The following is a 42,957-nucleotide window of genomic DNA, read 5'->3' as shown; positions in this document are numbered from 1 at the left end:
GTGCCCCCGCCGCCGCCTCGGTTTGTGCTTGGGGTGTGGGGGGGGTCGACCCCAACCCAACCCCCCCCCCCGGCGGGGGGGGCGGGGCCCCCCCCCCCGCCCACGCCGTCGTATGCGGCCGGCGGCCGGCACGCCGGATCAGGCCGCCGTTGCCACCTCGTCCCGCTCGAAGGAGTCGATGGTGCGGGTGAAGTCACGGGTGGAGAGCAACAGCTTGTAGATGATGGCGAGTTCGAAGACGAGAAGCAGGGCGCCGGACACCAGGGTCGCCTCGATGACCGCGTCGAGGAGCGGGCCGACGATGAAGACGCCCATCTGGAATTCGATGCCGCTCACCAGGTGCGTACGGATCCGGTGGCGCAGGAGGAAGGACCGCATCCGGAGATAGACCGGGAAGCGGTGACGGAACTCCTGCTGGAGGTCGACGACTTGGCCCTGGGGCTTGTCCTGGAGCTTGTCCTGGGGCTTGTCCTGGGGCTTCTGGGAAGCGTCGGTGGTTTCTCCGGAGGCCAGTTCGGCCGGGTCCGAGCCCGGTCCGGAGAGGTCCGATGCCGGTCCGGACAGGCTCGACGTCTTGCGGATGTCGTGCTCGATGTCCGCCGAGGGGTTGTTGCGCAACAGGTCTTCCATGAAGGCGACTTCGGCGGAGTTCTCGGCGCGGCGGGCCTCCCGCACCCGCGCCTTGATCTGCTTGCGCATGTTGTAGCGGATCTTGAAGATCTCCAGCGAGTTGATGTACCGCAGCGTGTCGAGGCCGACGACCGCGAGGGCCAGCCAGATGTAGACCGTGTCACCGGTGCGGTCGTACTGCCCGGCCATCAGCGCGACCCCGCACACCGCCACCCGGATACGGTCGAAGACGAAGTCCAGCCAGGCCCCGAAGACGGAGCCCCGGCCGGTCAGCCGGGCCACCTTCCCGTCCATGCAGTCGAGGATGAAACTCAGGTGGTAGACGAGGGCGCCGGCGATCAGCCACCGCCAGTCGCCGAAGGCGAAGCAGGCCGCCGAGACCAGGCCGAGCAGGAACGCCCCCCAGGTGATCTGGTTCGGCGTGATCCTCGTACGCATCGCGGTGAGCCTCACCAGCGGCGTGGCCACCGGGTCGACGAGCAGCACGGTCCACCACGCGTCACGCTTCTTCTGGGTGAGGCGGCGCACCTCGGCGAGGGGCGGTATGTCTCGGCGCATTGATCAACTTCCCAGCGTTCGTAGTGAGTTCACCTCAAGCTAGGAAGGTGTTCATGCAAGGAACAAGAAGTGGCCGGCGCAACCTTCGGGAGGGGGTAACTGTCCAACCCGGCAACCCTGTCCATGCCCTGATCGGGCGGATGCCGCGTTACCCGAGCGTTATCGAATGACCGTCCCGTTATCCAAAGTGCGCCATGGCTTCACCGTTGGCGTACAACCGTGACCCGTGGGGATTACGAGTTCGCGGACGGTCACCCCGGCTCGCGGACGGTCACTCGATTTCGTGGACGGTCACCCGATCACGCCCCTCCAGGTCTCGGTAAAGGTTCGGTCATGCACCCGTGGTGCGCCGGGGGATTTCCGCCTCGATCAAATCCGCAGCGCGTGCCGTGCCGCCCTCGGCCGCCATCCCCGCCTGGATCTCCTTGAGCCGCCGCGCGACGTCCGGGTCTCCGGTGAGCGTGAGTACGGCCTCGCGCAGGGTCTCGGCCGTCGCCTCCTCCATCGGCAGGTGCCGGGCGACGCCGAGCGCCTGGAGCATGTCCGCGTTGCCGAACTGGTCGACGGCCTGGGGCACGCAGACCATCGGCGTGGCGGTGCCGAGCCCCTCCTGGCTGCCGCCGGCGCCCGCGTGCGTGATGAAGGCGTCGGCCTGCTTGAGGATCGCCAACTGCGGTACCCAGTCCCGCACTTCGACGTTCCCCGGAATCTCGCCGAGCTCCGCGGGGCCGACGTGCTTGCCGACCTGCAGCACCACGTGCCAGCCCGGCAGATCGCCGAACGCCTTCACGCACTCGCGGTAGAACGCGGGCTGCTTGGTGAAGGAGGAGCCCAGGGACACGAGGAGGACGCGCTCGGCACCGTCGGGCCGCCGCCACTCCCCCTGGGCGGCACGGTCGCCCTGGCAGGCTCCGACGAACGTGTACACGGACTCGTCGACCCGGTCGGCGTTCGGCTGGAGGGCCTTCGGGATCAGGACGATGGAACGGTCGGGGCGGCCGGCGAACGGGTCGGGATGCCGAGTGATCCCGTTCTCCTCCAGCCAGGTATGGAAGCGCGCGTAGTACGCCCTGCCCCGCTCGGTCCGCTTCGGCTCCGCCCACATGGGCTCGGCGACCTCCTCCTCGTACCCCTCCCAGGCGACGAGGTTCGGCGAGAGCGAGACGGCCGGGACACCCCAGCGGTGGGCGAGGACACGGGCCGGGTACGAGGTGATGTCGTGCAGTACGAGGTCCGGCTCGTCGCCCTCGTACGCCTCGATGAGCTGCGGAAGCGCCTGGATCGCGTCGGCCAGGAAGGGTTCCACGTTGTCCAGGAGCGTGGTCCCCCATGCCGAGGGGTCGTCGTCGGGGGACGGCAACGTCGAGTTCCAGAGCTTCGGCTCGGCGCCCGTCTCCGCGACCTTCTCGGCGAAGGCGGGCGGAATCGCGTACGTGACCCGGTGCCCGCGGGCGACGAGCTCCCGGATCACCTCAAGGCTCGGGTTCACGTGCCCGTGGGCGGCGATGGAGAACATGGCGATATGGGCGGGGTGCGAGGTGGTCATGGGTCGACCATAAACGAGACGAGACGTCTCGTGCAATTCAATTACGGCCACCCGTCGTACGCGGCTCACCGTGCCGCCAGCACGCCGTGGAGCCCCAGCCACTGCTCGGGCGACACCTCCCCGACGAGCACATGGGGATCGAGACGCGCGGCCCGGAACGCGGCATCCACCCGCCGCCTCGGATGGGCCCGGCGCAGCGAGGCGTACAGCGAACCACCGACCCCCGAGAAACCCAGCTCGACCAGCTGCCGCCAGTCGCTGTACGAGGTCCGGTCGAGCAGCGGGGTACGGCGTCGCTCGATGCGTACGATTCCGGCGTCGACCCGGGGCACGGGACGGAACCTGGTCCTGGTGACCCGCCCGAGGAACCGCCACTCGAAGCACGGCCAGGTGCGGACGGTGAGCAGGGTCCAACTCCCGTAGTCCCCGGTGCGTTTGCGGGCGTACTCGAGCTGGGTGAGGAGCGTGGCGTCCGTGAGACCGGGCGCGCGCAGACACCAGTCGACGACGTCCGCGGTGCGCGAGAACGGCACGTTCCCGGCGACGGAGAAGGGGCTGCCCGGTGGCCGCGCGGCGAGGAAGTCACCGCCGATCACCCGCACTTGAGGCGTCCCGGAGAGGCGGGCTCGCAGGGCGGGCACGAGCCGTGGGTCGATCTCGTAGGCGAGCAGCTCCCGGCAGCGGGGTGCGAGCAGTTCGGTCAACGCGCCTTTGCCCGCGCCCACTTCGAGCAGCAGGGGCGGGTGCTGCGGCCGCGGTACGGCGAGCCGGGCGAAGCGGTCCGCGGTGGCGCGGTCGGTGAGGAAGTTCTGCGAAAACGCGCGCGAAACGTGGGTGGGGCGGGCCATGGCCTGCGGTCCTTGTCTTCCGTGGACGAAAACGGGCAGACGAAGGCCCCGACCGGAAGGGAGGAAAAAAGGACACGCACAAACGGGCACGCGTCAGCTGCGCACCTGCTCCAAGGCGTACGTGAGAGGGAGCACCCCTGCGGCGATTGCCGTCAGCGAGCGCAGACCCCCGCGCCGGTCAGGGCACCGGGGGCGCAACGCATCCGAATCGCATACGCACAGCCCCGGCCAAGACCGGAAGAAAAAATCGCATTGATACCCACACCCGGCACGCTAGGCGTCCAGGACGGCCCGGGCCAACCGATTTTCACCCGCGCGTTCCTCCAGGGACCCACTTTGAGGGGCGCGGGGAACGGCGCAATCTTTGAGGAGCACGGGGGGACGGCGCAGTCTTTAGGGGCGCGGGGAACGGCGCAATCTTCTAGGGGCGCGGGGAACTGCGCGACCAGCCCCCACCGGCCGGCACCGAGCAAACAACCCGCATCCCCCAAGCCCAGCGCCAGCGAACCGTCACCTCTGATACCGCGCCAACACCAGATTCCCGTCCCCCACAAGCCGCTCACGCAACTCACCAAGCCCAATACCCCCGCTGTAGTACTCCTGAAGCGCAGGCGTAGCCACCTTGTCCTTCCACTCCGGATACCCCCGCACGGCCTGCGCCGGCGCCGACCGCAGATACCGCGCAAGCGCCGTCCCGACCGCCCACCCGTCCTCCTCGACCCGCAGCGCCGGATCCCGGAGCGCCCCCGTACCGGTCGGCAACATCCAGTCGCCGAGCGCAAGCCGCACCATGTTCCGCGGCTGGAGCAGAAAGTCGATGAACGCGGCGGCCTCCTCCTTGTGCGGACTGTCCTCCGCGACGGACAGGGTCTGCGGACTGACCCCCTGAGTGAGCCCGTCCGCACCGGCAGGCGCGGGCAGCACCTGCCATTCGAAGCCCTTCGGCGCCTGCTGCACGATCTGCTGCCGGTAGGAGAACCCGAGCGGAACCATCGCGTACTTGCCGCCGAAGAAGCCGGGCAGCGTGTCGGACCCACCGCTGCCGAGCGTCGAACTCGACGCGCTGCCATCGGTGTTGACCTGATCGTGAATGGTCCGGGGCACCACCTCGTCGCCCGCCCCGAACCGAATCCGCACCTTGCCGTCCGAGCCCCGGTGGAACAACTGCCCACCGGTCGAGAGCGACAGGTTCAGGGTCGCCGACACGGGCTCCTTGAGCGGCCAGGCCACCCCGTACTTCCCGTCACCGTCACCGTCCCCGCCACCGAGTTCATCAGTGATCGCCCTGAACTCGTCCCAGTTCCAGGGCTTTTCGGGCGTGGGAATCCGTACGCCCGACTCCCGCAACCACTCGGCATTGGCGATCAGAACGCGCGGCTCCTGGAGGAACGGCACGCCGTAGACCCCGTCCCCGAAGGTCACGGTCTCCCAACTCCGCTGCGGGATATCGGACTTGAGCCGCTCAGGCAGCAGGTCACGCAGATCCGCGAGATACCCGCCGTACGCGAAGTCCGCGAGGTCGTCCGAGGCGTCATGGATGATGTCCGGCGCCTCACCGCCCTCGAAGGACGTGAGCAGCTGGTCGTGGACACTGTCCCAACTCCCCTGTACGTACTCGACCTTGACGTCCGGATGGGCGGCGTTCCACTCCTTCACCAGCTCCTTGTTGACGTCGACGGACTCCTCCTGCCAGGCGAGGGACTGGAAGCGGAGCGTGACCCTGCCGTCCCGCGAACCGCCGTCGTCACCGTCGCCGCCGGTGCAGGCCGCACTGCCCGTGAGCAGCAGCGCCACCACCATCGCGACGAGCCGTTTCGTCCGCATCAGCTCTTCACCGCCCCGGCGAGCATTCCGCCCGTGATCCGTTTCTGGATGACCGCGAAGACGACCAGCGAGGGCAGGGTCGCCAGGAACGCGGCGGCCGCGAGGGGCCCTAGGTCCGCCACGCCCTCCGCTCCGATGAAGTGCGTGAGGACGACGGGAAGGGTCTGCTTCTCCGGGGTCTTGAGGAGCACCAGCGCGAAGAAGAACTCGTTCCACGCGCTGATGAACGCGAACAGCGCCGTGGCCACGATTCCCGGCGCGAGCAGCGGCGCGGTGATCGAGACCAGCGTCCGCAGCTTGCCGGCGCCGTCGACGGCCGCGGCCTCCTCCAGCTCGGCCGGCACGGCCCGTACGTACCCCACGAGCATCCACAGCGCGAACGGCAGCGCCCACACGACGTACACCATGATCAGACCCGGTACGGAGTTGATCAGCCGCAGGTTCTTCAGGACCAGGAACAGCGGGATGATCACCAGCACGAACGGGAACGCCTGGCTGACCACGACCCAGCCGGTCGCGGCCCGCGCGAGCCGTGTGCGGTGCCGGGCCATGACGTACGCCATCGGAGTCGCGATCAGTACGGCGATCACCGCCGCGCCGACCGCCGCGGTCAGCGAGTTCAACGCGGCGTCCAGCAGCGGCTGTTCGTCGAAGGCCTGCCGGAAGTTGGCGAGCGTCGGGTCCTTGGGGATCCAGGTCGGATGCAGACTCCCCAGCTCCCGCGGCGGTTTGAAGGCGGTCGAGATCAGCCAGAGGAAGGGGAAGGCCAGAAAGACGAGATAGGCGAGAAGCGCGAGGTACTGGCCCGCGCGAGCCGATTTCCGAGTCCTCACGCGTCCTCGCCTCCCCTGAGCCGGCCGACGAGGTGGAGGGCGAGGATCACCGAGATCACGGCGACCATCACACATCCCATCGCCGCCGCGTACCCGAACTGCCCGTAGCGGAAGGCCTCTTCGTACGCGAACAGCATCGGCAGCCGGGTGCGCCCGCCGGGTCCGCCGTTGGTCAGGACGTACACCAGGGCGAAGGAATTGAAGTTCCAGATGAAGTTGAGCGCGGTGATGGCGAGCGCGACCGGTTTGAGGGCCGGCCAGGTCACCGTGCGGAAGCGGCGCCACGCGCCCGCGCCGTCCATCGCGGCGGCCTCGTGCAGTTCGCGCGGGGTGTTCTGCAGTCCGGCGAGCAGGGCGACCGTCGTCTGGGGCATGCCCGCCCAGACGCCGACCACGATCACCGCGGGCAGGGCGGTGGCGAGGCCGGACAGCCAGTCCCGCCCGTCGCCCAGGCCCAGGTCGCGGATCGTCTCGTTGAGGATGCCCGCGTCCGGGTTGTAGACGAGCCGCCACATGATGCCGACGACCACCTCGGGCATCGCCCACGGGATGATCGCGAGCGACCGTGCCAGCCAGCGGAAGCGGAGGTTCTCGTTGAGCAGCAGGGCGAGGCCGAGGCCGAGGAGGAACTGCGGGACCGTGACCCCCACCGCCCACAGCAGGCCGATCCGGAACGAGTCCCAGAACAGGGTGTCGTGCAGCAGGTCCTGGAAGTTGAGGGTCCCGATCCACTGGGTGGGCTCGGTGCGGCCCGACTGGGAGTCGGTGAACGCGAGCGCGATGCCGTAGAGGAGCGGTCCGACGCTGAGCACCAGGATCGGGATCAGCGCGGGCAGCACCAGAAACCATGCGCCGTGGTCGACGAGACGGTCCCTCGCGCCGCCGCCTCCCCCTCCTCTGCCTCCGCCCGGCGCACCCCTCGCTGACCGTTTCACTGACCGCTTCCTCACGGTCGCCGATGTCACGGAATCAGCTCCTTCGGGCGGCTCGTACTGGTCTGGCCGTCCCGGCGGCCCTCGTCATCGTGCTGACGTACTGACACGCCGTCAAGACAGCGTGCACACCCTCCCGAGGGCTCCCACCAGTGCGAATGCGACACTGGGCGGCGTATGGCGTGATCTCGACCGCCGACGCGACGAGAACCGCACGACAACCGCACAACAACCGCACGAGAACCAAGGGCTCCACGGGAGGCGAGTGATGGACGAGGCACAGGCGCGGGACGTGCTCGCCGAGGCGGGCTTCGACCGGGGCGCGGAGCTGCTCGCGCTGGGCGAGAACGCCGTGTTCGCCGCCGGTGATCTGGTGGTCAAGGTGGGCCGCGACGCCGAACTCCTCGACCGGGCGCGGCGGGAACTGGCCATCGCCGTCTGGCTCGCAGAGGAGGGCGTCCCCGCGGTGCGGGCCGCCGAGTCCGAGGCGCGGTCCGTGTCCGGTCACCCGGTGACGGTGTGGCACCGGCTGCCCGCTTCCGTACGCCCCGCCGAGCCCGGCGATCTCGCCGAGCTGCTGCGACTGGTGCACGCCCTGCCCTCCCCCGCCTTCACGCTGCCGCGCCGCGACCTCCTTGGCGGGGTCGAGCGGTGGCTGCGGCTCGCGGGCGACACGATCGACCCGGCGGACGCCGCGTTCCTGCGGGACCGGCGCGACGGCTTCGCCACGGCCGCCGCCGCACTCACCCCGCATCTGCCGCCGGGCCCGATCCACGGCGACGCGCTGCCCCGCAACGTCCACATCGGTCCCGACGGGCCGGTCCTGGTCGACCTGGAGACCTTCTCCACCGACCTGCGCGAACACGACCTCGTGGTCATGGCCCTGTCCCGCGACCGGTACGGGCTGCCCGCCGAGGCGTACGACGCGTTCACCCGGACGTACGGCTGGGACGTACGCGAGTGGGACGGCTGCGGGGTGCTGCGCGGGGCCCGCGAGACGGCCAGCTGCGCCTGGGTCTCCCAGCACGCACCGAGCAATCCGAAGGCACTGGCGGAGTTCGAGCGCCGGGTGGCGTCACTGCGGGACGGCGACGAAACGGTTCGCTGGTATCCCTTCTGAGGCCCTCCCTCCGGGGCGAGTGCACCGGCTGCAGCGCCCCGAAGGCGAACCGAGCCAAACAAAGGGGCCCGTCAGCTCCGGCCGCGGATCGTCCCCGCCGCCCGGTCCAGTTCGGCGAGAACTGTCCGTACGGCCTTGCGGGCCGTGCGTTCGGGGCGGTGGAGGGCGTCGATGTGCCGTCGGGCCTGAACGCCGCTGAGCGGTTTGAGCACCAGCGCGGGGTGCGGGCGCATCGTCCAGCGGGGCATCAGGGCGAGGCCCCCTCCGGCGGCCACCACCTCGGCCACCACCGCGAACTCGTTGATGCGGTGGGCGAGGCGGACGCGACGGCCCGCGGCCGTGGCGATGGCGTCGATGGTCGCCACCACCGGGAAGCCGTCGTGTGCCGTGATCCAGGGCTGGTCGGCCACATCACGCGGGGTGAGCCGACGCTTGACGGCCAGCGGGTGGTCGGCGGGCATCGCCACGTCGAGCGGTTCGCGCAGGAGGGTGGTGGCCGTGACCGTGCGCGGCCAGCCCGGGGTGTGGTCGAGGCGGTGGGCGAGCACCAGGTCGTACTCCCTGGTCAGCGGCGGGAAGTCGTCCTGCGTCACATCCGCGTCGGCGAGGGACAGCTGTGGCCCCCCGGGCGCGGCGAGCGCTTGGAGCAGCAGCGGGAAGAACGCCGAGGCCGCACTGTGGAAGGCCGCCACCGACACCTCTCCGTCCGGCCGGTCGACGAACTCCGCGACGGTGTGCCGGGCCCGCTCCAGCGCCGTCTCCACCTCGATCGCCGCCCCGGCCAGGGCCTGCCCGGCGTCGGTGAGCACCAGCCGCCGCCCCTGGCGCTCGGTGAGCGGGACGGGGATCGCGCGCTGGAGCAGCCGCAGTTGCTGGGAGATCGCCGAGGGCGTCACGAGCAGCGCCTCGGCGACCGCGGTGACGCTGCCGAGTTCGCCCAGCTCACGCAGGATCCTCAGCTGCCGTTCGTCCATGTCCTCGTCCCAGTTCTCGTGCCAGTTCTCGTGCCACTCCTCGCCCCAGTCCTCGTCCCAGGGATCGCGGCGTGCCGATGTAGGGATGCTAAAGGATCGTTTAAGAAGTTGGCTCTGGGCTTCAGGGACGTGGACGGTGCAGGGTGAGCGCGTGCCCGATGCCCGCCGTACCGATGCGGTACTCCTCCTTGTCGCCCTCGTCTGGGGTTCCAGCTATCTGTCCGCCCAGACCGCCACCGCCGTACTGCCCGTACTGGTGGTGCTGTTCGCTCGGTATGCCCTGTCCGCGATCGCCTGTCTCGGTCTCGTCGCCACCGACCGGAAGTCCGGCGGATGGACCCGCGACGAGCTCCGGATCGGCGTGCCCCTGGGGGTCACCCAGGCGGCCGTCCTGGTGGTGGAGACATACGGCGTCGCCCACACGAGTGCCGCGAACGCGGGGCTGATCATCAGCCTGACCATCGTGATCACTCCCCTCCTCGACCGCTCGGGCCACCGCGGCGGCCTCCCGCTGTCCTTCTACGCGGCCGCCGGTGTGTGTCTGCTGGCCGTCGGCCTGCTCATGTCGGGCAACGGCTTCCACGCGCCCCGCCTCGGCGACCTGCTGATGCTCGCCGCGGCGCTGATCCGGGCGGTGCATGTGGCACTCGTCGGCCGGCTCACCGTGAACCGTGCGATCCGCCCGCTGCGGCTGACCACCGTGCAGACCCTTGTCGGCTCGGCTCTGTTCCTGCTGCCCGCGTCCGGCGAACTGTCCACGCTCGCCCACATCGGCTTCGCGGGCTGGGCCCAGCTGCTCTATCTCGCCCTGTTCTGCAGTGTGTTCGCCTTCCTCGCGCAGACCTGGGCGGTCCAGCGCACCTCGGCGAGCCGGGCCAGCCTCCTGCTCGGCACCGAACCGATCTGGGCCGCCGCGGTCGGCATCGCCCTGGCCGGCGACCACTTCACCCCGGTGACAGCCCTCGGCGCGACGCTGCTGATCACGGGAACGTACTGGGGCCAGTCCATCGAACGCACCCACCGCGCCACCGCCCCGCCAGAGGCGCAGCCACCGTCAGAGGCGCGGGCCCCCTCAGAGATCCGCGCCCTTCAGGGGCGCGGGGAACTGCGCGACAAGCCACAACCAACCCGCAGTTGAAGAGCAGCCCCAGCTATCGGCCGCTCCCCGCGGAGCGCCGCCCCACATCGGTCAGGTCCCGCACCGGCCACACCCCGTCCACCACCGCCGTCTCGTCCCCCTTGCGGCGCAGAAAGCTCTGGAAGTCCGCCGCCCATTCCGCGTACCACTCGATCTGGCGGCGGTGCAGCTCCGCCGGGCCGAGGGCGGCGACCTTGGGGTGGCGGGCGGCTATCGCACCGGCGAGACGGGCCGCGGCCAGGGCATCCGCCGAGGCGTCGTGGGCGGAGTCGAGCGCGATGCCGTACTCCGCGCAGACCGCTTCGAGATTCCGCTTGCCGCGGCGGTAGCGGTCCACGGAGCGGTCGATCGTGTACGGGTCGATGACCGGCGCGGGGTCGATTCCGCCGAGCCGGTCGCGCAGTGACGGCAGTCCGTACCGCCGCAGTTCGGCGGAGAGCAGCGTCAGGTCGAAGGCCGCGTTGTACGCCACGACCGGGACGCCCGACTGCCAGTACGAGACGAGGACCGAGGCGATCGCGTCGGCCACCTGGTCGGCGGGCCTGCCGTCGGCCGTCGCTCTTTCGTTGCTGATCCCGTGCACCGCCACCGCGTCCGCCGGGATCTCGACTCCCGGGTCGGCGAGCCATTCGCGGTGCCCGACCGGCTCTGTCCCCCTGACCTCGATCACGGCCCCGGTGACGATGCGCGCCTCGCGCGGATCCGTCCCGGTCGTCTCCAGGTCGAAGCCGACCAGCAATTCCCCGTGCCAACCCATGCCGGCCCCCTTCTTCGTGGTGCGATCCCCCAATGACCTCCACGATCCCATGGGCCACTGACAATCCGACGACCGCATTCCGCTTGATGCTCATCAGGCCGGTCACCCGGCCGACCGGCAGAGCCGGACACGGGCCCGTCCTGGGAGCCGTCAGGACACAGGCCGCGAATCAGCCCAAGCCACCTCGAACTCCTCGCGATACGTCCCGAAAAGCCCTTCTTCGCCGACCTCGTCCGGCTTCAACACCCGTCCCCCGCCGCGCAGCACGAGCACAGGTGCCTCCATCCCGCGCGTCCGCCGCAGATACGACTGCACGACCGCTATGCCGTCCGAGCCGTCCCCGTCGACGAGGTACGCCGTGAAGCGGGGCGTCTCGTCGTAGACCTGGATCTCGAAGGCGCCGGGATCGCGCAGCCGGGCCCGGACCCGGCGCATGTGCAGGATGTTCATCTCGACGGAGCGGCTCAACTCTCCCCGCTTGATGCCCAGTTCACGCTCGCGACGCTTGACCGCGCTGGAGGCCGGGTTCAGGAACAGCAGCCGCACCCGGCAGCCGGACTCGGCCAGCCTCACGAGCCGCCGCCCGGAGAAGTTCTGCACCAGGAGGTTGAGACCGATACCGATGGCGTCCAGTCGGCGCGCTCCGCCGAAGATGTCCTCGGCGGGGAACTGCCGCATCAGCCGCACCCGGTCCGAGTGCACACCCACCACGTCCGCGTACCGGTCGCCGACCAGGTTCTCGACCGCGTCGACGGGGAGCCGGCGTGCGGACGGCACGTCGCTGCCCGCGCCGAGTATTTCCAGGAGCTTCGCCGAGGCGCGCTCGGCCTGGGCGAGGACGGCCTCGGACAGCGCTCTGTTGCGCGAGACGACGTTGCGGGTGACTTCCAGTTCGTCCAGGGCGAGTTCGACGTCCCGGCGCTCGTCGAAGTACGGCTCGAAGCACGGCCAGTGCTGCACCATCAGCTCGCGCAGCTGGGGCAACGTGAGGAAGCTCAGGACGTTGTCGTCGGCGGGGTCGAGCAAGTAGCCCTTGCGGCGGCTGACTTCGCGTACGGCGACGGCGCGCTGCACCCACTCCTGCCCGGCGGGTCCGGCGGCGGCGACCACCCAGTCGTCCTGGCCGTGGACGGGTTCGTAGATCGGGCGCAGAACAGCGGCCACGACCGCGCGCAGCCGCTGTTCGACGAGGTTCAGCCAGATGTAGGCCCGGCCGGCCCGCTGGGCGCGCGTGCGCACCTCGCGCCAGGCGTCGGCGCCCCAGTCGAGCTCCGCTCCGATCTCCATCGGTCGCGCCAGGGACACCGCGCCCGGTGGGGCATCCGTGGAGCTCCCCTCGTGACCGCCGTCACCAGGGGGCAACTCCAGCCCTCCGGACCCCACCCGCGCACCGCCTTCCGCTCCCCCGAGCACTCCCCCAGCCAACGATCAAGGAAGGGTACTCCGGGAGCGGCCGACGGTGCAGCCGGATGGACAGGTCGTTTCTCAACTACCGTTGTCCGGCTTGCCGTTCTGATCGGCCAGCTCCGGCGGAGTGAGCGGATTCATAGCGGTGACGTCACGCGGGGCGATGGAGAAGCCCTGCCAGTGGACCGGCATGGGCTGCTGGTCCTCGTCCCTGGCGACGTGGTGGAAGCCGATGTTCACCCAGGCGACGGGGTGCGTGAGGTTCTGTCCGTTGACCCACTTGTCGACGGACTTACCGGCTCCGGTACCGCAGTTGCGCAGGTTGTTGCTGGCGAACTGCTCGCACTTCTTGTACTGGGTGAAATAGACGTCGTGCTTGGTGAAGCTGCGGCCCGGGTACTTGGAGGTGGCGCCCGGGACGAGTTCGTACGAACGGGCGTGGTCGTCCTTGTTCTTGCCGGTCGTGCTGACCACGCGCCACCAGCGCATGTTCTTGGCGTCGCCCGCGAGTTCCTTGGTGATCGGCTTGCGGGTGGTCTTGTTGCGCGGGGCCTCGCCGTTGGCGGCGGGCGGACTGACCACCGAGTCGTACTGCTCGACCTTGTTCTTGGAGTTGCCGTCGAGGCCGAAGTTGAGCCGCCAGAAGACGTTGTGGCTGTGGCTGGTGGCGTACGCCTTGGCGCCCTTGCCGATCGGCCAGCCGCGGCCGTCACCGGCGTCGTAGTCACCGGGCGAGAGGCTGCCGGTGGCGCCGACGTTCATGTTGATCGCGCCGTCGTCCGAGAAGCGCCACTCGGTGATGTACTCGTACCAGCCGACCTGGTTGACGGTGTAGACGAGCAGGTCCTTGCCCTGCTGCTGGAAGACCTTGCTCGCCGAGTCGCCCTGCATACGGTAGGCGTGGCCGCGCGAACGGGTCGTGGTGCACAGGCCCTTGACGTTCGGGTGCTCCGGGTCCCAGGCGTCCGGGACCTTGACCGTCTTGATGGTGCCGCCGGGGCACTCGCCGGGGGCCATGTCCATCAGGCCCTGGCCGAATCCGGCGCCGGTGAGGTCGTCGTACTCGACCGAGCCGTCGTCGTAGGGGACGTGGATCTGGGCGAGCTTCGCGCTCGTCAGGACACGTATGGGGGCCGCTTCGCCCTTGGGCTGGTACGAGACGTTCTCCAGGACGAGCCCGGCCTCGGTCTCGTAGTGCCAGCACATCGACCACTTGGTGCCGGTGGTGAGCGTCTGCTCGATCTTGTACGCCGCGCTGCAGTCGGCGGCCGCCGCGGGGGCAGCCTTGGGCTGGGCGACGGCCGGTCCCGCGGCCGTGGTGGCGCCGACGGTCAGGGCGGCCACCGAGAGGCCCACCGCCGTCCGCCTGCGGGCGCGACCGATGTTGTTCACGCGCATGAAGAAATGACTCCCTTGCACAAGCAGGAAAGTTGGAAAGGTGAACCGACTCCCGGTGCTCCGAGGCCGGTGAACGCGAGAGGCCGAACGGAAGGGAAGGTCAGCCGACCTTGGCGATCTTCCGGGCGCTCAGATCGACGACCAGGTCACGGCTGTCGATCCAGGGACCGTTCTTGGCCTTCACGAAGAGCCGCAGGCAGCGGTGCTTGCCGCAGTCGGCGAGAGCCGCGGGCGTACCGGCGTTCGCCCGGTAGACCATGCTGTTGAGCAACAGCTGGTCGGGAGTGGTCAGCTCCTTGCCGGTGGCGTCCTTGAAGTCGGCCTTCAGACCGGCGCCGAGCCGGTCGGCGATCAGGAGCTGCGCGGCCTCGACGGTCTCGGCACGGCTGAGCGGCGGCTGGACACCGCGCTGGGTGTCGGTCCCTTCGACCTTGCCGGTGTCGAGGTTCACGGTCTTGGTGACGAGCGAGTCGTCCTTGTAGTCGTAGAACGACACCTCGGCGCGGCGCGGCGCGTTCGGGTCGTCCAGTTCGCTCTCGTCGGGCTCGGCGAGGTCGACGGTGATCCGCTGGGGACCCTTGTCGCCCTCGACGTTCTCGCTGCTGCGGAACAGCTGCTGGTCGAGGGCGAGCTTCTCGACACGCTCGGTCTCGTCGTCGGTGAGCGGGTCGCGTCCCTTGCCCTTGTCGCCCTCGGCCGGGGCGTCCTCGACGACGCCGGGCTGCACGGCCCCCTGAGCCTGGTCCTGGCTCTGTCCGGCCTGCTGGGAGGTCTGGCCCGCCCCGTTGCCGCCACCGGAGTCGTCGGCGCCCGCCGAGCCCGGCAGGGTGACCCCGACCATGACGGCGGTCCCGGCGACCGCGATGGCCGCACCCGCCACCACCTTGCCCAGATGGCGGTGCACTATCGTGCGCACATTTCCCCCTACTCCCCCTGCATCTCTAGGAGTCGCTCGAGTCCCACTGGTTCGGCATACCGCGTATGCACTGGTCGCTCGGTAAGAGGGACGTAAGTCATAGGTGGTTCCATCACTTTCGGGGAGACTCGGGCGGGAGTCGCCCCCGGCGACGCCGTACAACTGGAAGAGTTGCATCCATGCAGGTCTGGCCTGGACAGGCGTACCCACTCGGTGCCACGTACGACGGCGCCGGTACCAACTTCGCGGTCTTCTCGGAGGCCGCCGACCGGATCGAGCTGTGTCTGCTGCACGACGACGGCTCGGAGACGGCGATAGAGCTGCGCGAGACCGACGCGTTCGTACGGCACGCGTACCTGCCCGGCATCATGCCGGGCCAGCGGTACGGCTTCCGTGTGCACGGTCCGTACGCGCCCGAGCGGGGGCAGCGCTGCAACTCCGCGAAGCTGCTGCTCGACCCCTACGCGAAGGCCATAAGCGGCGGCATCGAATGGGGCGAGGAGGTGTACGGCTACCACTTCGGGTCGCCGGGCAGGCGCAACGACCTGGACTCGGCGCCCCACACGATGAGTTCCGTGGTGGTCAACCCGTACTTCGACTGGGGCGACGACCGGCGCCCGCGCACCGAGTACCACCACACGCTCCTGTACGAGGCCCATGTGAAGGGCCTGACGATGCGGCACCCGGGGCTGCCCGACGAGCTGCGCGGCACATACGCGGCGCTCGCCCACCCCGCCATCATCGAACACCTGACCGAACTGGGCGTCACGGCACTGGAACTGATGCCCGTTCACCAGTTCGTGAACGACCACCGTCTGGTCGACATGGGCCTCAACAACTACTGGGGCTACAACACCATCGGTTTCTTCGCCCCGCACAACGCGTACGCCTCCTGGGGCGACCGCGGACAGCAGGTCCTGGAGTTCAAGTCCGCTGTACGGGCACTGCACGAGGCCGGTATCGAGGTCATCCTCGACGTGGTCTACAACCACACCGCCGAGGGCAACCACCTGGGGCCGACGCTGTCCTTCAAGGGGCTCGACAACGCCTCGTACTACCGGCTGACGGACGATCCCCGCTACTACATGGACACCACGGGGACGGGCAACTCGCTGCTCATGCGCTCCCCGCACGTGCTCCAGCTGATCATGGACTCGCTGCGCTACTGGGTCACCGAGATGCACGTCGACGGGTTCCGCTTCGACCTGGCGGCGACCCTGGCCCGGCAGTTCCACGAGGTGGACCGGCTGTCGTCGTTCTTCGACCTCGTGCAGCAGGACCCCGTGGTCTCCCAGGTGAAGCTGATCGCCGAACCCTGGGACGTCGGCGAGGGCGGCTACCAGGTGGGCAACTTCCCGCCCCTGTGGACCGAGTGGAACGGAAAGTACCGCGACACCGTACGGGACATGTGGCGCGGCGAGCCGCAGACGCTCGCGGAGTTCGCGTCCCGGCTCACGGGCTCCTCGGACCTCTACCAGGACGACGGGCGGCGCCCGCTGGCATCCATCAACTTCGTCACCTGCCACGACGGGTTCACGCTGCACGACCTGGTGTCGTACAACGAGAAGCGCAACGACGCGAACGGCGAGGACAACCGCGACGGCGAGAGCCACAACCGGTCGTGGAACTGCGGGGCCGAGGGCGACACCGACGACCCGGAGGTCCTGGAACTGCGGGCGCGCCAGATGCGCAACTTCACCGCGACGCTGATGCTCTCCCAGGGCGTGCCGATGCTGAGCCACGGCGACGAGTTCGGGCGCACGCAGAGCGGCAACAACAACGCGTACTGCCAGGACAACGAGCTGTCCTGGGTGCCGTGGCCCGAGAACACCGAGGGCGAGGGCGACGCCGCGCTGCTGGAGTTCACCCGCGCGATGGTCTGGCTGCGCCGGGACCATCCGGTGTTCCGGCGGCGCCGGTTCTTCCACGGCCGGCCCGTGGAGGGCACCCACGACGAGCTGTCGGACATCGCCTGGTTCACCCCCGAGGGCGAGGAGATGACCCAGCGCGACTGGAACTCCACGCAGGCGCGGGCCCTGTCGGTGTTCCTCAACGGCAACGCGATCTCGGAACCGGGGCCGCGCGGTGAGCGCATCGGCGACGACTCGTTCCTGCTGATGTTCAACGCCTCGCCGAAGACCCTGGAGTTCGTGGTGCCGGTCAACCACGGGCGCCAGTGGCAGGTCGTCGTCGACACGGCGCGGCCGTCCGGCCTGGAACGCGGCACAGGCGCGAAGGTCCAGGCGGGCGACCGCCTGTCCTTGGTCGACCGAAGCATGATGGTGCTGCAGCGACCGGCGTAGACGGACAGACAAGCTCCGGTGGCACCCCGCGCCCTTCAGGGGCGCGGGGAACTGCGCGCTCAGCCACAGCGAACCCGCACCTTCAAACGGCGCACCCCGCGAAGGGCAAGCGTGTCGATGACACAAACCGCCCCCGGGCGGGTACGTAGGTTCCCATGACACCTGAGCGTCCCGACCCGGTGGCCCCCGCCGCGCCGACCGCCACCTACCGGCTCCAGCTGCAACCGGAGTTCCCCTTCGGGGCGGCCGAGGCGGCCGTCCCGTATCTGGCCTCGCTCGGCGTCTCGCATCTGCATCTGTCGCCGGTCCTGGAGTCGGTTCCGGGTTCGGCGCACGGCTACGACGTCGTGGACCACGCGCGCGTGCGGGACGAACTCGGCGGCGAGACGGGGCTGCGGTCCCTTTCGCGCTCCGCGCGGGAGCACGGTCTTGGCCTCGTGGTGGACATCGTGCCGAACCACATGGCGATGACCCCGCGCCACAACCACGCCCTGTGGGAGGTCCTGCGCGAGGGCCCGGACTCGCCGTACGCGCGCTGGTTCGACATCGACTGGCGGGCCCACGAGGGGCGCGTACTGCTGCCGGCGCTGGGGCAGCCGCTCGGCGCGGAGATCAGCGCCTTGGAGGTCGACGGGGACGTCCTGCGCTACTACGACCACGTGTTCCCGCTGCGGGCCGGCACGGAGAAGCTGCCGCTGCCCCGGCTGCTGGACGCGCAGTGGTACCGCCTGGGGTGGTGGCGGCTGGCCCGCACCGAGCTCAACTACCGGCGGTTCTTCAGCATCTCGGAGCTCATCGGGGTGCGCGTGGAGGACCCGGAGGTGTTCGCGGCCACGCACGGGAAGATCCTCCAGCTGCTGGACGAGGGCGTGGTGGAAGGGCTGCGGATCGACCACCCGGACGGCCTCGCCGACCCCGACGCGTACCTCCGCCGTCTCCACGAGGCGACGGGCGGGCGCTGGACGGTCGTCGAGAAGATCCTCGCGGACGGCGAGCCGCTGCCCGCCGCCTGGCCGGTCGCGGGCACCACCGGATACGACGCGCTGCGGCACGTGGACGGCCTTTTCACGGACCCGGCGGGCGCGGGGGAACTCCTCGGCCAGTACCGGCGTTTCGCGGCCCCCCAGGCCGATCGTGGGGGCGTCTGGGAGGCGACCGTGCGGCGGGCCGCGTACAAGGTGGTCCATCACGAGCTGGCCGCCGAGGTCGACCGGCTCACGCGCGAGGCGGACCGCCTGTGCCGCACCTCGCCCGACACCGCGCTGCGCGACCGCGCCACCTGGGCCCTGCGCACCGCGCTGCGGGAGCTCCTCGTCCGCATGGAGGTCTACCGGCCCTACACCTCCGGGGACGCCGCGACGGTCGTCACCGAGGAGGCCGCGGACGAGTCGCGCCAGGCCTTCCAGGTGCCCGAGGAGGCCCAGGCGGTCGATCTCGTACGGGACCTGGTGCTCGGCCGGATCGGCGAGGGACCCGAGTACGAGGCGTTCCGGGCGCGGTTCGCGCAGACCGCGTCGGCGCTGCGGGCCAAGTCCGTGGAGGACACCGCGTTCTACCGGTACGTTCCGCTGCTGTCGGCGACCGAGGTGGGCGGCGAACCGGGGTCCCCGGGCGTGTCCCCGGAGGACTTCCACGCGTACTGCGCGCGCGTGCAGCGCGACTGGCCCGCCACCGGCACCGTCCTGTCCACGCACGACACGAAGCGCAGCGCCGACGTACGGGCGGCGATCTCGGTGCTCACGCAGATGCCGTCGCGCTGGGCCGACCTGCTGGCCGAGGTGACCGGGTGGACGGCGGCCGAAGGGGTCGGCGCGCCGGATCCGCAGGTGGCCTGGGCCGCGTGGCAGACGGCGGTCGGGCTCGGTCCCGCGGCCGGGGAGCGGCTCCAGGGCGCGCTGCTGAAGCACGTCCGCGAGGCGGGCCTCGGCACCTCGTGGACCGAGCAGGATCCCGCGTACGAGGCCGCCGTGGCGGAGTTCCTGAAGGCGGGGCCGTGCGGGACGCCGGGGCAGCTGGTGGCGGGGTTCAGGAGTTCCGTCGAGCCGCATGTGCGCGCGAACGTCCTGGGGGCCGCGCTGGTCCATCTGACGATGCCGGGCGTGCCGGATCTCTACCAGGGCACGGAGGTCGAGTACCGGGCTCTGGTGGACCCGGACAACCGGCGGCCCGCGGACTTCCCGCCGGTCGACCCGGACGGCCTGTCCGCCGAGAAGGCCGCGCTCACCGGGGCCGCGCTGCGGCTGCGCGGGCGGCGGCCGGCCGTCTTCGGTGAGTCGGCGACGTACACGCCGCTTCTCGCGGAGGGTCCTGGCGCCGCGCACTGTGTGGCGTTCGTGCGCTCCGGGGAGGTGGTCACGGCCGTGACCCGGCTGTCGCTGCGCCTGGAGGAGGCGGGCGGCTGGCGCGACACGGTCCTGGCGCTGCCCGCGGGGCGGTGGGCGGACCCGCTCGCTCCGGGACGGGAGTTCACGGGGCACGCGCGCGTGGAGGAGCTTTTCGGACCGTTGCCCGTGGTGCTGCTGGAGCGGATCGACGACTCCGGTGCCGGCTCCGGGGCGAGCGGCTGACCGGCGGCTCCCCGGCGGAGGGCACGGGCCGCGCGTGCCGTCCGGGGGTGAATTGCCCCCCGGCTACCGGTAAATGCTGCTGGGCGCTCCCCGGTGGCGCCCCTTCACGTCCTTGACAGTTCCTCCGGTCCGTGGAGTACTGCGGATTGCGACGCCGGGCGGACCTAGTCGGGGGTGAGTCTCCTGCCGGAGCTGCGCTACCCCAGTGTGACCGAAATCGTCTCCTCGGCCCGGGCGTTGGCGGCCCACCGGCCGGGCCTCTGTTCGCTCAGACAGGTCGGTTCCTCGCGCGCCGGCCGGCCGCTGCACCTGCTCTCCCTGGGCCACGCCGCGCGCTCGGTGCTGGTCGTCGCGGGCGCCCACGCCAACGAGCCCACGGGCGGCTCCACCCTGCTGTCGCTGGCCGAACGGGTGCTGCGCGAGCGGGAGTTGCGGGCCGACACCTCCTGGCACTTCCTGCTCTGCGCGGACCCGGACGGCGCCAGCCTCCATGTGACGCCGGCGCCGCGCACCCTGCTCGACTACCACCTCGGCTTCTTCCGCCCGGCGGGCCCCGAGCAGCCCGAGTGGTCGCCGTCGGTGCTGCCGCCCGACCGGCTGCCTCCGGAGACGCGGGCCCTGACCCGGGTCATCGACGAACTGCGCCCCTACCTCCAGGTGACCCTCCACGGAACGGATCTCGGCGGCAGCTGGGTGCAGTTGACCAAGGACGTCCCGGGTCTCGCCGAACCGTTCGCCAAGTCCGCGGCGGAGCTGAACATCCCGGTGGAGACGGGCGCCTCGGACGCCGCCGGCTGGCCCGCCTCCGGACCGGGTGTGCATGTGATGCCCGCCCCGGGCTCGGACCTGGCGTACCCGAGCATGCCGGACGACGCCCGGCACAGCACCTGGTACCACGCCCACCGGTACGGCGGTCTGACCGCGGTCGTCGAGGTGCCGATGTGGGCGAGCGACCTGGTCGACGATCCCGCGCCGCATCCCGCCCCTGCGGCGGCGCTGCGACGTCTGGCGCGTCGCCTCCTCCAGGACGCGATCCAGGTCGAGAGCGTCCTCGCCGAGGTGCTGCCGCGCCTTCCCGGGCCGGACGGACCCCTGCTGCGCGCCGCCAAGTGGGCGCTGGAGCTGGTGCCGGGGCTGGCGGGCGACTGGGCGCAGACGCCGCCCGCGGACTCGACGATGGCGTACGTGGGCAGCGTGGACGCGTTCGGCCGACGGCTCCCGCTGCGGGCCGCGGCGATGCTCCTGCGGGTCCTCCAGGAGACCGACGACCGCGCCGCACCCCCTCTGGAGCGCCTGGTCGCGTCCTGGAGCGAGGCCTTCGCGGAGCGCTTCAGGGCGCGCTGGGTGCCGCTGGAGCACCAGGTCGAACACCAGAGCCGCACGGTGGTGGCGGCGGCCCGGCACGCCAGGGACCGGGCGGCGTGAGGCACGCGCGCGTGAGGGCTGCTTCCTGCGGCACACGCGCATGCCTGGCGGTGGGCTCGCGCGCGTGCCCGGCGGTTCGGTGCGAACGGCTCAGTCCGACAGGGCGAACACCGATCCCGTGCGCGCCGCCATCACACAGGAGTTGGAGTGGGTCTCCTTGTAGGTGATCGCACGGCCGCCCCACTCCCCGCGCGCGGAGGTGGTCACCGGCGCGTAGATCATCGGGCAGTAGACCTCCTTGGGCGGGATGCGGCCGATGTCGCCGCCCGCGGCCCGGAGTTCCGCGCAGGCCCGTGCCGCGTGCGCGTGGCCCTGGGGCGGGTCGCACAACAGCAGCGTGCCGCGCGTGTCGCTGGAGCGGGCGTCGCCGCGGGTGACGGTGACGTAGAGCCAGTTGCCCGCGATCCGCTCCGGGGGCGCCGCCGCCCGGGCCGGCACCGAGCCCGCCACGAGGAGGGCGCAGACGGTCAGCAGACAGGCCCGTACGGCGGCCCTCGCTTTGTGAGTGTTCGTCATTGCCTGTGCATCGGCACACGAGGCCCCGAGGCCCACCCCGACTCACTCGAACGGCACTTCGGCCCTCCTCGGGGGCGTGCCGAGCGGACTCGCGCCGGGCGGCGGGACGGGTGCCTGGTGCCGGGCCAGGTCGAACGCGGCGAGCACCACGCGCGCGTGGTACTCGACCTGCCGCGCCACCGGGATCCAGCGGGCCCCGTGGCCGTCGTGGTAGTCCGCGCACCACTCGTCGATGAGCCGGTCGAGGTCCGCCGTGGCGCCGGACGGGTCCTGCCCGGCGGCGGTCACCAACTGGCGCAGCAGCCCCGCCGTGCGCAGCGCTATCCGCCGCCCGGAGATGCGCAGCGCGGTCAGCCGGGCGGTGTCGAGCGGCGGCAGCGGACGCGCGCCGCCGTCCGCGTCGGTGTCCGGACCGGTGTCGGGGTCCCAGGAGTCGGCGAGGCCGGGGCCGACCAGTAAATAGTCGTCGACCGGCGCGAGGAGACGGTCCGCGTCCCGAGCCGTGTCCAGGGAGGGGCGGATACGGGCCAGCAGGACCTCCAGAAGGGCCGTGTCGCGCCGCAGCGTGCGGCTGACGGCCCGCAGGGCCCCGTCGGTGTCCGCGGGCGCCGAGCCGTCCCCCACGGCCGCCACGCCCCACATGGGCGCCTCGACGACGGCGGTCACCGTGCCGTACGCGTGCGGGTGGAACCAGGTGGACTCGACGGCCGCCTCCGTGATGGCCGCGGCCAGGTCGCCGCGACGCGGGGGCGGGATCCGGTAGACCGCGGGCCCGAGGCTGGGCCAGTACAGCGTGTCGTACGGGCCGAGTTCCAGTGGGATGCCCAGGCGCCCCGCGATGTGCGCGAGGCGCGGCGCGAGGCCGGGCAGGTCGCGGGTCAGCTCGACGAAGCCGCCGCCCACGTCGACACCGTGCAGGGAGCACTGGAAGAAGGGCCGCAGTTCGTCCTGGAGGGCGAGCAGGGCGCGGGTCTCCGGCAGGGCGGCCGCCGCCGCTCCGTCGGGCAGCCACTCGGGCTGTTCGAGGAAGCCGGGGCGGAAGAAGTGCCGGAAGTAGTGGCCGAGGGTGTACGGGCCCGACAGCCAGCCCTCGTTGCGGCGGGCGCCGTCGGGGTCGAGGCACAGCAGGAGGTTCCAGGTCACGTCGGCGCCGTCGCACAACCGGGGGTCGGCGAGGGCCCGTTCGGCGAGCCGCAGGGCGGTGGCGCCGCCGACCGGCTCGTTGGCGTGGGGTCCCGCGACGACCAGGGCCTGCCTGCTGCCGTGTCCGACGGACAGCAGCAACAGGGGCAGTCCGGCCCGTGACGTGCCCACTTGGCGCAGCCGGGCGTCCCGTGGGCGGCGGTCGACGAGCGCGGCCGCCCGCACGCCAAGCTCATCGACGGACAGGTAGCGGAGGAGTGGCGGCAGCGTATTGACCTCCGCTGTGAAGAGCCATCGGTTCACTAGGTGTGCATGGCGTACGCACAGTGAGTCACGACTACGGAGGTACGTCAACACCACGGCAGAGGCGAAACGTTCACATCAGCCGGGTCGACCCGGCAGAGACTTCAACTTCGCGCCCCTCCAGGGGCGCGGGGAACTGCGCGACCAGCCACAGCGGACCCGCAGCCGACGAACCGGCAGCCGCAGGACCGCCCTCCCGCACAGCGAAGCGTCAGTCCGCAGCAAGCCGAAACGCCATCCGCCCAAAACTGACCTGGTCCCCGACCTGGACAACGGCGGCCCCGATCACCCGCCGCCCGTTCACCGACGTGCCATTGGTCGAGCCCAGATCCCGCAGCACCCACATCCCGCCCTGGCGGATGAGTTCGGCGTGCACCCGGGACACCGTCTCGTGGCTGAGCCGAAGACCGCTGGCCGGGTCGCGCCCGATGCGCAGCGGATACCGGTTCTCCGGCCGCGGCAGCAGCAGCTTGGGAAGCTTCTCGGCCTGCCACGCCCTGCGCAGCCGCACGGTGAAGCCGGAGACCGCCTCGACCGCGCCGAACAGCGCCCGCGACCAACGGTTCTCCGTCTGCAGGTCGGCGGTGAGCGCGGCGAGTTCGTCCAAGGTGCGGGCGGCGAAGGCGAGTTCCATCCGCTGTACGAACGTGTCGTGGGAGAGCCTTCCCAGGGCGACGCCCTCCCGCAGCACCCTCAGCGCCCGGTCGCGCTCGGCGTCCGACAACCGCGCGGGAGCGGGATAGGTGTGGAACTCGGAGGACGACGTCACGCAGCCGATTGTCTGGCAGCACGGCCGGAGTGTCCAGAAAACGCAGCACTTCAGAGCAGTACCTACGTCGGATCCGGTCCTTTCAAGTCGTTGGATCCGGAGGATTCGAAGGTGAATTGATCTCGTTTGACGCACCATGGGACCGGCGACGTCACGGTGAGCAGACGAGGGAGAACCGTCCGTGCAGTTCGAGGTGTGGGCACCACAGGCCGACCGCATGACGCTCCACTGCGCGGACACCACGCGCGCGCTGGAGCCCGATCCGGAGCGCGTGGGGTGGTGGACGGGAGAGGCCGAGGCGCAGGACGGGACGCGGTACGGGTTCGCGGTGGACGACGGCCCCGTGCTGCCCGATCCGCGCTCGCGCCGGCAGCCGGACGGGCCCGACGGGCTGAGCGCGGTCGTCGACCACGAGCGGTACGCGTGGCGTACGGAGTGGGCGGGGCGCGGGCTGCCGGGCGCCGTGCTGTACGAGCTGCACGTGGGCACGTACACCCGCGAGGGGACCCTGGACGCGGCCGCCGGGCGGCTCGGGCATCTGGTGGAACTGGGCGTGACGCACGTCGAGTTGATGCCGCTGTGCCCGTTCCCGGGGCGGCACGGCTGGGGGTACGAGGGCGTGTCGCTGTGGGCGGTGCACGAGCCGTACGGCGGTCCCGAGGCCCTGAAACGCTTCGTCGACCGGGCGCACGAGCTGGGCCTCGGTGTCGTCTTGGACGTCGTGCACAACCACCTGGGGCCGTCCGGCAACTATCTGCCCGCCTTCGGGCCGTACTTCACGGAGACGCACCACACGCCCTGGGGCTCGGCCGTGAACCTGGACGCGCCCGGTTCGGACGAGGTGCGTGCGTTCCTGCTCGGCAGCGCGCTGGCGTGGCTGCGCGACTACCGGTTCGACGGGCTGCGCCTGGACGCCGTGCACGCGCTGCACGACACGCGCGCGTGCCACTTCCTGGAGGAACTGTCGGCCGCCGTGGACACGTTCTCCGAGGAGCAGGGCCGCCCGCTGTTCCTGATCGCCGAGTCGGACCTGGCGGACCCGCGGATCATCACGCCCCGCAAGGAGAACGGGCTCGGGCTGCACGCGCAGTGGAACGACGACTTCCACCACGCGCTGCACACCGCGCTGACCGGTGAGGCGCAGGGCTACTACGCGGACTTCGGCCGGTCCCCCCTCGCCTCGGTCGCCAAGACGCTGACCTCGGGCTTCTTCCACGACGGTACGTATTCGAGCTTCCGCGGTCGCCGGCACGGCCGCCCGCTGGACCTCACGAAGGTCTCCGCACACCGCCTCCTGGGGTACACGCAGACCCACGACCAGATCGGCAACCGCGCCCAGGGCGACCGGCTCTCGGCGTCCCTCTCCCCCGGCCTGCTGGCCTGCGCGGCCGCGCTGACGCTGACCGGGCCGTTCACGCCGATGCTGTTCATGGGCGAGGAGTGGGCGGCGGGCACGCCCTGGCAGTTCTTCACCGACCACACGGATCCCGAACTCGCGGAGGCCGTACGCCGGGGCAGGCGCCGGGAGTTCGCGGCGCACGGGTGGGCCGAGGAGGACGTTCCCGACCCGCAGGACCCCGCCACCCGTAACCGCTCCTGCCTGGACTGGGCCGAACCGGAGAACGGGCTCCACGCGCGCGTGCTCGACTGGTACCGCGAACTCATCGCCCTGCGGCACACCCAGCCGGACCTCTCCGATCCCGACCTCGCGGACGTCAAGGTCGCCTTCGACGAGCGCACCCGCTGGCTCGCCTTCCGGCGCGGTGACGTCCGGGTGGCCGTGAACCTCGGCAAGGACCCCGCGGCGATCCCCCTCGGCACCCGGCCGGCCCGCGTACTGGCGGCGTGGGAGCCGGTGGAGGTGCCGGGCGAGGACGGGGTGCTGAGCCTGCCGGGCGAGTCGTGCGTGGTGCTTCTGCAGGCGTGACGGGCGCGGCGGGCGGGGCGCCGACGGGGCCGACGGGGATGGTGCCATCCGGCGCCGGGGTCACGTAAACGCTTGCGCAAGCGTTTACGCGCGCCGCCCCCGGCCCACCCCCGGCCCAGTTCTCGAACTCCCTTACAGCGTCTCGTCCGTCTCGTCCCGCAGTTCCGTGACCCGTTCCAGGAGGATCGCCTCCCAGGAGCGCCGCAGTTGGGAGCGGAGGAGCGGCAAGGGGCTGTTGTCGTGGTTGCGGAGGCGGTCGGCGAGGCGGGTGAGGGTGTCGCAGCGGGCGAGCCACAGGCCGCGCAGACAGGGGCGGGCGCCGTAACCGGCGAGGGTGGCCGCGCGGACGGCGGCGGGGGCTCCGACGGCGAGGGCGAGGCCCGCGATGTCCTCGGCCGGGTCGCCGACCACCGCGTCGGTCCAGTCGAGGACGCCGCGCACGCGCCCGTCGGCGCTGACCACGAGGTGCTCGCCCTTGAGGTCGTGGTGGACGAGGAAGGCGGCGCCGGGCTGCGCGGCGAGCTGACCGGCCGCGGGCACGGTCAGCTGCTGGAGCCGGGCGGGGTCGAACTCGTCGGCGGCGGCGAGCTGTTCGGCGGCGCGTTCGGCGGCGGTCCGGAGCACTTCGAGGGACCGGGGCGCGGCCCGGGGCACCCCGAACGCCTCCGCCTGGCGCACCGGCACCTCGCGCAGCCCCGTGAGCAGTCCCGCCAGGTCGGCCTCGCCCACGGCGGAGACGTCCTGCCGCTCGCCGGAGCCGCCCGGGATGAGCGTGTCGAGCGTGTACGTCAGACCGCTCGCCCACTCGCCGTGCGCGATGCTCACCGGCACGGAGACGCCGATGTGGGGGCGCACCAGGTCGCGCAGCCGCAGTTCGCGCCGCTGGCGCAGGGCGGCCTCGCGGTCCGGGGCGAGCCGCAGCACATGGCGTGCGCCCACGAACCAGGTGGAGTGCTCGCCGCCCTCGGCGACGGGCCGGATCTCGGGCCCGCCGCCGTCCGGAAGGAGGGAGCGTACGAGGCGTCGCACGGTGTCCGCGGTGGGTGTCGTTGCCTGGGTCATGGTCGCGCCGTCTGCCGTTCGGGGTCCGGGTCTCCTGGGGGGTGGTCAGTGCACGACGGCCAACTCCCGGGAGGTGTTGTTGAGGCGGCGTCCGCCGTCCTCGGTGACCGTCACGATGTCCTCTATCCGTACGCCGAAACGGCCCGGCAGATAGATTCCGGGCTCTACGGAGAAGCACATCCCGGGCACGAGCGGCTGTTCCTCGCCCTCGATCATGTAGGGCGGTTCATGGGTGGTGACGCCGATGCCGTGCCCGGTGCGATGGATGAAGCGGTCGCCGTACCCGGCCTCGGTGATGTGCGCGCGGGCGACCCGGTCGACGTCCTGGCAGGCGATGCCCGGCCGTACGGCCCGGAACGCCGCCTCCTGGGCCTCGCGGACGACGTCGTGGACCCGCCGCTCCTCGGCGCTCGGCTCGCCGACGTGCACGGTGCGGGAGGTGTCGGAGCCGTAGCCGTGCTTCAGTCCCCCGAAGTCGAGGACGACCATGTCGCCGTTCTCGATGACGCGTTCGCCCGCCTCGTGGTGCGGGTTGGCGCCGTTCGGTCCCGACCCGACGACCGTGAAGTCGACCTGTGAGTGCCCGAACCGCCGCAGCAGGCCGGCGAGATCACCGGCGACCTCCGACTCGCGGCGACCGGCGAAGGAGACCTTGAGGATCTCCTCGTACGTCGCGTCGGCGGCCTCTCCCGCCGCAGTCAGCCGCTCCAGTTCCGCCGCGTCCTTGACTGCCCGGAGCATCGGCAGGCCCTCGGTGAGGGAGACGTACGAGGTGCCGGGCAGTGCCTTCTGGAGGCCCAGCAGATGCAGCGCCCAGGCGTTGTCGCTGACCACGAAGCGGCCCGAGGCGTCGAGGAGCGGGGCCGTCGTCGCGTGCGGGTCCTTGCCGTCGGTCCAGTCGCGCAGGGTCAGCGCGGGCGCGCCCGCCGCCTTCTCGGCGTCCGGGGCCTCCAGGGTGGGCACGACGAGCACGGGGTCCTGTCCGGGGGCGAGCACCAGCAGGGTGAGCCGCTCGGTGGCCGCGGGCGGGGCGTAGCCGGTGAGCCAGACGAGGTCGGGTCCGGGTGCGACCAGTACCCCGGCGAGCCCCGCGTCGGCGGCGGCCCGCGCGGCGCGCTCCATCCGTGCCTGGTAGTCGTCGGCGGTGAAGGGCGCGGGCGTGCCGGTCATCCGGGCCTCCGTGGGTCATAAGGGGCTACGGGCAGCATCCTGCCCGGACAGCGGGGGCGGCGCGAGCCGGTCGGCGCGACTTTCGCGACGGCGCCTTCCGGTGACGGCATCAGCTCTCCAGCCTGCGCCGCACGCCGGCCCGGGACAGCACGGTCTTCATCCGGCCGACGAACCAGACGTACAGGCCGTAGTAGCCGATCTCGTAGCCCGCATCGTGGCCCGGTGGAGGGAGCGCGGCCAGACATCCAACGATCCCCGATTGCCCAACCATTAGTTCTAATGCTTGGATACGCTCAAGCCATTAAGTGCCACCCAGGGGAGGCGGAAACCACCATGCTCGTGCTCGCGCACATCAGCGACCTGCATCTCGACGGGACCGGGCGGGCGACGGAGCGCGCCGAGCGGGTGCGGGACCGGCTGTGGGAGCTGCCGGGTCCGGTGGACGCCCTGCTGGTCACCGGGGACATCGCGGACCACGGGACGGAGGCCGAGTACGAGGAGGCCGCGCGCATCCTGGGCCTGCGCGACCGCGGCGCCCCCTTCCCCGTACTGACGTGTCCGGGCAACCACGACAGCCGCGCGCCCTACCGCAAGGCACTGCTCGGCGAACCGGCGGGCGACGGGCCGGTCAACAGCGTGCGGGTCTTCGACGACGCGGCCGTCCTGATGTGCGACTCCAGCGTGCCGGGCAGCGACGAGGGAGAGCTGGACGAGGAGACGTACGCCTGGATCGAGGAGACGCTCGACGAACTCGACGGGCTGCCTGCGCTGCTCGCCTTCCACCACCCGCCGGTGGCACTGCACCATCCGCTGCCGGACGCGTACCGGTTGCGCCGGCCGTCGGCGCTGGCCGCGCTGCTGGCGCGCAGGAGCGAGGTCGCCGGGATCATCACCGGGCACGCCCACACGCCCGCGGCCACGACGTTCGGCGGGCGGCCGCTCGTTGTCGGGCCCGGAGTGACCTGGACGCTGCGGCTGCCGTGGGAGGGCGAGGGGACGGCGGACCGGGAGGCGCCTCCCGGATTCGCCTTCCATGTGCTCGACGACGAGGGCCGGTTGACGAGCCACTTCCGGGTGGCCGGTTGACCCGTCAGGTGACGACGCCGGGGGTCACCGACAGCTGCTGGTAGCCGCCGCTCGCGTGCCGCAGTGTGAGCCTGACCGCCGTGCCGGGGCGCGCGGCGGCGACGGCCCGCGCGAGGTCGGCGGCCGAGTCGACACGGGTTCTGCCGAGGACGAGCAGGACGTCACCCCGTACGAGACCCGCGGTGTAGCCGGGCCCGGGGACGTGCACGCCGACGAGGAGCGCGCCCGGGCCGTTGGGGGCGTCGACAGCCTCCACGCCGAGGGTGGGCCGCTCCTGGGGCGAGTCGTTCCGCGGATCCCGGGACGGATTCTTCGACGAGGCGGAACTCCCCGCACCCGGGGCCGACTTGGAGCCGCCGGGCCCCTGAGCCGGGCCCTCCGCCGACCCTTGCGGCGGGCCGGAAGCCCCGGGGGCGCCGCCCGCTCCACCGGCCTCCCTCTGCAGGTCGGCCAGCTTGCTCATCCCGATCACCGTGGCGCCCACGGTGCCGAGGCCGATCCCCGACAGCACGAGGACCGCCCCGACGAACAGGCTGAACAGCAGGGTCATGAGCCGTCGCCCGCGCCGGCGTGCGGCGTGCGGGCGGCGGACCGTGCCGGGCGGGCGGCCGCCGCCCGGCTCCCGGCCCGGCATCGGCTTGGGACGCAACGCGGTCTGTTCCATGGATCATCGCCTCCGGCCAGAGCCCTACCCTCCGCACCGGCGCATCACGATCCTCGAACGGGTGATGCGATGCGGCGGCTCTGTCAGAGCGCGCCGATCGACGCCCTCTGCCGACTTGTGGCGACCGGCAGGCCCGGGAGCTGTCCCGGTACGAAGCCGTGGGCGCGGCGGGCCAGGTCGGCGGCCCCGTAACGGCGGCAGTCGTAGTGCCACTTCAGGATGCCGGCCATCCAGTTCTGCAGTTCGACCACATAGCCCTCCAGGATCTCGCGGGCCTCGTCGGAGAGCTGGAAGTCCTCGTAGAGGAGAGGGAACTCGTTGGCGGCGACATGCTGGAACTGCTTCATGCGCTGGGTCATGAGGTCGTGGACGACGCCGAGTGCCGTCGGGTAGTCGCAGCCGAAGAAGTTCTGCACGACGAGGATCAGGTTGTGCACCTCTCCCTCGTACTCGATCTCCTTCTGGTACGAGAAGACGTCGTTGATGAGCATCCCGTAGTCGATCGCGGCGTTCTCCAGCGAACGGACCGGACCGCTGCGGTAGACCTCGGGAGGCACCGCCGGGCCGTGGCCCAGGCGGCACAGGCTCTTGGTGAGGTCGGAGCCGAAGGTGGCGCGACGCATCTCCAGGAAGTCGACGGGGTCGGGGATGCGGTTCTGGAGCTGGTTGGACAGCTCCCACACCCAGCTCTCGGTCATCACGTCCACCGAGGCCCGGAAGGTGCGGCGCGCCTCCGGGGTCATCGTGACCGTCGTGCGCCGCCACAGATCGGCGAGGGCCCGCTCCATCGCGTTGGCCGGGGGCGGGATCTCATCCCCCTCGATGGGCATACAGGCGGAGAGCCGCTCGGTGCACAGCTTCGCCGCGGCCACGTCACGCCGGTGCCCGAACACCATCGGGTAGTAGTCGTCGCCGTACGTCCCCCACACGAGCCACTGCGCGCTGAGGTCCAGCGCCTCCGGCGTACCGTCGGGATCGAGGCCCGCCGAGCACAGCGGCAGGTCGTAGGCGGCGAGCTTGTCCTCGTCCCAGACGCCCTCCTCCAGGATGCCCATGCTGTGGGCCCACGGCGTGATGCGCTGCCGTGCCCCGTCCAGATCGGCGTTGAGCCGGACCTGGAACGGCATGTAGAAATCGGGGAGTTGGGAGGGTCCCACCTTCTGGTACGGCACATGGGTGTACGCGCGCAGCCGCTCGGCACCGGCGGCGGCGAGCAGCGCCCCCACGTCGGCGGCGGAGGTGCCGGGACCGGTGAGGCCGCTCAGCGGTGAGCTCGTGAGCGCCCCCTCGTTCATGTAGCGGCTCGACCGCAGGTGCCACTCGTGGCCGCCCGACTGCCAGTCCTGCAGCCCCTGCGCGTACGCGCCGATCGCGCGGACCTCGTCCGGTGTGAGGCCCTTGTCCAGGGCCAGCGCGGGCACTTCGGTGAGCGCGGTGTGCTCGAACTGGTGCAGCCGCGAGGTGAGGACGTCGTTGACCGTGTCGGCGGCCTGCTGGGTGGTGCAGCCGAAGAAGGTCTCCAGGACGAGCACGCCATTGCTCAGCTCGCCCTCGTCCTCGACCTCCCGCTGGTAGGAGAAGAGGTCGTTGCGCAGGTGCACCGCGTCGGAGAATGTCTCCATGAGCACGCGCAACGGCCTTGTGCCGGCGACGGGTTCGGGGATCTCGGCCGTCGCGTACTCCACGAGCCCGGCCGACCAGGGGGCGCCGCCGACCTTGCGGCGCATCTCGATGTACTCGACGGGGTTGGCGATCCGCCCCTCGTTGATGTTGGACAGCTCCCACATCGACTCGTTGAGCAGATGCTCGGTGGACTCGGCGAACCGCTTGCGCCAGCCCAGGGACATCGAGGGAACCGTGCGCGCCCAGAGGTCGGCGAGTCCGGCCTCGACCGGATTCTGCGGCTCGGGCACCGGGGTCGACAGGTCGAGCGGCATGAAGAGGGGGAGCCGGTCCAGGTAGTCCTTGCCGCCGGAGCGGTCCTGGCTGCGCTTGAAGGTCTCCAGGAAGTGGTCGTCGAAGAAGAAGACCCACACGTACCAGTCGGTGATGAGCGAGAGGGCCGGTCCGTCGCACTCCGGATGCGTGTACGCGCACAACAGGCCGTAGTCGTGCGCGTCGAGGTCGGCCTGCTCCCAGATACCGGAGCCCTCCAGCATGCCCATCCCGCGCGCCCACTCGCTCGAATGGGCACGCGCCTCGTCGAGATGCGGGTTCAGCCTCGCGGGATACGGCATGTAGAAGTGCGGGAGTTCGAACGGCTGCGTCATGGCCCGGCCCTACCCGCGGCCTCCGACCTGCATCCGTACGGCGGCACATGATCGCACCATCGCGTGAACAGATGAGTGTCTGGAGGCGGTTCGGGGAAAGGTGTGCTGTTCCGCGGGCCTGCGGGCGGGCTCAAGAGTGTGCTGTGAACCCGTACGACGTGCGTACACCAGGGCGTCGACCGTCCGAAAGCCCCGCTTCACCGCGGTCCGTGAGTCCCCGGCAGACCCTTGTGCCACCTGCGTCTACGCGCGCAGACTACGGGAGTTCACGTGCCCTCCTCGTCTCTCCTCCCTCCCCCGGAGTACCGATGAACCACCCCAGACCGCACGGCCCGTCGTTCTCCCGCCGCACCGCGCTCGCCGGTCTCACAGGAGCCGCGCTGGCCGGCACGACGGCGTTCGGCGCCTCCGCCTCCGCTTCCGCGGGCACCTCCCGGCGTGCCGTCCGCTTCGCCACCTTCAACGCCTCGCTGAACCGCGGCACTCAGGGCGCCCTCGTCACGGACCTGTCCACGCCGGACAACCAGCAGGCCCGCAATGTCGCCGAGACGATCCAGCGGGTCGACCCCGACGTGCTGCTGATCAACGAGTTCGACTACGACGAGGACTGGACCGCGCTCCGGCTCTTCCAGCGCAACTACCTGGCCGTGGGCCAGAACGGCGCGAAGCCGGTGCGTTTCCCCTACCGCTTCACCGCGCCCGTCAACACGGGTGTCGCCACCGGGCTGGACCTCGACGGCAGGAACGGCGCCGTCACCACGCCGGGTTCCGATGCGTACGGGCAGGACGCCTTCGGGTACGGCTGGTTCCCGGGCCAGTACGGCATGGCCGTCCTCTCCAAGTACCCGATCGACGTCCGGGCGGCCCGTACCTTCCAGCACTTCCTGTGGAAGGACATGCCCGGCAACGTCATGCCGGAGGGCTACTACAGCGCGGAGGCCACGGCGATCCTGCGGCTGTCCTCCAAGAGCCACTGGGACCTGCCGGTCCGGCTCGGCCACGGCTCCTCCTCCACCGTGCACTTCCTCGTCTCGCATCCCACCCCGCCCACCTTCGACGGGGCCGAGGACCGCAACGGGCGGCGCAACCACGACGAGATCCGGCTGTGGGCGGACTACATCGGGGGGCGGCGGCGCGGGTCGTACCTGTACGACGACCGGGGTGTACGGGGCGGATTGCGGGCCGGGGCCCGGTTCGTGATCGCGGGTGACCTCAACGCCGATCCGTTCGACGGGGACAGTTACGACAACGCGGTGCGGCAGTTGCTCGACCACCCGGCTGTGCGGGAGCCTGGCGTGCCGCCCTCGTCTCGTGGTGGCGTGGAGGCGTCCCGGCTTCAAGGGGGTGCCAATGCCTCGCATGTCGGTAACCCGGCGTACGACACCGCGGACTTCGGTGACACCGCGCCCGGCAATCTCCGTGTCGACCATGTCATTCCGTCCCGTGGGCTGATCCCGGCCGGCAACGGGGTCTTCTGGCCCACGTCCGGCGATCCGCTCTACCGGCTGGTCGGCAACGGGACGGTGGTTCCGACGTCGGACCACCGGATGGTCTGGCAGGACGTCCGACTGGGGTGACGGGACCCTTTTTCGCCCCCGCCGCCCCTACCCATTCCCGTCACTTCCTCAGGGGCTCCGCCCCCGAACCCCCAAAAGACTGCGCAGTTCCCCGCGCCCCTAAAAACCTAGGGGCGCGGGGAACTGCGCGATCAGCCACAACGAACCCGCACCCGAAAACCCACCCCCTCACCCCCGTACCGCCCTCCCCACCTCCGCCCGCAAGCTCACGAACTCCGGCAGCCCCCGTGTCGCGATCTGGTCGCGCTTGCCCGGGAGGGTGACGGGGAGGTCGAGGACGATCCGGGAGGCGGGGCCGGACGAGAGGACGACCACGCGGTCCCCCACGTACACGCTCTCGTCGATGTCGTGCGTGACGAACACGATCGTCGGCCCCTCCGTCTGATGCACCTCAAGGAGGAGGTCCTCAAGGTCCTCGCGCGTCTGGGCGTCGAGGGAGCCGAAGGGCTCGTCCATGAGGAGGAGGGAGGGCCGGCAGACGAGCGCGCGGGCGATCGCGACGCGTTGTTGCATGCCGCCGGAGAGCTGCCAGGGATGCCGCCGCCCGGCGCCGGGAAGCCCCACCCGTTCGAGCATCCGCTCGGCCTCGTCCCGCCGCTCGGCCCGCCCGAGGCCCCGCCGTCGCAGGGGAAGGGCGACGTTCTCCCGGACGGACAGCCAGGGGAAGAGCGACCGCCCGTAGTCCTGGAAGACGACGGCGAGCCGGTCGGGCACACCGGTGACGGGCTCCCCGTCGACGCTGACGGAGCCCTCCCGCACCGGCTGCAGCCCCGCGATGGTCCGGAGCAGTGTCGACTTGCCGCACCCGGACGGCCCGACGACACAGAGGAGTTGACCGTCGGGAACGGTGAGCGTGATGTCGTGCAGGACGGGATGATCGCCGTACCACTGGCCGAGCGAGTCGAGACGGAGCATGCGGGGCGGTCACCTGTCCCTGGAAGCGGAGTCGAACGCGCCGTCGTCGACCCGGACATGGAGCAGGAAGGGCCCGTCGTCGTCACCGTGGCCGGCCAGCGCACGGTCGAGTGCGGCGGGGAGGTCGGCGGACTCCTCCACGTACGCCGCGGGGCAGCCGAAGCCCGTCGCGACCCGGGCGAAGTCGATGTCCCCGATGTCCGTGCCGGGCACGGGTGCGATGTCGATGCGGCGGCCGAGGGCGCGTACGGCGGCGTATCCGCCGTTGTCGAGGAGGACGTACGTGACGGGCGCCCGGTGGCGTGCGGCGGTCCAGAGGGCCTGCACGGAGTACAGCGCCGAGCCGTCGCCGACCAGGCACACCACGCGCCGCCGGTCGGCCAGCGCGCGCCCCACGGCGAGCGGCAGTCCCCAGCCGAGCGCCCCGCTGCCGGTGGTGAGGAACCCGCCCGCCGATTCGATGCGCACGCGCGCGTGGAGCGCTTCGCGATGGCTGGGTGTTTCCTCGACAAGGACGCGGTCGCGGGGCAGCCGCTCCTGGAGCAGGTCGAGTACGAGCTCCGGTGTGATCGGGCCGTCGACGTCGACGTCGACGTTGCCGGGCGCGCGGGCGGGGAGAGGGGCCGGGCGCGAGGGCGGCGGTTTGCGGTCCGACTCCCCCACCAGTGAGGCGAGTTGGCCGACGGCCGGTTTCAGCGTCGTGACGATGCTCGTGCCCGTCGGCAGCCAGGCCGCCTGCCCCGGATCGCAGTCGAGGTGGAAGAGCTCGGTACGCGCGGGCAGCGGCGGGCCCTCCGTGTGGAAGTGGTACGTGAACAGGGGCGCGCCCAGGGCCACCACCACGTCGTACGCCTCCAGGCAGGCGGCGAGCCGGTCGGCCGCCGGCGGCAGGAACCCCTGGAAGAGCGGGTGCGACTCGGGGAAGCCGGAGCGCCCGGACATCGGGCTCATCCAGACGGCGGCGCGGGTGCGTTCGGCGAGGGCGCGGACCTCGGCGGTCGCCTGCTCGTCGTCGACTCCGGGGCCGACGACCAGCGCGGGCCGCTCGCAGGTGTCCAGGCGCGCCGCCAGGGCCGACAGGGCGCCCGCGTCGGCGGTGAACGCGCCGTGCAGCGTGCGCGGTTCGACGTGCGCGGCCGGCTGGTCCCAGTCGTCCTCGGGGACGGACACGAAGACGGGGCCGCGCGGATGCGACATGGCGAGGCGGTGGGCCTCGGCGAGCGCGGCGGGTACATCGGCCGCGCGGTCCGGCTGGCGGCTCGACTTCACGTACGGGCGCGGGAACTGTACGGGGTCGTCGGCTCCGAGGAACGGCCTGAGCTGGGTCAGGGCGCGCGACTGCTGGCCGGCCAGGACGACAAGGGGCACGCGGTCGCGGTACGCGTTGAAGACCGCGCCCAGGGCGTGGCCCACTCCGCCCGCCGAGTGGAGGCTGACGAGGGCGGCTCGGCCCGTGCCCAGTGCGTGTCCTGCGGCCATGCCCACGGCGACGGATTCCTGTAGTCCCAACACATAGGTGAAGTCGTCGGGCCAGTCGCGGAACATGCGTAGTTCCGTCGAGCCCGGGTTGCCGAAGACGGTGGTCATGCCGGTGTCGCGGCAGAACCGGATGACGGCATCCAGGACGGTGACGCTCTCCGCCGCGCGGACCGGTCCCGTGTCCGGCTTCGGCTCCGGCTTCGGCTCCGGCTTCGGCTCCGGCTTCGGCTCCGGCTTCATGCAGGCCTCCCTTTGCCCAGCAGTCGCTTCTCGACCGCCAACAGGCCGGTGTTGAGGACGTATCCGAGTGCGCCGAGCAGCACCAGCGCGGCCCAGACGGTGAGCAGGTCGGAGCGCGACTGGGCGTCGGTGAGTGTGAAGCCGATGCCGTTGGCCGTGCCGGGCAGCAGCTCCGAGAAGACCATCAGGATGAGGGAGAGCGAGAGACTCAGGCGCAGGCCCGCGAAGATGCGCGGGAGGGCCGAGGGCAGGAACAGGAGCCAGAGTCGTTCCGCCGTGGTGAGGCGCAGTACGGCTGCCACGTCTATGCGTAGGGGGTCGGTGTTGCGGGCGCCCTCCGCCGTGTTGATCAGTACGGGCCAGATGGCGCTGAAGACGATCGACGCGAGCTGCATCTGGGTGCCGAAGTCGAAGATCACGACGAAGACGGGGACCAGGGCCGGGGGTGGGACTGCTCGGGCGAACTGCAGGGCCGGGTTGCAGAGGGCGTAGGCGCGGCGGGAGCGGCCCAGGGCTGTGCCCAGGGCGATTCCCGCGGCTGCGGCGAGGGCGAAGCCTGTGGTCATGCGGGCGAGACTGGGGAGGATGTTCTCGGTGGCCTCCGGGGTGAGGAAGGCGTGGGTGGGCGGGCCAGAGAACCACAGGCTGTGGGTGTGGCGGGCGATTTCTGAGGGTGGCGGGAAATAGACGCTGTCGTGTGTGCGGGTGGCTGTCTGCCAGGCGCCTATGGCCACGGCGAGCACGCCCCACCGAAGCAGTGCGCTGCGCGCCGCCTCACCACCCCTCATAGACCGACCTCACCGCCCTGGTTTTCGCCCCCGCCGCCCCTACCCATTCCCGTCCCTGACTCAGGGGCTCCGCCCCCGAACCCCCAAAAGATTGCGCAGTTCCCCGCGCCCCTGGGTATTTCAGCCGCTCCGGCGTTTGAGGAGCGGGGGTTCGGGGGCCGGCCCCCGAGTAGTGACGGGAATGGGTAGGGGCGGCGGGGGCGAAAAACCAACCCCCAGCCCACCTCACCGCATCCCCCGATGCTCCGGCGTCCAAGGAAACAACCGCCGCTCCCCCCACACCAGCACACTGTTGATGACCAGCCCAAGGGCCCCGGCCCACACCACCCCCGCCAGCACATCCCACGTACCGTCCGTCGCCAGGCCGGACTGGGCGATGAAGATGCCGAGGCCCTCCCCGAACCCCGCGAGGATCTCGGTGGCGACGGCGAGGACGAGGGCGATGGCCGCGGAGATGCGGAGTCCGGCGGCGATGAAGGGCGCGGTCGCGGGGAGTTCGACGCGCAGGAGGACCGAGAGACGGCCGAAGCCGAAGGCGCGCAGGGTGTCCTTGGCCAGGGGATCGGTCTCGCCGAGGCCGTAGACGGTGTTGAAGAGGATGGGCCAGACCGAGGCGTACGTGATGAGGGCGACCTTCGTCTCCGTACCGGAGCCAAGGAGCAGGGACACCAGCGGGATCAGCGCGACGGACGGCAGCGGCCGTAGGAACTCCACGATCGCGCGCACGGCTTCGTCGACCACGGGCACACTGCCGAGCAGCAGACCCAGCGGGACGGCGATCGCGCAGGCGAGGCCGAGTCCGAGGGCCCAGGCCCGGACCGTGGCTGCGACCCCGTCCAGGAAGACCGGATCGCCCGCCAACTCCACCGCCCGCGCCAGGACTTCGGAGGCGGGCGGCAGATAGCTGCGGCTCACGAGACCGGCCCGGCCGACCGCCTCGCACACTCCGAAGGCGAGCAGCACACCGAGCGCGCCGAGCAGCAGTTCCTGACGATGTCTCCTCACTTGACTCGCTCACTCACTCGGCTCACTCGGCTCGCCCGGCTCGCCCGGCTCACTTGACGAGCAACGTCGCCGGATCGATCGTCTTCTTCAATAGGCCCTGTTTCTTCATGAGTTCGGTGAGCCGGCTCAGCTGGGTGACGTCCGTGGTCGCCGGGTAGTCCGGCAGCCGGATCGACTCGGCCTGGTCCGCGGTCACCTTGGCGTACTTGGGCAACTCCTCGCATACGGCGTCCTGGTCCTGGGTGGCGATCTCCGCGGCCGCGGCGATGGCCCGCTTGAAGGCCGCCGCGGTCTTCGGGTTCTTTGAGGCGTAGTCGCGGGTCGTGACGTAGCCGCTGATCGGTATGGACTCCACGGGCGCTGAGCCGCCGTCGACGAGGACGCGGGCGTTGAGGTCGTTCTGGATGGCGCTGTTGAAGGGCTCGGCCGCGTGGACGGCGTCGACCTGTCCCTTCTCCAGGGCGGGTCCCATCTGGGGGAAGGCGATCTGCCGGTACTCGGGGCGGCCGGCGCCCTGTTGGTCGAGGATCGCGTTCAGGGTCAGTGACTGGATGTTGTTGAGGATGTTGACGGCGACCTTCTTGCCCTTGAGGTCGGCGACGCTCCTGATGTCCGAGTCCTGGGGCACGAGGACGTCCATCATGTGCGGCGCGACGCGTGCTCCCTCGGCGAGGATGCGGAGGTCGAGGGTGCCCTTCTCGTGGGCCTGGAGGAAGGTGACGTAGTTCGCGCTCGCGATGACGTCGACCTGCCCCTTCGACAGGGCGGGCAGTGCCTGGATGCTCTGCTGGACGGGCTGGATGCGCACGTCCAGGCCCTCCTTCTTGAACAGGCCCCGGCCCTGCGCGATGTAGAGGGGTGCGTCGTCGGCCAGCGGGAGCGCGGCGACGGTGATGCTCGACCTCTCCAGCCCGTTGCCCCCGGCGTTACTGGAATCGGAGTCGTCGGAGTCGCCGCCGCAGGCCGCCAGGGTCATCACCAGGGCGATCGCGGCGACGGTCGGTTTTCCCGTACGGAGGCGGGCTCGGCGCGTCGGCATGCGCGCATGATGCCCCCGACTTGACGTGATCACCACACACTTATGCGCCGTTCCCGCGGTCTCCGGGAAAATGCGAAAGCACATTCGCGCCGCCGGTCGGGGGGAGCACCCGCGCACGCCCTTGCCGCCCCGGCACGGCCGGGTCACCGTGGTGGTGTGACCTCACGAGCGACGCCGACACCACCCGCCGGCGAACCCGGCCCGGACGCCGTCCCCGACGCCGTCCCCGACGTCTTCGACCCCCGGCAGTACGCCGCCGGTGTCCCCCACGCCGCCTACCGCGTCCTGCGCGATCACCGTCCCGTGGCCTGGCAGCAGGAGCACGAGGTGCTCGGCTGGCCGGCCGGGCCCGGCTTCTGGGCGGTCACCCGGCACGCCGATGTGGTCCGGGTCCTGAGGGACTCGGGGACGTACTCCTCGCAGCTCGGGGCGACCCAGATCCGGGATCCGGATCCGGACGACCTGCCGTTCATCCGGCGGATGATGCTCAATCAGGATCCGCCGGGACACGGGAGGTTGAGGCGGCTGGTCAGCAGGGCGTTCACGCCGCGCCGCGTCGACCACTTCGCGTCGGTCGCCCGCACCCGGGCCCGCTCGCTGTTCGAGCAGGCGGTGGCGACCGCCCGCAGGAACGACGGGACGTACGATCTCGTCACCGATGTCACCGACGACTACGCGCTGCTCAACCTGGCGGATCTGCTCGGCGTGCCGGAGAGCGACCGCGGGCTGCTGCTGCACTGGACCCAGCGGGTCATCGGCTATCAGGACCCGGACGAGTCGGGCCCGCCCGTGCTCGACACCGTGGGCAGACCGGTCAACCCGCGCTCCCCGGCGGCACTGCGGGACATGTTCGCGTACGCCCGGGAACTGGCGGGCCAAAAGCGGCGGCATCCCGGTGACGACGTCATGACCGTGCTCGCCGCCGACGGTGAACTCGCCACCGACGAACTGGAGATGTTCTTCTTCCTGCTGACGGTCGCGGGCAACGACACGGTACGCGGCGCGGCTCCCGGCGGACTGCTGGCGCTGGCCGGGCATCCGGATGCGTACGCCCAACTGTGCGCCGGTGAGGTCGACTTGGGGTCGGCCGTCGACGAACTCCTGCGGTGGCACCCGCCGGTGCTCACCTTCCGCCGCACGGCCACCCGCGACACCGAGCTGGCCGGGACGCGGATCCGCGCCGGGGACAAGGTGGTGGTCTTCCACGCCTCCGCCAACCACGACGAGCGGGTGTTCGCCGAGCCGCACCGGCTCGACCTGGCGCGTACGCCGAATCCGCACGTCTCCTTCGGGGACGGACCGCATGTCTGCCTGGGCGCGCACTTCGCCCGGCTGCAGCTGCGGGTGCTGTACGAGGAGGCGCTGCGCGCCCTGCCCGTGCCGCCGCGCGTCGCCGGGCCTCCCCGGCGGCTCGTCTCCAACTTCATCAACGGCCTGAAGTCGCTGCCCCTGCACGTGGCCTGAGCCGGCCGGTTCGGCTGGGCTCCCTGAGGTACGGGTTGACGATCCATTGACCTGCAACTTAGGTTTGCCTTACCTAAGTGGTTTTCGCCTCCGAAAGGCCAACTACCCATGAGATCCGCCGTGTTCGCCCGCGCCACCCGAATCGCCGCCGTCGGTGCCACCGCCGCCGCGCTGACGATCGGGCTCGCCACCTCCGCCTCGGCCGCCACCGCCACGCGGTCCGTGACGGTGAGCGGAACGACGTACAACCTGTCCCTGACGGCCCCCGACGCCCTGTCGGCCGCCGGGCAGAACATCACCGTCTCCGGCAGCGGCTACAACACCGTCCAGGGTGTCTACGTCGGCCTGTGCGTGATACCCGACGGCGTCGTGCCCGGGGACCCGTCGACTTACACCTCCCGGCCGACCCCCTGCCTGGGCGGCGCGGACCAGTCCGGCACGACGGGTGCCTCGCACTGGGTGTCCAACTTCGGCGGCGGCACGGTCGCGAACAGCTCCACCTACGGCTCCGGCGGCTCCTTCAACGTCAGCGTGCACGTGAACCCGAACATCGCCTCCGGCCAGGTCTGCGGCACGGACGTGGACTGCGCCATCGTGACGCGCGCCGACCACACGGCGAGCGGCACCCGCTCGTACGACGTCTACATCCCGGTCACCTTCTCGTGACCGCGCCTCTCAGAACCCGGGGGCGGAGCGATGTGCTCCGCCCCCGGGCGGCGGGCGCCCTCGTGGGAATCACGGCGGTGGTCCTCACCGCCGTCGTCGTCAGCACGCCCGCCGTCGGCGCCGACGACCCGCCGGGAACGGACGGGTACGAGCAGACGGCCCGCCTCACGACCGTCGGCAAACCGCTCGACGTGCTGATGCACCCCGAGTCGGGGAAGCTGTACGTCGGGTCCGACACGGTCGCCGGTACGACGGGCGGGAGCCTGGCCGGGGTCTATGTCGTCGACCCGGCCTCCGGGAACGTACTGAACTGGGTGAAGACCTCGCCCGGCAGCACGGGCGCGCCCGCCCAGCTGCCGGGCAAACGGCTCGCCGGGCCGCTGCCCGGCGACGGGGTGCACTATCTCGTCGGGCTGCGCGGGATCGCCGCGGTGAAGGACGGGGACGCGGCGGGCCGCGGGGGCTGGCTCACCACTACGACGATCACGCAGGCCAAGGCCGGTGCGAAACCAGGCACGGTCGTGGTCGTGCGCGGGGCGAAACTGGAGGAGGTCGCCGTCGGCGAGACGTCGGTGACCGTGGAGCGGTCCCTGACCCTGCCGGCCGCCGGCGGTCCGCTCGCCGTGGACACCGCCGCCGGGCAGATCTGGGTCGCCGACAACACCAACAGCCTGCTGCGCAGGGTCGGTTCGGCCGACTTCACGGCGGACGGCAAGGAGATCCCGCTCGCCGCGGGCGCCGCGGTGTCCTTCCTGGAGTGGGACACCGAGCGCGGAGTGCTGTGGGCCGGGCGCGGCACGGTCCTGGAGGCGTACGACATCGCCACCGGCAGACTGGCCGCCTCCTTCGACGCCAAACCCGGCGACACCATCGCCGATGTCGCCGTCGACCCGCGCTCCGACCGGGCGTTCGCGGTGTGGCAGGACTGGGGCAACCCGCCGGAGGAGGGGGACGGCGTGGGGCAGCTCGCGGTGTACGACACGGCAACGCTCAAGGACCTCGACATGGGCGCCGAACTGCCGGGTTTCAACGGCCAGTTGGGCAGCTCGTCCGTCGCGGTGACGCCGGGCGGCGACTCGGTGTTCGTCGCGAGCCCGTCCGACGCCTCGCTCACGGTGTTCCGGGCGCCGGTGCCGCCCTCGCCCTCCGAGTCGCCGTCACCGTCCGACCCGGTGTCGCCGTCGCCCTCGGACCCGGCCTCGCCCAGTCCTTCGGACGGAACGTCCGAGCCGTCGCCCAGCGACTCCGGCCCGGCCCCCGACCCGACCGGCTCCGGCACCATCGTTCCCGTCGACGGTCCGACCGCCGACGGAGACGGCGCGGGCGGCACGGGAGGCGGTGGCGCGCAGACCACGACCGGTGGCGGCTCGCTCGACACCACCGGCGACGGGTCGCTCGCCTCGACCGGCACCGATGTGCTTCTGCCCGCCGCGGCCGGCACCGCGGCGCTGGTCGCCACCGGCACCGCCGCGGTGCTGTGGCGCCGCCGACGGGCCACGACGTAGGCAGGGCTGCGGCCCGACGGGCGTATGCGCCCCCGGGCCGCGAAGGAGACAAGCGCACAACAGACCCCCACCCCGGAAGGTCCGACAGCCGTGAACAGGCCCGACAAGGGCTCGTATCAGTGCTGTTGGACCTTCTGCGGTGTCGCCTCGCTCGGCCGTACGACGACGTATCCCTCGCCCTGGAGCATCAACT

General features: G+C 71.2%; 35 protein-coding genes and 1 pseudogene (1 of these 36 running past the window's edge). 11 read left to right on the top strand and 25 right to left on the bottom strand.

Annotation, left to right across the window (positions count from 1 at the left end; genetic code table 11):
• Positions 1-138 precede the first annotated feature (138 nt).
• The 6 genes from ACFWXQ_RS10015 to ACFWXQ_RS09990 form a co-directional block, all read right to left on the bottom strand.
• Complete coding sequence (locus ACFWXQ_RS10015; protein ID WP_386267927.1) at positions 139-1,188, bottom strand: CDP-alcohol phosphatidyltransferase family protein; 1,050 nt, start codon at positions 1,186-1,188, stop codon at positions 139-141.
• A 331-nt stretch (positions 1,189-1,519) separates the two neighbouring features.
• Positions 1,520-2,734, bottom strand: coding sequence for a macrolide-inactivating glycosyltransferase (gene mgt / locus ACFWXQ_RS10010; protein WP_383949517.1), 1,215 nt, complete (start codon positions 2,732-2,734; stop codon positions 1,520-1,522).
• Positions 2,735-2,799: 65 nt separating this feature from the next.
• The gene (gene erm, locus ACFWXQ_RS10005; protein ID WP_383949520.1) at positions 2,800-3,582 is read right to left on the bottom strand and encodes an ErmE/ErmH/ErmO/ErmR family 23S rRNA (adenine(2058)-N(6))-methyltransferase; all 783 of its coding nucleotides are present in this window, start codon (positions 3,580-3,582) and stop codon (positions 2,800-2,802) included.
• A gap of 510 nt (positions 3,583-4,092) precedes the next feature.
• A complete protein-coding gene (locus ACFWXQ_RS10000; RefSeq protein ID WP_383949523.1) occupies positions 4,093-5,406 on the bottom strand; it encodes an ABC transporter substrate-binding protein in 1,314 nt (437 codons plus the stop codon).
• On the bottom strand, positions 5,406-6,239 hold the full coding sequence (locus ACFWXQ_RS09995; protein WP_383949526.1) for a carbohydrate ABC transporter permease: 834 nt from the start codon (positions 6,237-6,239) through the stop codon (positions 5,406-5,408). Before ACFWXQ_RS09995 ends, ACFWXQ_RS10000 begins: the two co-directional genes overlap by 1 nt.
• Positions 6,236-7,204 carry a carbohydrate ABC transporter permease gene (locus ACFWXQ_RS09990; RefSeq protein WP_383949529.1) on the bottom strand — a complete coding sequence of 323 codons (969 nt, stop codon included), beginning with the start codon at positions 7,202-7,204 and terminating at the stop codon, positions 6,236-6,238. Before ACFWXQ_RS09990 ends, ACFWXQ_RS09995 begins: the two co-directional genes overlap by 4 nt.
• 235 nt (positions 7,205-7,439) lie before the next feature.
• Here ACFWXQ_RS09990 and ACFWXQ_RS09985 point away from each other — a divergent pair, with 235 nt between their 5' ends.
• Entirely contained in the window at positions 7,440-8,291 is an 852-nt protein-coding gene (locus ACFWXQ_RS09985; RefSeq protein WP_383949532.1) for a phosphotransferase enzyme family protein, read from the top strand.
• A gap of 71 nt (positions 8,292-8,362) precedes the next feature.
• On the opposite strand, the gene ACFWXQ_RS09980 is transcribed toward ACFWXQ_RS09985, so the two are convergent.
• A complete protein-coding gene (locus ACFWXQ_RS09980) occupies positions 8,363-9,265 on the bottom strand; it encodes a LysR family transcriptional regulator (RefSeq protein WP_383949535.1) in 903 nt (300 codons plus the stop codon).
• A 151-nt stretch (positions 9,266-9,416) separates the two neighbouring features.
• Here ACFWXQ_RS09980 and ACFWXQ_RS09975 point away from each other — a divergent pair, with 151 nt between their 5' ends.
• Positions 9,417-10,403 (top strand): DMT family transporter, encoded by a 987-nt coding sequence (locus ACFWXQ_RS09975; protein WP_383949539.1) that lies wholly within the window; start codon positions 9,417-9,419, stop codon positions 10,401-10,403.
• A 13-nt stretch (positions 10,404-10,416) separates the two neighbouring features.
• Here the strand turns inward: ACFWXQ_RS09975 and ACFWXQ_RS09970 are convergent, their stop codons facing one another.
• The 4 genes from ACFWXQ_RS09970 to ACFWXQ_RS09955 form a co-directional block, all read right to left on the bottom strand.
• Positions 10,417-11,160 carry a 3'-5' exonuclease gene (locus ACFWXQ_RS09970; protein WP_383949542.1) on the bottom strand — a complete coding sequence of 248 codons (744 nt, stop codon included), beginning with the start codon at positions 11,158-11,160 and terminating at the stop codon, positions 10,417-10,419.
• A 150-nt stretch (positions 11,161-11,310) separates the two neighbouring features.
• Positions 11,311-12,543, bottom strand: coding sequence for an SAV2148 family HEPN domain-containing protein (locus ACFWXQ_RS09965; RefSeq protein WP_383949545.1), 1,233 nt, complete (start codon positions 12,541-12,543; stop codon positions 11,311-11,313).
• 102 nt (positions 12,544-12,645) lie between these two features.
• Positions 12,646-13,965 carry a copper amine oxidase gene (locus tag ACFWXQ_RS09960; RefSeq protein WP_383949547.1) on the bottom strand — a complete coding sequence of 440 codons (1,320 nt, stop codon included), beginning with the start codon at positions 13,963-13,965 and terminating at the stop codon, positions 12,646-12,648.
• Between the two features lie 100 nt (positions 13,966-14,065).
• A complete protein-coding gene (locus ACFWXQ_RS09955; RefSeq protein WP_383949550.1) occupies positions 14,066-14,881 on the bottom strand; it encodes a Tat pathway signal sequence domain protein in 816 nt (271 codons plus the stop codon).
• Between the two features lie 179 nt (positions 14,882-15,060).
• On the opposite strand from ACFWXQ_RS09955, the gene glgX reads away from it, so the two are divergent.
• The 3 genes from glgX (at position 15,061) to ACFWXQ_RS09940 (ending at position 21,176) form a co-directional block, all read left to right on the top strand.
• A complete protein-coding gene (gene glgX / locus ACFWXQ_RS09950) occupies positions 15,061-17,184 on the top strand; it encodes a glycogen debranching protein GlgX (RefSeq protein WP_383949553.1) in 2,124 nt (707 codons plus the stop codon).
• A gap of 155 nt (positions 17,185-17,339) precedes the next feature.
• Positions 17,340-19,751: a malto-oligosyltrehalose synthase gene (gene treY, locus ACFWXQ_RS09945; protein ID WP_383949555.1), complete on the top strand. Its 2,412-nt coding sequence runs from the start codon at positions 17,340-17,342 to the stop codon at positions 19,749-19,751.
• Positions 19,752-19,925: 174 nt separating this feature from the next.
• On the top strand, positions 19,926-21,176 hold the full coding sequence (locus tag ACFWXQ_RS09940) for a M14 family zinc carboxypeptidase (protein ID WP_383949558.1): 1,251 nt from the start codon (positions 19,926-19,928) through the stop codon (positions 21,174-21,176).
• A 90-nt stretch (positions 21,177-21,266) separates the two neighbouring features.
• On the opposite strand, the gene ACFWXQ_RS09935 is transcribed toward ACFWXQ_RS09940, so the two are convergent.
• The 3 genes from ACFWXQ_RS09935 to ACFWXQ_RS09925 form a co-directional block, all read right to left on the bottom strand.
• Positions 21,267-21,692, bottom strand: a complete 426-nt coding sequence (locus tag ACFWXQ_RS09935) for an SSI family serine proteinase inhibitor (RefSeq protein ID WP_383949560.1) — start codon at positions 21,690-21,692, stop codon at positions 21,267-21,269.
• Between the two features lie 42 nt (positions 21,693-21,734).
• On the bottom strand, positions 21,735-23,138 hold the full coding sequence (locus ACFWXQ_RS09930; protein WP_383949562.1) for a M14 family zinc carboxypeptidase: 1,404 nt from the start codon (positions 23,136-23,138) through the stop codon (positions 21,735-21,737).
• 211 nt (positions 23,139-23,349) lie between these two features.
• Positions 23,350-23,907, bottom strand: coding sequence for an FHA domain-containing protein (locus ACFWXQ_RS09925; protein WP_383954529.1), 558 nt, complete (start codon positions 23,905-23,907; stop codon positions 23,350-23,352).
• Positions 23,908-24,088: 181 nt separating this feature from the next.
• Here ACFWXQ_RS09925 and treZ point away from each other — a divergent pair, with 181 nt between their 5' ends.
• Positions 24,089-25,834 (top strand): malto-oligosyltrehalose trehalohydrolase, encoded by a 1,746-nt coding sequence (gene treZ / locus ACFWXQ_RS09920; RefSeq protein WP_383954527.1) that lies wholly within the window; start codon positions 24,089-24,091, stop codon positions 25,832-25,834.
• A 132-nt stretch (positions 25,835-25,966) separates the two neighbouring features.
• On the opposite strand, the gene ACFWXQ_RS09915 is transcribed toward treZ, so the two are convergent.
• The 3 genes and pseudogenes from ACFWXQ_RS09915 to ACFWXQ_RS09905 all read right to left on the bottom strand — a co-directional run.
• On the bottom strand, positions 25,967-26,896 hold the full coding sequence (locus ACFWXQ_RS09915; RefSeq protein WP_383954525.1) for an aminoglycoside phosphotransferase family protein: 930 nt from the start codon (positions 26,894-26,896) through the stop codon (positions 25,967-25,969).
• Positions 26,897-26,941: 45 nt separating this feature from the next.
• Positions 26,942-28,066 (bottom strand): M24 family metallopeptidase, encoded by a 1,125-nt coding sequence (locus tag ACFWXQ_RS09910; RefSeq protein WP_383954521.1) that lies wholly within the window; start codon positions 28,064-28,066, stop codon positions 26,942-26,944.
• Positions 28,067-28,175: 109 nt separating this feature from the next.
• Positions 28,176-28,277 (bottom strand): annotated as a pseudogene (locus tag ACFWXQ_RS09905) (LysE family translocator); the annotation flags it as partial.
• Between the two features lie 122 nt (positions 28,278-28,399).
• Here ACFWXQ_RS09905 and ACFWXQ_RS09900 point away from each other — a divergent pair.
• Positions 28,400-29,152: a phosphodiesterase gene (locus ACFWXQ_RS09900; RefSeq protein ID WP_383954519.1), complete on the top strand. Its 753-nt coding sequence runs from the start codon at positions 28,400-28,402 to the stop codon at positions 29,150-29,152.
• Between the two features lie 4 nt (positions 29,153-29,156).
• On the opposite strand, the gene ACFWXQ_RS09895 is transcribed toward ACFWXQ_RS09900, so the two are convergent.
• Complete coding sequence (locus tag ACFWXQ_RS09895; RefSeq protein WP_383954517.1) at positions 29,157-29,816, bottom strand: PDZ domain-containing protein; 660 nt, start codon at positions 29,814-29,816, stop codon at positions 29,157-29,159.
• Positions 29,817-29,899: 83 nt separating this feature from the next.
• Complete coding sequence (gene cyc2, locus ACFWXQ_RS09890) at positions 29,900-32,086, bottom strand: germacradienol/geosmin synthase Cyc2 (RefSeq protein WP_383954515.1); 2,187 nt, start codon at positions 32,084-32,086, stop codon at positions 29,900-29,902.
• A 308-nt stretch (positions 32,087-32,394) separates the two neighbouring features.
• Here cyc2 and ACFWXQ_RS09885 point away from each other — a divergent pair, with 308 nt between their 5' ends.
• Positions 32,395-33,663, top strand: a complete 1,269-nt coding sequence (locus ACFWXQ_RS09885; protein ID WP_383954513.1) for an endonuclease/exonuclease/phosphatase family protein — start codon at positions 32,395-32,397, stop codon at positions 33,661-33,663.
• Between the two features lie 168 nt (positions 33,664-33,831).
• Here the strand turns inward: ACFWXQ_RS09885 and ACFWXQ_RS09880 are convergent, their stop codons facing one another.
• The 5 genes from ACFWXQ_RS09880 to ACFWXQ_RS09860 all read right to left on the bottom strand — a co-directional run bounded on the left by ACFWXQ_RS09880 (position 33,832) and on the right by ACFWXQ_RS09860 (position 39,129).
• The gene (locus ACFWXQ_RS09880; RefSeq protein WP_383957066.1) at positions 33,832-34,578 is read right to left on the bottom strand and encodes an ABC transporter ATP-binding protein; all 747 of its coding nucleotides are present in this window, start codon (positions 34,576-34,578) and stop codon (positions 33,832-33,834) included.
• Between the two features lie 9 nt (positions 34,579-34,587).
• The gene (gene mdlC, locus ACFWXQ_RS09875; RefSeq protein ID WP_383957063.1) at positions 34,588-36,297 is read right to left on the bottom strand and encodes a benzoylformate decarboxylase; all 1,710 of its coding nucleotides are present in this window, start codon (positions 36,295-36,297) and stop codon (positions 34,588-34,590) included.
• Positions 36,294-37,085, bottom strand: coding sequence for an ABC transporter permease (locus ACFWXQ_RS09870; protein WP_383957059.1), 792 nt, complete (start codon positions 37,083-37,085; stop codon positions 36,294-36,296). Before ACFWXQ_RS09870 ends, mdlC begins: the two co-directional genes overlap by 4 nt.
• Positions 37,086-37,310: 225 nt before the next feature.
• The gene (locus ACFWXQ_RS09865; RefSeq protein ID WP_383956847.1) at positions 37,311-38,090 is read right to left on the bottom strand and encodes an ABC transporter permease; all 780 of its coding nucleotides are present in this window, start codon (positions 38,088-38,090) and stop codon (positions 37,311-37,313) included.
• Positions 38,091-38,139: 49 nt separating this feature from the next.
• Complete coding sequence (locus tag ACFWXQ_RS09860) at positions 38,140-39,129, bottom strand: ABC transporter substrate-binding protein (protein ID WP_383956850.1); 990 nt, start codon at positions 39,127-39,129, stop codon at positions 38,140-38,142.
• Positions 39,130-39,285: 156 nt separating this feature from the next.
• Here ACFWXQ_RS09860 and ACFWXQ_RS09855 point away from each other — a divergent pair, with 156 nt between their 5' ends.
• The 3 genes from ACFWXQ_RS09855 to ACFWXQ_RS09845 all read left to right on the top strand — a co-directional run bounded on the left by ACFWXQ_RS09855 (position 39,286) and on the right by ACFWXQ_RS09845 (position 42,764).
• The gene (locus tag ACFWXQ_RS09855) at positions 39,286-40,593 is read left to right on the top strand and encodes a cytochrome P450 (RefSeq protein ID WP_383956853.1); all 1,308 of its coding nucleotides are present in this window, start codon (positions 39,286-39,288) and stop codon (positions 40,591-40,593) included.
• A 108-nt stretch (positions 40,594-40,701) separates the two neighbouring features.
• The gene (locus ACFWXQ_RS09850) at positions 40,702-41,259 is read left to right on the top strand and encodes a hypothetical protein (protein WP_383956856.1); all 558 of its coding nucleotides are present in this window, start codon (positions 40,702-40,704) and stop codon (positions 41,257-41,259) included.
• Between the two features lie 32 nt (positions 41,260-41,291).
• Complete coding sequence (locus ACFWXQ_RS09845; protein WP_386267916.1) at positions 41,292-42,764, top strand: hypothetical protein; 1,473 nt, start codon at positions 41,292-41,294, stop codon at positions 42,762-42,764.
• Positions 42,765-42,880: 116 nt separating this feature from the next.
• On the opposite strand, the gene ACFWXQ_RS09840 is transcribed toward ACFWXQ_RS09845, so the two are convergent.
• A protein-coding gene (locus tag ACFWXQ_RS09840) for an AIM24 family protein (protein ID WP_143638556.1) crosses the window boundary here: on the bottom strand, positions 42,881-42,957 show its 3' portion. The gene runs 601 nt beyond the window's last position; only the last 77 of its 678 coding nucleotides appear in the window; its start codon lies beyond the right edge, outside the window — the gene reads right to left on this strand; its stop codon occupies positions 42,881-42,883.

The organism is Streptomyces sp. NPDC058697, assembly GCF_042715345.1.
Classification (GTDB): domain Bacteria; phylum Actinomycetota; class Actinomycetes; order Streptomycetales; family Streptomycetaceae; genus Streptomyces; species Streptomyces liliifuscus.
The sequence above is the reverse complement of the archived record's forward strand: the minus strand, read 5'-3'. Positions and strand labels throughout refer to the sequence as shown.

Coding starts and splice junctions, on each gene's coding strand:
- ACFWXQ_RS10015 (WP_386267927.1), bottom strand. CDS start 1,188: ATGCGCCGAGACATACCGCCCCTCGCCGAGGTGCGCCGCCTCACCCAG.
- mgt (WP_383949517.1), bottom strand. CDS start 2,734: ATGACCACCTCGCACCCCGCCCATATCGCCATGTTCTCCATCGCCGCC.
- erm (WP_383949520.1), bottom strand. CDS start 3,582: ATGGCCCGCCCCACCCACGTTTCGCGCGCGTTTTCGCAGAACTTCCTC.
- ACFWXQ_RS10000 (WP_383949523.1), bottom strand. CDS start 5,406: ATGCGGACGAAACGGCTCGTCGCGATGGTGGTGGCGCTGCTGCTCACG.
- ACFWXQ_RS09985 (WP_383949532.1), top strand. CDS start 7,440: ATGGACGAGGCACAGGCGCGGGACGTGCTCGCCGAGGCGGGCTTCGAC.
- ACFWXQ_RS09980 (WP_383949535.1), bottom strand. CDS start 9,265: ATGGACGAACGGCAGCTGAGGATCCTGCGTGAGCTGGGCGAACTCGGC.
- ACFWXQ_RS09970 (WP_383949542.1), bottom strand. CDS start 11,160: ATGGGTTGGCACGGGGAATTGCTGGTCGGCTTCGACCTGGAGACGACC.
- ACFWXQ_RS09960 (WP_383949547.1), bottom strand. CDS start 13,965: ATGCGCGTGAACAACATCGGTCGCGCCCGCAGGCGGACGGCGGTGGGC.
- glgX (WP_383949553.1), top strand. CDS start 15,061: ATGCAGGTCTGGCCTGGACAGGCGTACCCACTCGGTGCCACGTACGAC.
- treY (WP_383949555.1), top strand. CDS start 17,340: ATGACACCTGAGCGTCCCGACCCGGTGGCCCCCGCCGCGCCGACCGCC.
- ACFWXQ_RS09935 (WP_383949560.1), bottom strand. CDS start 21,692: ATGACGAACACTCACAAAGCGAGGGCCGCCGTACGGGCCTGTCTGCTG.
- ACFWXQ_RS09915 (WP_383954525.1), bottom strand. CDS start 26,896: ATGACCCAGGCAACGACACCCACCGCGGACACCGTGCGACGCCTCGTA.
- ACFWXQ_RS09910 (WP_383954521.1), bottom strand. CDS start 28,066: ATGACCGGCACGCCCGCGCCCTTCACCGCCGACGACTACCAGGCACGG.
- ACFWXQ_RS09900 (WP_383954519.1), top strand. CDS start 28,400: ATGCTCGTGCTCGCGCACATCAGCGACCTGCATCTCGACGGGACCGGG.
- ACFWXQ_RS09895 (WP_383954517.1), bottom strand. CDS start 29,816: ATGGAACAGACCGCGTTGCGTCCCAAGCCGATGCCGGGCCGGGAGCCG.
- cyc2 (WP_383954515.1), bottom strand. CDS start 32,086: ATGACGCAGCCGTTCGAACTCCCGCACTTCTACATGCCGTATCCCGCG.
- ACFWXQ_RS09885 (WP_383954513.1), top strand. CDS start 32,395: ATGAACCACCCCAGACCGCACGGCCCGTCGTTCTCCCGCCGCACCGCG.
- ACFWXQ_RS09880 (WP_383957066.1), bottom strand. CDS start 34,578: ATGCTCCGTCTCGACTCGCTCGGCCAGTGGTACGGCGATCATCCCGTC.
- mdlC (WP_383957063.1), bottom strand. CDS start 36,297: ATGAAGCCGGAGCCGAAGCCGGAGCCGAAGCCGGAGCCGAAGCCGGAG.
- ACFWXQ_RS09870 (WP_383957059.1), bottom strand. CDS start 37,085: ATGAGGGGTGGTGAGGCGGCGCGCAGCGCACTGCTTCGGTGGGGCGTG.
- ACFWXQ_RS09860 (WP_383956850.1), bottom strand. CDS start 39,129: ATGCCGACGCGCCGAGCCCGCCTCCGTACGGGAAAACCGACCGTCGCC.
- ACFWXQ_RS09850 (WP_383956856.1), top strand. CDS start 40,702: ATGAGATCCGCCGTGTTCGCCCGCGCCACCCGAATCGCCGCCGTCGGT.